Source organism: Nocardia sp. Tas62D01 (assembly GCF_055232035.1).
This window is the reverse complement of sequence record NZ_JBUYUZ010000001.1, coordinates 6,571,115-6,627,803: the sequence shown is the minus strand read 5'-3', so window position 1 is coordinate 6,627,803 and position 56,689 is coordinate 6,571,115. Positions and strand designations below refer to the sequence as shown.

The following is a 56,689-nucleotide window of genomic DNA, read 5'->3' as shown; positions in this document are numbered from 1 at the left end:
TGCCGAGGTCGAAGCGACTCCCGGCGCGGTCGGTGAGCTTGTCTGGGGCGAGCGGGCAGAGGTCGTCCCGATCACCGTGGTGAACGCTGAGCCGCCTCGATTGTTCTCGTTCCGCTGGTGCTATCCCGAGGGCAAGGTCGACGACTCCGCCAACTCGCTGCTGGTCACCTTCGAGCTCACCCCGTCGGGGACGGGCACCAGGATTCGGCTCACCGAGACCGGGTTCCGGGAGATGGGCTGGGAGGCCGCGAAGTTGGCGGAGCAGTACCGCGAACACAGCGTCGGTTGGGACACCTTTGTTCCCCGACTCGGGGAGTACCTCGCGCGGCTGGTGTCAACCCCATGACCGCCCCCGCCGTCGACGACGACCTGTGGTCCGCGGTCGGGGATCCGACCCGTCGGCGGATGCTCGACCTGCTCCTGGCGGATGGCGATGGCACGGCCACCAGCCTCAGTGAGCAGCTGCCCGTGACACGGCAGGCCATCGCGAAACATCTCGGCGTGCTCGACCGCGTCGGCTTGGTACACGCCACGCCTGCCGGGCGAGAGAGGAGGTACCGGGTGGACGAGGCGCAACTTGCTCGCGCGGTCGCGCAGTTGTCCTCGGTGGGGGCAGCGTGGGACGCCAGGCTCCGGCGTATCAAGCGGATCGCCGAGGCTATTCAGCGCAGGAAAGACCAGCGCGACATACAGCAGTGAATTCATGAAGGTCATACGAGAACCCACACTGGAAAGAAGAATCGAAAATGGTAGACATCCTGCACAGGGTCGGAATCAAATCGTCGGTGGCCGAGGTCTACGCGGCCTTGACCACCGCCGAGCGACTTGCCAGCTGGTGGACGACCAACACCCAAGGCGAAGGCAACGACCTCGGCGACGTGCTCCAATTCGGGTTCGGGGCCGGTGGATTCGACATGAAGGTCCTCGAGCTTGACCCAGGCAAGCGCGTGCTGTGGGAGGTGGTCGACGGACCCGAAGAATGGATCGGCACACATGTGGACTGGGACCTCGATCAGGTCGACGACTACACCATCGTTCTCTTCAATCACCAAGGTTGGAAGGAGCCGGTGGAATTCATGCACCACTGCAGCACCAAGTGGGCGGTCTTTCTGATGAGCCTGAAGTCGCTGATCGAAACCGGGAAAGGCGCTCCGGATCCCCACGACGTCAAGATCGACAACTGGAACTGACGTTCGGAAGGGAATCCGGGGTCTCTCGCATCGTCGCGGGAGTCACGACAGGATCTCCACCGGCAGCATCGCTACCGGTGGAGATGGCGTCGTGCAGCGGCCCGAAACCCCGATTACCCGATCGACCTACTGGACGAGGCACTAGCGACGCCACCGGTGGCCATTCGGACTAGCGACACCGTGACAATGACGCTCATCGAGGACAATATCGACGCACGGTGGCTGATCAGCGACGCCAAAATGCGCTGACAGTCGGGGCTAGATACGACGTAGGGTATAGCTCGCCTCGGGTGAGTTGTCAGCCGGCAAGCGTGTAGTCGCTTTGTGATTGCTGGTATCGGCTGTCGTGGGTGCGGTCGTGTTCTCGGTGCTGGTGGTAGCGCCAGTATTCGTTGAAGTCGCCGTTGCTGGTGACGGCGCGCGGCCGCGGGATGGCTTCGGCTCCGGCCAGGCCCCAGTGGGCGCCGGTGATGTCGAGACGGTCGGCGACCAGATGCCGGCATGCGCCCTCGATGACGCCGGTGACGATGGGCAAGGCGTGGGCAAGGGCGAGGTCGTAGCGCAAGTGGTCGGCGAGGCTGGTGAGGTAGTCCGCACACCGGTCGGCTCCGGCGCGTTCGCTCTGGTTATAGCCGAAAGTGGTTGCACGGCGAAGGATTCCGTCAGCATCCCCACTGATGAGAGTGCATGAAGGGGTGGCTGGGTCGTGGTCCCTGAGTGAAGCACATCCGCGCAACGTCGATCCCGCAACAACGTACTGAAACGCCGCGTACCGCGCGTTCTGATGGTCGTCGCCCCGTGTGTAGGCGGTGCCATCAGCAGTTGCCGATTCGTCGACGATGTTGTCAGGTACCGATGCGATGCAGGCAGAACGACACCGGCGGCGACGCGGGTGTTCACCTGGTACGCCCCCGGCGTCGAGCACGGCACCTTCCGCAACCGGTACAGGTGCGCGTACTCGTTCTCCGGGAACTCGGTCACCGCAACAGCGCATGGGGTTGCGCGTTCTCTCCGGATGGCGTGCTCGCGACCGCGGGCCACGACGGCACGGTTTGGTTGTGGCGGTGTACTGATGGCTCGGAATCGGCCGTCCTGAGCGGACCGGGTCCGCCGGTGCGCGTTCTCGGCGGACGGACGGCTGCTTGCCACCGCGAGCAGTGACCGCACCGTCCGCCTATGGGATGTCCGTACGCACCGCGCGGTGAAAGTGATCACCGGCCACCAGGAGTGGTTGGACGGCTGCGCCTTCTCCCCGGACGGCAGTGTGCTGGTGACCACCGGATTCGACATGAAGGCACGGTTGTGGCGCGCTCCCGAGTGGACCGAGGTGGCCGTGCTGTCAGGTCACACCGACTGTGTAACAGGCTGCGCCTTTTCCCCGGACGGAGTTCTGGTGGCCACCGTGTCCGATGACCAGACGGCACGGATCTGGCGGGTCGCGACCGGCGAGATCGAGGCAGTTCTCCGCGGCCACACCGGGTGGGTCGAGAGCAGCGCGTTCTCGCCGGACGGCAGCCTGCTCGCCACCGTCAGCAGCGATCAGACGGTGCGGTTGTGGAACATTGCCACAAATACCTGCCACTGCGCGCTGCGGCTCGCCGCGCCCCTACTCGGCGTCACCTGGCATCCGGACGGCACGCTACTGTGCGCCGTCGGGGACGCCGGGATCTACATGCTCGCCTACCATCCCTAGCCGCCGATGTTGCGGGGCGACCCTCCAGGAGAAATGGCCATGGTCCACTATCGAGCGCTGACTTCAGCAGGGAGCACTGCAGGGCGGCGCGTCTACATCCACAAATACTCGTTCCGATGCCTCATCGCACAGGCGCCCGACCTGGGCAGGGAGATGTGCGACGTGCTGGCTCAGGTGCGAGCTGCGAAGCTGATCCACCATCACCTCGTCGAAACCGGCGGCATCCTCGGCCTGGTGCGCCCTGTGATCGCGGACGAGTTCGCCGACACGTTCCCCTGGAAGGCACCGCTGTCGTCGTTACTGCGCCGGATGGCATACCGGCCGTGCTTCCCGCGTGACCGGGCGACCGTACTGCCGGTACTCATACAGAAGGAATGCGTGGTGGCGTCCTGCTCCGAGGCCGGCTACTACACATTCGCCACCGGAGAAGCTGCGGCGAGACGCATGTTCGCCGACCACGTGCCGATGGCGGACTTACAGCGCTCGCTTGCCGCGGGCTGTGGGCCTGCGGACCTGACCGTCATCAGAGGCCGCAGCCTAGTTCTCATCGACCTCCGGCTCGGAGTGGGCCGGGTCGGCCACCAGTACGCGGAAACACTGGCTACCAGCCGGGCCGATGGCGAAGGAGCTGACGAGATCGACGCGGTCAGCCGTGCCTCCTGTCTATTGCGGGTGCAACAGGTCGCCGATTCGATGCTGCCTCGTGCCACCGACGATGAACGGCGCGTACTCGGCGAGTTGATCGCTTCGCTGCGTCGCTCATTCCAGCTGATGAACAGCCTGTAGAGGGTTGCGGCGGGATGAGCCAACCGAAGGTCGACCAGGTATGGGGCAAGATGGATGCCCTGCTCCGGGAGTGGGAGAAGGAGCGCGGCTACTCCGGCGTCGCTGTCGTCGTACGCGGTGGGGTGCGGGAGTTCGAGGGCTGTTACGGGCTGGCGAACCGGTCCGATGGTGTTCCCGTATGCCCAGAAACCCGCTTCGGCCTGGCGTCGGTGACCAAGATGTTTACCGCCGTCGCCGTGGCTCGACTCGTGCGCAGCGGACAGGTCTCCTTCAACACTCCCGTGGAAGAAATACTCCCCCCAGACCGGCGCCCGGCCATGTTGCGCCCTGACGTTACCGTCCACCATCTGCTCAGCCACACCTCTGGCATCGCCGACTACTTCGAGGAGGGCAACGGGCTGTCGGCTGACTATGCGGCGTTGTGGACAGACCGGCCTAATTACCGCATCCTGCACCCGGCCGACTTTCTGCCGCTGTTCGCGAATTTCCCACCACACCGGCCACCTGAGCAACAGTTCCAGTACTCCAACGCTGGCTACATCATGCTCGGGCTGATCATCGAAGAGATCGCTCAGGCGCCATACATCGAGGTCGTCACCGAGTCCGTCCTAGAAGCGGCGGGCCTCACCGCGACCGGCTTCTTCGCCTTGGACGAGGTCCAACGACGCGTAGCGATCGGCTACCTGTCACCGCGCGAACCGGGCGGGCCGTGGCGGTCGAACATCTACTCGATCCCGTCGGTAGGCGGTTCCGACGGCGGAGCCTTCTCGACCGCCACCGACCTCGACAGATTCCTGCGAGCCTATGCCGACGGCAGCATGCTGGGTAAGCAGTTACGGACAGCCATGCTCACGCCACGATGTGTGGTGGCCGAGGGTATAGCCATGGGCTACGGCGCCTTCCTGTACGGCCAAGGCCGATTCGGGCACGCGGGCAACGATCCCGGCTACGAGGTCATGATCCAGCACATTCCGGAGTGCGACACAAACGTAATCGCCTTGAGCAACGTGAACGGCTTTGCAAACCAGACTGGCACCCTCCTGATCAGGACAGTGCTGGAAAGTTTCTAGTAGGTTGGATATCCGGGCCGCTCGGCCGGACGCTGGTCACACGGGCAGACAACGGCGAGACCACAGCTCGCCGATGCGCGACCCCGAACTCGTTGACACCGCTGAAAATTCGTCAGCACTTGCTAACCCTGACAGACAAAGTGTGTATGACGGCCGGCACGTCGTGCTCGAGCAGGTCGACGACGAGTATCTCGACCCGCTCGCCAAGCGACATCGAGTACGGACTGGTCGCAGCGGTCCAGATGGGCTCACTCGAGCGTGGTCGTGACCTCGCGAGCCAGCTGCGGATCGGCATCGTCCACATCAACGACCCCGACCCTCAACAACGACGCCGTCATCACGCCGTTCGGCGGCACCGGTGTCTCCGGTAACGGCAGCCGGTTCGGCTCGCAGAGCAGCTTGGACGAGATCACTCAATCGCAGTGGGTCACCTATCGCGAGCAGGCGCACGCGTTCACATTCCAGCGCCAGCACCAGAGTCACTGAGGCTTATTCACAGGCCAGTTGATAGAAGTGCAGGCCGATGACCGCGGAAATGGTTTGTGTGAAGGTGTCGAGGGGTCGTCGGTAGTCGACGTGCATGAATTCGCCAGGTCTTGAAGTTGGCGATTGCTCGTTCGACTCGGTAGTGACGGCCCTCGCCGAAGTTCCCCACCCCTGCTCACCGGATTTCCTCACCTGTGGGCGGGGTCGGTGTAGCGGACATGGGCGCAGCACAGTTGGTGGGCGGCATCGACATAGGTGTCATACGGCGCCGAAATCGAAGCTATCCCGGTCCCAGGTCTGTTTCAGCGTGCGCCGCACGTCTGCTACGAACCCATCGAAGGCGCCCACATCGCCGGTATCGAGCGGCAACGCGACCGCGCTACCGCCCGACTCCTTGGCCGCGGCGACTACGGATTCCGCCTCCGCCTCGTTCGAGCGCGAACAGGCCCCGGTTGCTCGTCTCCGTGCAGACCCGCATCGTCGCCTCATCCGGGAACGTGCGGGCGAGATATCGCGAGACCTGTTGCGGTGACCAATTTTCGGCCAGCTTGTCCCGGATGGCGGCACGCAGCTGTTTGTTTACGCGGATACCGCATTCCTTCGGTCGTTTCCGCCGTGTGCTCCCAGGGCTGGCATCGGCTGTCGGGTTTGCTGTTGCGTTCGATCTCCCGGTAGACGGTATGGAAGCTCTTGCCTATCAAGGCGGCGATCTGTTCGACCGGCAGTTCGGCCTGCAGGCCATCCGCGATGGCGATCCGGTCGTCGTGGGTGAGGAAAGGCGGCGAGATCGGTCCTGGGTCCGGTACAAGCATCCCGCCGGCATCGAGGAACCACAGCGATCCGCAGCTGGTTGACACTCCGACAATGCGCGCCGCCGCAGCGCCTTTCATCCCCGCCTGATCACTCGAAGTACTGCTTTTCGCCGAGGTCGGCATCCGGTTATTTCCACCACGCGGCATCCGAACATCCACTTCCGGGTGACGTTCACAACCACCGATAGAACTCGAGCCTCGCCCCCGTATGCGCCAGCCCTCCATACGGATGCCACCGCCCAGCCCTGCGAACCGCCTTCGCGCTACGCACGGTCTGGTGCGAGGACACCGACACCACCGATGTGCGCCTCCGACAGTAAATCGGTGATCGTGACACACAACCGCGCGCTGACCTCGACCAACCCGGACATCAACGCTTGCGCTAGTTCTGGGCCGGTCGCTTGGATTCCTACCGGCGTCGGCTGCAACCCCACGATCTGTAGCCGACACACATACCCCAGACCAGTGGCGGTCGACGGAAGCCGCTGCGGCTCACCAACAATCACGAGTACGGACCGACCGTTCAGCTGAATCTCCCTGGTGGCCAGCACTCTTCCAACCCCGACAGTCCTAGCGGGCGGAACCGAGATACCGGCATCCGCCGTCGTCGGTGTGGGCATTGTGTAGGTCATTGTCGTGCCTCTCGGTTGGTGGATGGAACGGTTTGCCCTCGCTGTAAGGGGCGGGATCATTTGTCGTCGGGGTTGAGTACGAGGAAGACGGCGCCGGCGGCGGCGCCCGCGATGAGTTGGGCCGCCAGGCACACCCACAGCGTCGGCCAGGCGAACATCCCCATCACGGCCGCACCGAACGTGACCGCCGGATTGAACGCCCCACCAGAGATCGCGGCGACCGCGAATGCCCCTGCCGCCACGGTGAACCCGATCGCCAGCCCGTAGAAAGAATTGTCACCACCACCACTGCCGCCAGCAGCCCGGCAACGAGCTGCGCAACCCATTACCCGGGGGCAGCGCGCATGCCGATCCGCTACCGCACCAGCACCGCCAACGCCACCGCAGGGTTGTAATGTCCACCAGACACGTGCCCCCCGGCGTAGATCATCACCATCAGGACCGCACCCGATCGCCAGCGGGGCGAGCCGGCTGCCGCTGCCTACGGCAGCCCCCACCGTGAACACCAGAAAGAACGTCCCGATCAGCTCCACGGCGTACCGCGCATTGCCCCGACGGGCAGTGGTCGCCCCGCTGGTTTCTGTTGCTGCGCAAGTGGGAGCTTCGGTCGCTTCCTGGGATGTGACCATGTCTCAACTCCTCGAATTGCCCTCTTAGACTCCCAGAATTGCCCTTCCCACCAGCCGGTGTCGTCAGTGCTAACCGCCATCGGCCTCCCACCAGCCCCACTCCGCGGGTACCTGCTAACTGCAAATCAGCCCAGGCCCACGCGCCCGGCGCGCCGCTGTCGAAGTTGCGCTCGAAACCGATCAGTCTGCGGCGGCCTCGCTGGTCGAGGCTGGCCCCGCCCAGCGCGGCGATGCCGTATTCGGTGGCTTGGCCGCCCAAGGATGACCAGTAGCATCCGGCGATGGTTTCGCTGGCGGCCTGGCCCATCAGGTCGACTTCGGTGGCCGCATTGATCGACGCGCAACGGCGGCCGACCTCGGCATCGACCTCGACTGACCAACCCGTCCTCGACCCTTCGGAGGTCTCGTGCATTCCCCCGCACCCTCACCGCAGGCCGATACGCGTGCCCTGCGGCGATCCTCGCGCGCGCCGCGCTGACCGCCGCACCTGCTGCGGGGGTTCACGATCTGCTGGCCGCTCACGGTGTGGAGGACGCCGCCGCACAGCTGGCCGCACGCGAGGTCGCCGTCGACGCGCCCGGCGGATCTGCGTGGCCGGGCCGCCCGCGACCCCGAGCAGATCACCGCGCTGGGAGGACGGCTGCTTACCCGTGATGACGCGGAATAGCCCCGCGCACTGGACGATCTCGATGCCCTGTATGTCCGCGGTCACAGCCCGATCGTGTTCTTGGGTGTGGTGCCGAACTGAATCGGTTCGCGTGGTAAAACATCGCTGTAGTCGGGTCGCGGGCCGCCATCGACTACGGCATCCGCGTCGCATCCGATGTCGCTGGCGATCTGGCCGGCCTGCCATATCCAGCCGGTCTCCTGGGCCATAACCCGATACGGAGGGGCCAAACGTGCGGTGTTTTCACCGCCCATCAGGAAGACCCGGCCGAGACCGGGTCTTCCTGGTTGAATCGTGCACTTATGAAATCGATCCAGGTGGCGTCGACTCCGCGTATTTGCGTCCTTTTCCGCGGAGTGTTGCCGGGAAGTTGGGTTATGAGGCCGGAACTGTGGGCGGCGTGAGAAGGCCTTCGGCGACGCCGACCGCTGCACCGATAGCCGCGCCGATAGCGATGGCAGGGGAAGCGACGAACAGGTAGCCGATGGCGGCGCCGAAAATGGTAGTAGCTACCGTCCCGGTCGGAAACATCGGAATGCCGGCGATGGCGCCGGAGACCGCGCCGATAACCGCTCCGATCGAGGCGACCGGGGCAGCCACCATGCTGCCTACCGAGGCGCCGATCGCGGTGGCGCCGAGTACGTCCGCCGCGATGCGGTCAGAGCGCGATGGCTCGAAGCCTGCCGAATCCAAGGTCTGCGCGATGCCCGCTTCCGGGCCAGCGATCGCGTCGTTGATCTGCTTGCCCTGCTCGGAACTCAGCCAGTCCGGCCTGCCGATCACGACGTCGCCGACGCGCAGCGTGCCGGGGGGCGCCCCGATCGGTGCGACCGCGGGGGCCGAGGCGGCGGGGTTGGGCAGGTGCAGGCGCTGCGGAACGATGGGAGCGAGCACGCCTGGGTCCGGCATCGGCCGGTTGGTGCTCAAGTCGTTGCGGCCGGCGGAAACCGGGGGCGTGGGGCGAGCGGCGTCGGGGGGTACGACACCGGGGTCCGCAGGAGCGGCCCCGGGCGGCACGGCACCAGTGTCCGCAGGATCGGCGACCGGGGCCACGGCGACGACGGCGGGCACCGGTCCGAACGGAATCTGGATGGAAATCTCCGGCGCCAGCGGATCGGCGGTGGCGGTCACGGCGCCGAACACAGTCACCGACAGCGGGATCGCGCTCGCGACGACGAGGGAGGCGGCGCGACGATAGAAGGGGTGTGCTGGTATTTTGGGTCCTTTTTTGTCCATGGGCTTACCACCTCATTCTGAACAGGAGATATACCGACCTTTCTAGTTCGGTACGAAACGCCTTCGGGATGACGAAGATCGGCATGGATTTCTTTCCGGTCGGTCGGTTGTCAGCACCAGTTTCACGTTCTTGTCCGCGAAGAACTGCACCGCGCCGCCGTGCTCGGCCCAGCCGTTGTTGCCCTGTTCCGCGTTTCGGCCGTCGAGCATAAACACCGTCGGGCGAGGTTTACTCCGATCGGCGGGCAGAAACATCTGCACCTGCACGAGGCGGCCCATCGCCGGTGAGGTTACATACACCCGCAGCCAGCGGTCGGTGATCGAGTCGATGTGGTCGATCACTGCCGGGCCCGGAAGGTACGTGCTCTTAGGCGGCGGCTCAGAGTTTCCCGAGGACCCGGAACTCGGTGGTGGCGTCAGCGGTTCCGCACCCGCAGGCAAAGGCGCGACCACCGCCACGCACAGCAGCAATGTCGCGGTTGCGACGATGTCGACAACCCGGCGCCGCGATCGACCACGAACGCAGCGGCGGAACCGGACAGGAGATTGTGGCGTGGTCAAACATGGCTCCAGACGCACAGATCATGCCGCTGAACAACGGCCCGTTACTCTACGGTACATGATCACGCTATGCCACGTAGTGTCGGTCGTCAGCGATGCCATGGCACATGCTGCTGGCGCGGTTCATGCCGCGCACGAGCATGGTGGTCGCGGCGGGATCACCGATCGTGATCTCGATGGGTTCGAACCCGCTCCTCTTTTCGACACAGCTCGGCGGCAACGGCCAGCGCCCCGTTGGATTGTTCAGTCGCTCAGCAGAATTCGTTTTGCGGAGCATGTCGGAGTTTGGCTCGTCCGAACATCTGTCGCTGATCATCAACGAGGCCCGGTGGCGGCGATGTTGTGCGCGCGATGAACGTCGGGTTCAAACCAGTGACCAGTGGTTTCGGAAGACCTTCCCATCGCTTCCCACCGTTGGCAGTAACGCCGTCCGGTTCGGCAGATGTGCTGCTTTAATTTGTAGCAAATGCGGCGAATAACCCGGACCAGAGTCATTTTATTTGTGTGCGCCGCGTTGGCTCTGGCGTTGCTGCCGGGGGAGGCCGTGGCGGACGAGGCGGGCAGCGATCCCGACGGCCGGTCGGCAACCTCTACCACTTTCACGCCGGCCGATTTCCGTGCGGCGCCGTATCTGGGCAACGGACGGATCGGCTCCACGATCCCGCCGAGCGGAGCCGGATATCAAGGCTACGGCGACGCGATGCGCGGGTCGTTTCCATTGTGGCAACCTCGCTACACCGGCACCTTTCTGGCCGGTTTCTACGCGCGGCAAACCGGCTCCTACAACAACACGCAGGTGATCGCGGCGTTGCCCGCCTGGTCCGGCCTCGCGGTCACGGTGGGAGACCGAACCTACCAGCCCGACGTCGACCCGACGACGGTGAGCAACTACCAGCAAACATTGAATTACCGTGACGCAATGGTCACGACACGCACCACCTGGTCGCCCGACACCGGGCGTCAGCTGGATCTGACCTACCAGACGTTCGTGTCCCGCTCCCAGCCGAACCTCGCGGTCCAGCGGCTGACCGTGACCCCACAATTCTCCGGCGAACTCGCCGTCACCGACCTCATCGACGGTGCCGCCGCCCGACGGGTCGCACCGGTCGCATCCTCCGCCGACCCGACCGGCAGACAGAGCACGGTCGGGGTTCGAGCCGAGGGCACCGACGACACGGCGTTCGTCGTCTCCACTGTCGACACCCCGGACGCGACCACCGGCACCGCGGTGGTCGCCCCCGGCGCCGACACGGCCGGACTGCGGTTCGGCGTCGCCGTCGAGGCGGGTCATTCGTACACGTTCACCAAGTATGTGGGCATCGCCTCCACCGACGACGGCGCCGACCCGCGGGAGATCGCCACCGCCGCGTCCCGCGCGGGCCGTGCACAGGGCTTCGCCGGGGAGTACGCCGACCACACCCGGGCGTGGCAGCAGCTGTGGCAGCCCTCGATCGAGATCCCCGGCCGCGACGACTACCAGGGTTGGATTCGGGCGGCGTTGTATTCGGTGCTGTCCAGCGTGCGAGAAGGCCAGCGTTGGTCCGTACAGCCCGCAGGGCTGGCATCCGACGACTACGGCGGCCTGACCTTCTGGGATGCCGAGACCTGGATCTTCCCCACCCTGCTCGCGCTGTATCCCGGACTGGCGCGCACCGTCGTGGACATGCGCGCCGAGGCCCTTCCCCAAGCTCGAGCCAACGCACGCGCGTACGGACTGCAGGGCGCGCTATTTCCGTGGGACGACGGCCCGGCACAGCACTGCGCGACACCGGCGGTGTGCGGGCTGGGCGAGGAGCATCTGAACAACGAGATCGTGCTCGCCCAGTGGCAGTACTACCTGGCCACCGGTGATGAGCAGTGGCTCAGCCGCAGCGGTCTGCCGGTGATCACCGCGATCGCCGACTATCTGACAGCTCGCGTCGGGCCGAAACTACCCGACGGCAAATACCACTATGCCCCGGCAGCCGGGCCTGACGAATACGTCGCCGTCTCGGTCGACAATGCCCTGACCAACGGTGGCGTGATCAACACCATGCGCACCGCCGCGGCAGCCGCACGAATCGCCGGAGGGCCGGTGGACCCGCGGTGGGCCGACATCGCCGCCAACATGGTCATGCCCGGCGATATCGCACCCGGGGTGCCCGCCGAATACCACGGCTACATCGGCCAGCAGATCAAACAAGCCGACACCGTGCTGCTCAGCTACCCGTTTTCCTATGCGGCACCGGGATATTCACCCGCAGCCACGCTACGGTACTACCTCGACCGGACAGATCCCTACGGCCCGAACATGAGCAACAGCGTCGCAGCCGTTCTCACTGCACAACTCGACCCATGCCGCACCCAGTACTACCTGGATCAATCGGCGGCACCATATGTGCAAGGGCCGTATCACTTCCAGGCTGAGACCCGCGGCATCAAAGCCAGCGACAACGTCCTGGTCCAATCCCTGAGCCAACTCCTGACCCAACCGGCGTGGATCTTCATCACCGGCGCAGCCGGCTTCCTCCAAGGTCTGCTCTACGGGCCCACCGGACTCCGGTGGACCGAGACCGGGCCACGCCTGGACCCCATGCTGCCCAGCGGTTTCCCGGACGGAATGACGATCCGCGACATCGCGATTCGCGGCAGCAGGCTCACCGTACAGATCCAACCAGCCACAACGACCGTCAGCCTGACCTCAGGCCCCACGACCACCATCGACACACCGAACGGCCCGCAAACCATCACCCTCGGCACACCACTACACCTGGCCACCCGTCGAGACTGCTCATAACCGGACACCGAACCCGCGACCACCCGCACGGTCGATTACGACTTAATTCACTGCGAGCCCAAACTGCGCGGCATTGGGGCTAACGCAGAGGGAACTCGATGGCCTCGATGATACGGGGGCGGAGTTCGGCGACACGGATGACGGCGTCGACGGAGCCGACCTCGATGGCGCGCTGGATGTTGTGCACGCGGTCGAACTCCGTGGCCACCTCGCCGAGCTTCTCTGCGCGGACCGACGAGCGGAGGTCGTCGAGCTCCGCGGTCAACGCGCCGCGGTCGGCGCCGAAGGCGATTGCGGCGCGGGCCTCCAGGTCTCGCACGCGCGGGTCGGCCGCGGTGCGGGCGTTGACGTCGCCGGAGAACACCACCGCGGCGGCGGGGGCGCCGCCGAGTACCGAGGCGAACGAGCCTTCCAACGCGAGCACGGTCATATTCGGGTTCAGCGCCTTCGAGAACACCACGAACGCGCCGCCGTGGTACCGCGAGATCACGCAGAACACAATCGGTCCGCGGAAGTTCACGATCGCACGGCCGATCTCGGCGCCGTACTCCAGCTGCAATTTCTGCATCGACTCCGGGGAGCCGTCGAAGCCCGACAGATTCGCCAACACCACCAGCGGCCGGTTCCCGCTGGCCGCGTTGATCGCCCGCGCGGCCTTCTTCGATGACCGCGGGAACAGCGTGGCCGCGGTGTAGGTGTCCGGGCCGTCGGTGGGCGGAAAACCGCGCCGCGGCACCGACTGTGACTCGATGCCGAGCAGGCACACCGGCATGCCACCGAGATGCACGTCCTGCACCACTGCGGTCTCCGCGTCGGCCATGCCGGCCCAGCGTTCCAGCACCGGGTGGTCCTGGTCGGAGAGCGCCCGCATCACGGTCCGGATGTCGAACGGCTTTTTACGGTCGGGGTTCGCCTGAGCGGAGAAGATCTCGCCGACGGTGGTGAAGTCGCTGCCCACCACGGCATGCGGGAAGTCGGAGATGTCGCGGTCGACGGGGTCGGTCGTCTTCGCCCGCCGCGGCGCCTCCTCGCCGGGTGCGACGTACGTGTGGTCGTAGTATGACATCAGCACGTCCCGCGCGGCGGCCAGGTTCGGCGCCCAGTACTGCGCCTGCCCGTTCGGGCCCATCACCCGGTCGTAGCCGCCGATGCCGAGGTTGTCCTCGGCCGACACGCCACCGGAGAAGTCGAGCGACTCCTTACCGGTGAGCACCATCGCCGAGTCCGGCGTCATCACCAGGATGCCCTTGGTGTGCATGAGCATTGTCGCTTCGGCGTTCCAGTACGGCTGTGCACCGACGTTGATGCCCGCGACCACGATGTTGATCTCGCCGCCGTCCTGGGTGAACTCGACGATCCGCTTGAGCGCTGCCGCCACCCAGTCCATGTTCTCGGTGCCCGACTCCATGGAGATCCTGGCGCCGGAGGACAGCGCATACCACTCCAGCGGTACCCGCATCCGTTCGGCCAGATCCAACGCCGCGATCACGCGGCGGCACTCCGGTTCCGACAGTGCGCCGAGCGACTTCGTCGGATCGCCGAGCAACACGACCCTGGTGACGCCCTGCGGGTGCCGCCGGGTCGGCGTGGTGACCACGCCCGCGACGATCGCCGCGGTGTTGCGCCCCTTCGGCCGGTCAACCGGCACCAGCGCGTGGTCGTCGTCGAGGTCGTGTTCAGCGAAGTCGCCGAGCAAGCCGGTCAACTCGTACGGGTACACGGTGTTGCGGCTGCTCGCGCGCAGCACCTTCTGTCGGTAGTCGTCGACCGGCTCGACCGGCTCGGCCGACGGTTCGCCGACGGTCAGCTCGGTGCCGCCGGTCGCGTCGAAGGAGATGCGCACGGTGAGCTTGGTCAGCTCGCCGGTCTTCCGGTCGTGCTGGCGCGCGATGAACAGGATCTCCTCCAGCCCTGCGCCTGCGGTCGTAGGCAGCACGCGCCCGGCGATCATCTCCAGCTCCGCGCGGGTGAGGTCGCTCGGCGGCCAGATGTAGACCACGATCCGGTTGGTGTTGAAGCGTTTCTTCGATGGTCGCCGCGACTGCGCGCGGCGGATCGAGTCGACGCAGGTGGCGATGGTGTTCTCGGCCGTCGGCAGCGCGATCAGCCTGCCCGTGTGCTCGCGCAGCCCGGTCAGGTCGCGCACCTGTGCGAACGCGACGAGGCGGTCGTCCGACAGGTTCTCCCGCGCCACGCATTGGAAGAGGTAGACCTCCTCGTCCAACGACGGCAGCCGGGTGAGGTCGAACTTGTGCAGCCGCTGCAGCTGCATCCGCTGCGCGATGTACGGGTGCAGGCCGCGGATCAGTCGCTCCTCGGTCATCCCCGTGGTCGACGGACGGAAGGTGAAGTGGTGGTGTATCACCGCGGCGCCGCGCCCCGCGACGGTGGCGGTGAGTCTGCGCACCCGGTTCGGCAGCGGGTGCGTTCTGACGACCTCGTGCAGCGCAGCCGCCATCGCGTCGGAGTCCTCCGGCTGCTTCTCCCAGGCGAGATAGATGTCGGCGTCGATGGCGTTACCGCCTCTCGCCAGCTCCACGAGCCCGCGCAGCGCGCTGCCCAGCGCTTCGAAGCTCACCGCGCAGGAGACCACGCGCGAGCCCACACGCTCGGCGATCACAAACGTGCAGCCCGCGACCTCGGCGGTGCAGACGCCGGTAAGCTCCTTGTTGCCGTAGTACCGCCGGGTCAGCACTTCCAGCATGACCGCGTTGTCCAGGTCGTGGCGGATAAGCCGCTGACCGAGCAGCCGCACCAACGGCTCGGTGCTGCGCACCATCTCGGCGATGCGCTCAGCGCGGTCCGGCGTGTCCGGGTACGCATCCAGGTGGCGCAGATGCCTGCGGACATCGGCATAGACGCGGGCTCGGTTGCGGCGCAGCAGCGGCTGGCCGAACCAGGCGAACACCACTCCGCGCGCGAGGTCGGAGACCACAGGGTAACGGACCTGTGTTGCGGCCACCAGCCGCTCCAGCGCGAGACCGGCGGGCTCACTGAGCGTCTCGTCGGGCATCGATTCCCGCAGCCACGCGCGCAGCAATGTCGCGACGACCGTGGCGGTGGCGGACCCGCGTTGCTGAGCAAGGAAGATCCGGAACACCCCGGCTTCGAGCTCGGGGGAACGCTCCAGCTCGGTGACACCGTAGTGCCCGAGGGCCTTGGCAAGCTTGGCCTGGAACGATTCCGGCAGCCGGGCCCGCTCGACGTCGAGGCTCTGCAGGTAGGTGTGGAAGTACTCGCGGGCGCTGTGCACGTGGCCGCCGACGTCCTCGCCCGCAGGCCGGTTGCGGCTCAGGTCGGCGAGGTCGGCGAACACGTCGAGGAGTTCGAGCTCCTCGGCCAGCGGCCGGCGGCCGTCCTCCGTGACCGCCCGGCGCGCAACAAGGTAGTCGTCGAGCACCCGGCGTTCGTCGTGCGGGTCGACGTCGAAGCCCAGCAGCAGGCTGCGCAGGTCCTCCTGGCCGCGCGAGGTGCGCTCCCGCGCCGTGATCTTCCCGGACGCGGCGGGCAGGTCCAGCTCGACGGACCCGGCGGCCGAAGTGTCCTCGGCTTCGGTGTCGTCGTCGGCGAGCGGCTCCAGCCGCAGTAGCGGTGCACCGGTCTCCACCTGGCTGCCCACGGACACGACACATTCCTTCAGCCGTGCCTTGAACGGCGCGCGCAGCACCGTTTCCATCTTCATGCTCTCCAGTACAAGCACCGGCGCGCCCGCCTCGACCTCGGCGCCGACCTCCAGCGGCGTGGCGACTACCAGCGCGGGCGCGGGTGAGCGGACGACGCCGCCCTCGTCGCGGCTGACCCGGTGCGTCACGCCGTCCACCTCGACCAGGTGGATCGGCCCATGTGTGCCGGTGATCAGGCGATACCGGGTGCCGTTGACGACGATCCGCCCGGTGTGCCGGTCGAAGCGCTCGAGCTCGACGTCGGCGGCACGGACGTCGCCACCCGATTCGACGCCGACGCGGAACCGATGCGCGCCGACCCGCGCAACGCGCACGCGGTAGCCGATGCCACGCAGCTTCAGATCCAGCGGCCGTCCGCTCTCGTGCTGCACCTGCGGGCGGCCGCCGAACGCGGTCGACAGCAGCCGCTGCCGCTCGACGCGTTCCTCCTCCTCGTACGCCTCGATGGCGGCGGCGGCCAGCGCGATGGCGGAGTGTCGGTGCGAGACCAGCCGACCCTCACCGCGGACGCGGTCGATCCAGCCGGTGTCCGCGCTGGCGTCGATCACTTCGGGCTGGTTCAGCAGGTCGAGCACGAAGCTCTTGTTCGTCGCGCCACCCTCGATGATCACCCTGGTCTGCGCCATCGCCCGGCGCAGCCTGCCGAGCGCTTCCTCACGGTTACGGCCGTAGGCGATGATCTTGGCGATCATCGAGTCGAAGTCGGCGGGAATGGTGTCGCCCTCGCTGACGCCGGTGTCCACGCGGATGCCCGGCCCGGTGGGCAGATCCAGCCGCGCGATGCGGCCAGGGGCGGGCGCGAAGTCGCGGTCGGGGTCTTCGGCGTTGAGCCGGGCCTCGATGGCGTGCCCGCGTTCGGCTGGCGGATCGCCCTCGAGCCGGCCACCGGATGCCACCAACAGCTGCGCCCGAACCAGGTCGAAACCGGTGGTGTACTCGGTGATCGGGTGTTCGACCTGCAGGCGGGTGTTGACCTCGAGGAACGCGAACAGCTTGTCGCCAGGATGGTAGAGGAACTCGACGGTCGCCGCACCGCGATAATCGACGGCGATCGCCAGCCGCTCGGCCGATGCCTTGAGCTCGGCTACCTGCTCAGGGTGCAGTACCGGTGACGCGGACTCCTCGATGACCTTCTGGTTGCGCCGCTGCACCGAGCAGTCGCGGACGCCGAGCGCCCACGCGGTGCCCTGGCCGTCCGCGATCACCTGGACCTCGACGTGTCTGGCGCCGGTGACCAGCCGCTCCAGGAACACCACGCCGCTGCCGAACGCCCGCGCGGCCTCCTGGCGGGTGCGCTCGTAGGCATCGACGAGCTCGGCCTCGTTCGTGATCACCCGGATACCGCGCCCGCCGCCGCCGGCGGTCGCCTTCAGCATCAGCGGGTAGCCGATCTCGGCCGCCGCCACCAGGGCGGCCTCCAAAGTCTCGACCGCACCGCGGCTCCACGGCGCGACCGGCACACCGACCTCCTCGGCGATCAGCTTCGCGCCGATCTTGTCGCCGAGCTTGCGCATGGCCTCCGGGCTGGGGCCGATGAAGGTGACTCCGATCTGTTCGCACAGCTCCGCGAAGGCCGGGTCTTCCGCGACGAAACCCCAGCCGACCCAGGCGGCGTCGGCTCCGGTCTCCACCAGCGCACGCTCGAGCGCCTTCAGATCCAGGTACGGGCGTGCGGACGCCGGACCGAGGTCGTAGGCGATGTCGGCCTCGCGCACGAAGGTCGCATTCCGGTCGACATCGGTGTGCAGAGCGACGGTTTCGATCGGTGTCGCGGTCTCCGCGGCCAGGTCCCGGACAGCGTGAATCAGCCGCATCGCGGCCTCACCACGGTTGACGATCACGATACGTCTGAACACTCGACAGCCCTTCCTATGTACAGCCCTTCCTATGTAATGCACTAGCCCGGTCGACTGACGCGACACATCCCACACGCCCCGCATGCGAATTGTCTGGAGAAGCTTGTCATGAGGTCATGGGGATGCGCTCGCTAACAGTGGTATCGCCTGCCGCGTAATGCGTTACAGGAACCGCGTAATGCGTTACAGGAACTGCCCACAACCCGCAGGCTGGACCCGCGCTCCCACCTTGCCATTCCACAGCGATTCTGCGCACACCGCAACACCTTTCAGGGATTTGCGGTAGGGACCCGCCTTTGCAGGCGGCCCCCCGCGCAGATCCCAGCGTGCAGAATTACCGCACTGGGCTCCTGCCTTGGGTTCTGGCGTCGAACCGCGCGTCCGGGAACGGATGCTTCACACGGGCTGGTGGCAGCCACCGATTCGCGATGCGGTTCATCCGCGGCCAGGTGAGGCGGGTGCGCTGGCTTCGACGCCGTAGCGCCTTGGAGGCGAGCCAGAACGACAGCACCGCGTTTGCGCGCAGCCGCCAGCCGATCGCGACGATCGGGCCAGCCGGCAGAAGCACCAAAATACCAGGCCCCCAGCCGGTGAGTTCTAGTGTCCAGTCACCAGCCGCTGTACCTAGGGCGAAGGTGACCAGGACTGTTGCCACGACATCGGCGCGGCGCCACACCAAGTCTCCGAGCTTGCCTCGGTAGTTGCGGCAAGGTATCTCGCTCAACGTCACCGCGTATGCGGCATGAGCGGATATGTGCAGAGGCGGGAGCTTCCAATCGGTGGAGCAGAATGGGGTGCCATGGACGATGCGGAGTTGCTCGAGCAGGTGCGGTGGCGTTGGGAGCGCGGTGTCCCGCCGAAGGTGATCGCGCGTGCTCTGGGCGTGCGGCCGTCGGTTGTGGTGCCGTTGGTGCGACGAATCGCTGCCGAGGCCGAGGCGTCCCGAGGATTGGGGAGGGTGCTCGGTTGCTGGGTCAATTGTGGCTGGAGTGTCGGGCTGGGCCTCGAGGGTCATCCGGAGTGGGCGGAACTGGACGCTCCCGCCGATGAGGACGAAGGCTTCGCGCAGGTGTTTGTGGCACGAGAGGGACGGCGTGGTCGGGCGACGCTGCGAGGCTACCTGGCCGACGTGCACTGCTTGGGGGTGAAGAACGCCGGTGACCCCGAAACCATGGACGCGGGCAGGATCCCCAGCGCCATCCGCATGTACTACGCGTCGTTCGACCGTCCTGCGTTGGAGATTCCGATCGAACTCGGCCGCGAGCTGATCCTGGGGGCGGTGCAGTATGCGCGCGGGCTCGGTTTCGAGCCTGCGGACGCGTTCGATGGTGATGCCGCCGCGTTCCTGGGTGATTGGGACGGGCCGGGTCAGATCGGGTTCGGTAGGGACGGTCAGCCGTTCTACCTCAGCGGGCCCTACGACAATCCGACAGCCGTCGTGCGGACTCTCGAGCAGTCCGTGGGTGCGGGGAACTTCCACTTCTCGGTGGCCGCGGGACCGATGTGACCGCCACGAACAAACCCAACGTCGAGGGGAACGCCCGACTCCATGGGCCGTAAGCCAAGCAAGAGCAAACGCCGGCACGCGAACGGGAAGCGCCGCGACCAGCCGGGCACCATGGATGGACCGGCAGAGTTCGATTGGATCATGGTGGGCGAGCGGCGGATGTTCGTTGTCGGCTACACCGCGGGCGGCGCCCCCTACGGTTGTTTCGAGGACGAGTCGGACGACGACGCATTCGACGGTGCCACCACGGATCCGTTCGGCTAGCCCACGGCTAGCCCGGCACGCGCCCCGGGCCGGTCGGCCCATCCTGTTCGGCCCACTCGACTCGACCCGGTCCTACATGTGCGCTATCGACGCCGGCACCCACGTTTCGAGCATGGCGGTGCCGAAAGTGCATGCCGAGACCGGATTTCGGTTGGTTCGGGGGCTCTCGGACCTACCTCCAGACCCAAACCGACCGCGAATACCCGCACGGTAATCGGCATGAGCGCGCCCACGCGGTGCGCGTGGCCGACCCCCGCGCCACGCAGGGAGCTCGGAACGCCCACCCCGAAGCGGTGGCTGTGGGCCCAATGGCCTCGGCCAGTAGCCTGTGCCGGTGAGGCCAATCGACAACGCACCGAGCACAGCGGCGCGACCGGGCATTGCACTGGCAGCGGTCACTGCCGTCCTGTTCGTAACCTTCCTCGACACCACCGTCGTCAGTGTCGCGCTCGGCGATATCCGGCACGAACTGAGTACCGACGTGATGTTGCTGCAGTGGGTGGTCAATGCCTACACCGTGGTCTTCGCCAGCCTCATGCTGGCGGGCGGATCACTCGGTGACCGCTGGGGTCGCAAGCGGGTCATGATCGTCGGATTGGCGATCTTCTGTGCCGGATCGGTGATTGCGGCACTTGCGGCCAGTGTGCCGGTGCTCATCGCCGGTCGCGCGATCATGGGCTTGGGAGCAGCCGCCTCGGAACCGGGCACCCTGTCGGTATTGCGGCACATCTTCCCCGACGACCGGGCTCGCGCCAGGGCGCTCGGCGTATGGGCGGCGGTGTCCGGACTGGCGCTGGCAGCCGGACCGGTGCTGGGCGGAGTGCTCGTCCACGCGTACGGGTGGCGCTCGATCTTCTGGTTCAACCTGGTGATCGGGGCGGTGGCGCTCGCTGCCGCGCTGTGGTCCGTCCCGGAAAGCGCCGACCCACGCCTGGGGCCCATCGACTGGGCGGGATTCCTGCTCGGCACCGCCTTTCTCGGGTCGGTGATCTACGCCGCGACCACCGGCGAGGATCGGGGCTACACCGCGCCTTCGGTGATCGCACTGTTTGTGCTCGGTGGCATCGCGTTCGTCGCTTTCGTCGCCGTCGAAACGCGGGCCCGCGCTCCCATGCTCGACTTTCGATATCTGCGCCTGCCGGCGGTGCGCGGTGCGCTGGTGGTCGCCTTCGCCGTGTACTTCGGCGTCTTCTCGATCTTCTTCTTCACCGCACTGTATCTGCAAGTGATGCAGTCGTATTCGGGTGCACGCACGGCCACGGTCTTCGCACCGATGGCTGTCGCGATCATCGTCGGATCGCTGGCCGCGGGCTTCTGGGTGGCGCGTCGTGGTGCGCGCACTCCCATGATCATCGGTTGTGCGGTCGGTGCCGGTGGGATCCTGCTGACCCGCCATGCTCTCGCCGGCCCACTGCACGACCTTCCGCTGGCAGGTGCGATGGCGATGGCCGGGTTCGGATTCGGGATCGCTGTAGTGCCGTTGACGTCGGCCGTGCTGTCTGGGGTGCCGGCGGAGCACTCGGGCATGGCCGCCGCAGTGACCAACACGATGCGCCAGATCGGTTCGGCGTTCGGTGTCGCCGTGCTCGGGGCACTGGTGAATTCGTTCCTGACCTCGGATCTCGAGGCGCGGATGAACGAACTGGGTTTGCCGACCGCGCTGCAGCCCAACGCCATCGACGCCGTCGAACGTGGCCGCATACCCGAGGGCGCAGACATCACCCCTTATCTCCAATATCTGTCGAAGGTATCCGACGTGCTCAATACCGGAAAGACGGCATTCCACCACGGACTCGATGTGGCATTGCTGGTTTCGGCGGTATTGATCCTGGCCGCGGCGGCGTTCACCGCGCTCGATGCGGCATGCCACCGAGCAGACATCACATAATCGGCATGAGTGCTCACTCTTGCCGGCTATGGCCAGCATATGGGGCGGGCAGGTCAAACCGCGCGCTCAGCGGCTACGTCGGATGCCTTGGGCGGCAGCGGGTCTCGCCTGCTGGACAGACGGCGTCGCCGATTCGGTCAGCGCGGTATGCGGTTGATTTTGGGGTGTTCTCCGCGAGCCGGTGGCGTGGCCAACCCGGGCAAACAACTCACGGGACCGACAAGACATTCACCGCGCGTGCGCGAAGAGCCGAACAAAGGGGATGGACCCGTACTTCTGCCGCACGCCCGTCACATTCGGTAGTGCCGCCGGGCCCAGCCGCGGTATCCGGGCCCGAAGCCTCGGCGACCGCGGAAGAACAGGAAGAACAACACCGGGAACACGAAGAACGGAACGATATGAGTCGTCACGACAGCCGCCGTGGCGAGCACCAGAGCGGCAACCACGACGACAGGCAGCAACGTCCGCGGGTGCTGCCGGAGCGGTGTCGCCGTGACTGGATGAGCAGGCGGTGGCAGCGGCCGGGGTAGATCGGTGAACAGCACTGCTAGTTCGTCCGCCGTCTTGGCCGCGTAGGCACGGCCCACTCGATCGTCGTATTCATCGACATCCAGTCGCCCAGCCGCGAAGTGCTTGCCGAGCGCTTCCGCCGCCTGCTCGCGTTCTGCCGTACCGACACGCAGGGTTGGCGGCCCGAATACCGTGGGGTCGAAATCGGTCATATCAACCGCCTCATCAGGGGAACGAATCACGCTGCCCCCAGCCTAGGCCGCTTCCGGGCGGTCGCGCCTGCGCCGCCAGGCGTATTCCGTTCTACGTCCAACGGCGGACTCCGAAGGAGGAGTACGACCACCCACGTTGCGTTCGCCGGAGACGTTCACCGAGCGGAAACAGCTTGGCGCTTGCCAAATCGCGCGCGAGCGATGGCCGATGATTTCTGACCGCGGGCGCGGTCTACCTACTCGAACACCGATATCAGTCACCAAGGAGGCCACATGAATCCCACCTCGACCGCTGCCGCCACCGCGCAGACTCTGGAGGTTCCCGGCGCGCGCCTGCATTACGAGGTGCGCGGTTCGGGACCACTGATCGTGCTGGTCGGCTCGCCGATGAACGCCGCGGCATTCGCACCGCTGGCCGACCTGGTCGCCACACGGTGCTCACCACCGACCCGCGCGGACACCAGGGCAGTGTGCTCGACGACCCAGGCCAGGATTCGACGCCCGAACTGCGCGCCGACGACCTCGCCCGGCTCATCACCCGCCTCGACGCGGGCCCGGCTGTGGTGCTCGGTTCCAGCGGCGGCGCGGTGAGTGTGCTCGCGCTGGCGCAGGCACATCCGGAACTGGTTTCCATAGTGATCGCGCACGAACCTCCGCTGCCCGACCTGCTCGACGACCGCGCGGAGCTTGTCGAGGATCCCATCGCCTTCGGCGAGCGGTTGCGCGGGGTGCTCACCGCTGACTGAATGCCAAGGGCCGCTTTGATTCCGCATCGAAAATCGTTACCGGACAGGGGCAGCAGGCCCCCTCCCCGGCGGCCCGCCGCGTGCTGCTCCCACTGCTGCCGGATCGCCGTCTGGTCCCTCCACTCGGAACGTCAGAGCCACGATCCCGCTACGGTCTTCTGCTGCGTTCCGACATCCACAGCCTGTTCGACCGTGGCCGGCTCGCGATCGACAGGGTCACTGGCAATGTCCGGGCTGCGGCCGTCGATCTACCCGACCGGGACGCGCCAACGCCTCCCCGCTACCCGCCGAACGTTGGTTCGCTCTGCTCACCGACAAGAAACTCCGCCGAAGCGCACACCGCTCGATCCAAGCCCTCGAAAAAGACATCCGCGACTGGACCGCCCAGTGGAACGAGAACCCGAAACCATTCACCTGGGCCAAGACCGCCGACGAGATCGGCGACCGACTCGCCTCATATCTTCAACGAATTCCTGGCGCAGAATACTAGCTAGAGGTTTGCTGCGGATGTCCAGAAGACTGCAACCTCCTACCGCGGCACGCTCGACCTAGGTTGTGCCCTGTCATCGGCGGTCGGCTCTCGTTCGACGGGGAAGGGGATCGTTACCTCCAGGCCCGTCCCGTGTCCGGTATGGCTGATGATTTCGAGGTGGCCGCCGAGGGCCTCGACGCGGTCGGTCAGGCCGATGAGTCCGGACCCTTTGGCCGGGTCGGCTCCGCCGATCCCGTCATCTCGAATCCGGAGTCGGAGGTTGTTGCCTTCGGTGGCGACACGCAGCGTCACTCCGGATGCCTGTGCGTGTTTGGCTACGTTCGTCAGCGCTTCCGTTGCCACGTAGTAGGTGGCGACTTCGGTGGATGCCGGTACGGACCGGTTGAGGTCCACTTCGAGATCGATCGGGACTGGGCAGCGGCGAGCGACCGCCTTCAGAGCTGGACCCAGTCCGGAGTCCGAAAGGATCGCCGGATGGATCCCGCGTGAGATTTCGCGGAGATCGTCCGAGACGCCGACCAGACCCTGCACGATCTCGCTGATTTGCGCTTCGAGCGGGGCCAAGTCGGGTGGTACCGAAGCTTCCACGGTGCGCAGGGCGAGCCCGAGCGAGACGAGCCGCTGTTGCGCGCCGTCGTGGAGGTCGCGTTCGATGCGGCGGCGTGCTTCGTCGGCGGCCGTGACGATCCGGGCGCGGGATGCGGTCAGTTCCGAGCGGGCCTCGGCGTTCGCGATCGCGGTCGCGACCAGGTCTGCGAATTCCGCGAGGCGTTCCTCGGTGTCGGCCGGCAGGGGCTCGCACCCGAACGAGCCCGCCATGAGCGCACCCCACAGGCGGCCGTCGACGACGATCGGCGCACCGACACCGGAGCGCAGACCCAGCTCCCGGGCGCGGGCGGCGGCCGAGCCCGCCGCATGGTCGAGGCTGTCTATCCGGGCGGTGCTTCCGGTGTGGAGCACCATCGCAGGAATATTCTCGCCCTCGAGGGTGAACCGCTCGCCAACCGGCATCTTGGGTCGTCCGGGCTCGTCCCGCGCGGCGAGGAGAATGCCCGTGCCGTCGGGCCGGTAGCGGAACAGGGACGTCTTCACCACGCCCAGGCAGCGCGCCGATTCCTCCGCCACGGCGCAGAACACCTCCGCTGACGTCGCACAATGCGCGACCAGGGTGGCGACCCGTCGCAGCGCGGCTTGCTGTTCGCGGGATGCGGTCAGTTCCGAGCGGGCCTCGGCGTTCGCGATCGCGGTCGCGACCAGGTCTGCGAATTCCGCGAGGCGTTCCTCGGTGTCGGCCGGCAGGGGCTCGCACCCGAACGAGCCCGCCATGAGCGCACCCCACAGGCGGCCGTCGACGACGATCGGCGCACCGACAGCGGAGCGCAGACCCAGCTCCCGGGCGCGGGCGGCGGCCGAGCCCGCCGCATGGTCGAGGCTGTCTATCCGGGCGGTGCTTCCGGTGTGGAGCACCATCGCAGGAACATTCTCACCCTCGAGGGTGAACCGCTCGCCAACCGGCATCTTGGGTCGTCCGGGCTCGTCCCGCGCGGCGAGGAGAATGCCCGTGCCGTCGGGCCGGTAGCGCATCAGGGACGTGTTCACCACGCCCAGGCAGCGCGCCGATTCCTCCGCCACGGCGCAGAACACCTCCGCTGACGTCGCACAATGCGCGACCAGGGTGGCGACCCGTCGCAGCGCGGCTTGCTGTTCGCGGGATGCGGTCAGTTCCGAGCGGGCCTCGGCGTTCGCGATCGCGGTCGCGACCAGGTCTGCGAATTCCGCGAGGCGTTCCTCGGTGTCGGCCGGCAGGGGCTCGCACCCGAACGAGCCCGCCACGACCGCACCCCACAGGCGGCCGTCGACGACGATCGGCGCACCGACAGCGGAGCGCAGACCCAGCTCCCGGGCGCGGGCGGCGGCCGAGCCCGCCGCATGGTCGAGGCTGTCTATCCGGGCGGTGCTTCCGGTGTGGAGCACCATCGCAGGAATATTCTCGCCCTCGAGGGTGAACCGCTCGCCAACCGGCATCTTGGGTCGTCCGGGCTCGTCCCGCGCGGCGAGGAGAATGCCCGTGCCGTCGGGCCGGTAGCGGAACAGGGACGTGTTCACCACGCCCAGGCAGCGCGCCGATTCCTCCGCCACGGCGCAGAACACCTCCGCTGACGTCGCACCACGCGCGACCAAGGTGGCAGCCCGCCACAGCGCGGCGTGCTCTTCGGCAACGACGTCGGCCTCGCGGCGGCGTCGGTCCGCTTCGGCGGCATGCGACCGGGCAAGTGCAGCAAGGGTATTGGCCACCAATGCGACAACGAGGAAGACCGCGATCGCCGTGACGTTCTGGGCCGCAGCCGGGCTGAACTGTGCGGGGTGGTTACGGAAGTAGTTCAAGGCGACGGCGCTGGCCACCGACGTCATCACCGACAGCCCGAGCCCCCACACCGTCGACACCGCCATGATGCCCACCAGATAGAGACCGAACGCGTCGCGGGGGGCGATCTGTTCGAGCCACATAACCAGAACCGACTCCGCCACTATGAAAAACGCCGCAACCGCGACTCCGAGCAGCAGGGGCGGGGCCGTCGGACGGATCGAGAGCGAGAGCAAGCGTGCCCGCATCGAGAACGGATCGGCATCGGCATCGCGGCGTGCGGGAGCCGCACCCGGCGGGGATGGCGGCCAGCCGCGCATCTGAGACCGTTTCCGCATCAGGATGCAGAGCTCATCTCGATCCTCGACGAGCTTGTACACGGCTTCATGTCGGTCTCCGAATCCTCGGTGGCATTCCGTGTTCCACGGTCGCGCTCCGGCGCGCACTTGTCGCTACCGCCACCACCCATCGACGCTTCCTGCCAGCAGGAAGGCCGGCCTTCCGGTGAGCTGTAAACGCCCCGTTCGCGCGCCCTGCGTTGCGCCTTTTCCGCGAGATTCCGGGTAGCGGTAATGCTCACCGTCGCCGAATTGGCAGGTGTTGTTCGCCACCGCCGGGAACATCAGCGCGTTCTGCATGATCTGCTTGCGCACCTGGCCGGGATCGACACCATACTTGCGGAGCATGCCCGGGAATCCGTCCTGACTGCCGCACACTGACTGCCACCGACACAACTCGATCTGTGCGGACACTTCGCTCTGCTGGACATCCGAGAGATGTTGACGTGGGGACCGCATGTGACGCGCGCTGACGAACGCCCAGGTCACGTGAACGGGTGGGCTACAGGCATACCGTGCGTGACGTGCGGAAATAACTCGGACGCGGTCCTGGGGTCAGGTGGTCGCAAGTTCAAATCCTGTCATCCCGACAACAAAAACCCCTTCCGACCTGGGTCGGAAGGGGTTTTCTTTCCGGCAGATTTGATTCGGGTGGTGTACTGACGACCAGACGATACTCGGGCGATTCAGTTCGAGCTGCCGTCACGGCTGTCGCAAGCGCTTGTGCAACTCATCGATCACCGACGTGGGTAGCGCGCCCAAGCGAGGATACCGGCCCGCCGGGCTGCGCCGGCGGGCCGGTATCGCCGAGGGTCGGCTGGGCGCCCGGCACGGGCTGGGAGGGGTACCGGCATGACACTCGGGTGCTCGCGCTGGCGCCTGCGGCGGGCCAGGGCGAACGTCCGGCGACGCACCGCCGTGCTGGTATCCGTACCGGTCGCCCAGCGCATGCTGGAGTCGGCGATCAACATCCACACGGTCGCGCCCGTACCCCCTGATCGTGGTGGCCGAGGTGCTCTACCTGCCAGAAACGTCCGAGCAGCAGGCCGCGGCCGGCTACCAGCTACACGGGCACGCGGCAGGCTGATCGGATGGCGGCCCGGTCAGCCTGCCGTGCCCCCGGTGACCGATGTGCCGCATATCCCGGCACAATCAAGGTGTCGATGCTTCCGGCGAGATCGGTGATCGCGTACTCCACGCCGAGCGGCGCACCGACATCGGTGCAGACCGGTCGACCGTCCGGTGAGGCGAACCGCACCCGATGCCCGGCCCAATGCAATACCTGGACTGGCCCGGGCGATATCGAGCAGCAACACACTATCCGATATCGCCACCACGACGTCGCCTCGGCCGTTCGATCCCATGAGCCCAGTCTGCGGAGCCGGGGGAATGTCCACAAGGACACGGTGCCCACAGATCCGGCTGTCCTCACGACGCCGGGATAGCTTGTCTTTTACAGGTGTCGTAGATCGCTTCAATCCACTGTCGCATTCCGGCGAGGTCCCCAAAGCGGCGTTTCTCGACGTTCTTGCGGTCGGGGTGCACCAGCAAGGCGCCGAACTGGTCGACGGGAAATACCCGCCGACCAGGTCGACGAATTTGTCGAGAAGTGGCACGAACGTGCGAGGATCATGCGGGCAGCGCCCGGTTTCCGGGACGGACGCGACCACCGACATCACCGCCACCCGCAAGATCCGCGCGGTCTGGTGCGCCGGCCGCCAGATCACCCCTACCACCAGCGTCTGACTCGGAGGCGCTCGAGTGCAGCCGGCCGCGCCACCGCAGGAACGACCGCCCTACCAGGCGAACAACCGGTACAACACGAAGGAAGACATGAACAGTGACATCACCGAGATCACCCAGCTTGTACTCCACGAGCGGCAGGGTCGTGACCGCGGCTGGTGGGACCAGATGCGGTCCTGCTTCGCCGATGACGCGACGGTTCGGCTGAGCTGGTTCCGCGGCAGTGGCACCGACTTCGTCGCCGAGTCCGAGAAGATGGCCGGACGCGGTGACGCCGCTGTTCACCGGCTCAGTCCTCCCGTTGTCCACCACCGCGATGAGCGCGCCCTGGTCGAATTGTCCGCCGTCATCGAGATGCGCACCACCCTCGACGGCACCGAGGTCGACCTCGCGTCCGCCGCCCGCCTCTACTACCGCGTCGAACGTCGCGACGGCCGCTGGCTGCTTGTCTCTCTTGACCCGGTCTACGAACGCGACACCCTGTCGGCCGCTCACCCCGGCGTCCAGCTGGCCGTCGGCCCGCAGGACGTCGCCGCCTACCGGCCCTCCTACCGATTCCTCTCTTACGTGTTCTCCCGCCGCGGCTACACCGTCGGTGATGACCTCTATGGAGACGACCGCCCCCACCAGGCAACGCGCTTCTACAACGACGCCCACGCCTGGCTCAACGGTTGACCCGCCTCGCGCCGTCCACAATCGACTGTGCTGTTCCACAACCACGACCGGTGCTGTCCCATGCAGCCTTGGAGCGGTTGTAGGTGGCCCGCTGCCGCAGCGGCTCAGCGCCGGGTTCTGCCCTTGCGATGCCGCAGGTAAGGAGCCCGAACTGGCACATACTCCGAGCTGAACTGCACTGAGAGATCAATTACCGGGTCAACGTACGGAGACGAACCAGTAGCCCCATCGCGCCCCACCCGACAGGCGACAGCCGACCCGAGCCAGTCAGAAAAATCGACAAGCTGCAAGCCCACCACGGCAGACGCCAAGACACACACCGCTGACGCCTTACACGCACTCATCGGCACGTGTGGTGGCACGCTCCATCAGCGGCCGAAGAGCGCGTTCGCGTGGCTATCCCATAGCACTGCGAGGCTCGCGGCCAGCGTCGAGCTCTAGCTAGCACCGAACAAGTGACACGGACATGGACTAGCCCAGCCGGGCCATGCTCGCCGCGGACGACGGCCGGCCGAGCCCGCCCGACACCCTCTCCCGCGCGATCGCCTTCGCCCGGTCGCGGTGGTGTCCGCGACCACGGCCATCCCGATGACCAGGAGCTTGTCCGGGCCGAGCGCCTGCCTGGCCTGCACGGTGAACTCGGGGGGCAGCATGGCGGGCATCGCCCCGTCGGCGATCTCGCCGGCCGTAGAAACCACCTAGGGCAGTTACCACCCTAGGTTCCGGCAGAAGTCGAATCATGCTCGAAACCTGGCGCGACTGCTCCGACCGCTGTCGCTCCTACGCCGAACCTCCGGCTCACACGGGCGCAGGCACTTTCGGCTCGCCCAGTAACCGACCCTGACCGACCCACCGTCTGCGTTGGCGTGGCTCTCTAATGGCTTGCCTCCCACCGGTTGCCGTGCAGGGAGTGGCTGGAAAGGGGTCTGCCCAGGCCCGAACTAGCGGTGCCCTCCCGCACGGACACCACATCACCGTCCAGGGAGAACACCGTGACCGTCATTGTCGGGATGGATCCACACAAACGCTCGGCCATCCCCCATCACACCCGTCACCGACCGACCGGATCGGGGTACCGCGCCGGGTATGGAACAGCTGCTCGTCCTGCGGGCTTCTGAGGCCTCGATGGGTCGACGATCACCGCGACGGCTGACAGACGAATACTGTTGGCGGAAGGCATGTTCCGCTCACCGCAACAGGATGCGCGCTACTTCGATCGGGCGTTCCAGAGATGTGAAGTGACCCGTGTCCGCCAGGGTGATCGTTTCGACATCGGATAGCAAGCGTTCTACCTGTTCCCGTTCGGCCGACTGTGACCAGTCCTTGTCGCCGTAGACAAGCGTCACCGGCACGCGTACATCCGCATAACTGCGTCGTGCCTGGACGAATCCGTCCAGACTGCGCAGGATCGCGCGAGCCACAGTCGGGTAACCGGCCCGCCTGCCGCTGCGACGGAGCTCTGCGAGGAAGCCTTCCGAAGATTGTTGCGATCGATGAGACCGCCTCGCAGCACACGTCGCAAGATGAGCCGGCTCTCCATGCGGGCGAAGATCTGTCCGGATCCGGGCAGCCGGATCGCCGTCCCGATGAACCTCGCGAACCAGTTGCCGCGCTCGAGTCCCTGTGGGTAGTCGTAGCTGTTGAAGGCGACGATCCGGCTCAGCCTGTCGGTCAGTTCGGTCGATGCCGACAAGGCGAGAGCGGCGCCGAGGGACTCGCCGGCCAGAGTGACATCGTCCAAGTCCAGTGCCGTGATGAATTCGACCACCGCGGCGCGCAGTTCGGGCTCCTCGTAGCGCGCACCGGGAACGATGTCGGACCATCCCATACCGGGAAGATCCAGCGCGTAGACCGTGAACGAATCCCACAGCTGCGGGATGACTCGGTGGAAGTAGTCCAGCTGCGTGCGCACGGTGTGCAGCAGCACCAGCGACGGACCGGTGCCGCTCTTGAAGTAGCGCAACCGCGAACCATCGGATCGTACGAAGAACTCGACCTCGCCTCGGCCCTCGCTCCACGTCGCCGTGTAGCTCTGCTCGGGAATCCTATTGGACTGCATTGTCTTTTCCTCTCCGCAGTTCGGGCAGGCGTCAGGCGCCGACCGGCAACTCGGTCGCCGAAGGAGTTGTCTGTCGGGCTTGCGCGGGCAGTAGGAACATGACGAGAACAGCTGAGACCAGGGCGATTCCGGCGGAGACCAGCGAACCGACGTGGAGTCCGTCGAGAAATGCGTGATCGACTGCCTGACGGACGCCGTGAGCACCTTGCGGTGGCAGTTGGTCGATGACCTTGTGCGCGGCGGCCATCGACCGTCCAATGGCTGAGCGGGCGTCAGCGGGAAGCGGTGTCAGTGCCGGATCCTCATCGAGCCTGCCCGTGTATACCGACGCGAATACGCTGCCCACGATCGCGACTCCGAGAGTGCCGCCCAACTCGCGGGTGGTGTCGTTCACGGCCGAGCCGACGCCGGCCTTGTCAGCGCTCAGCGAGCCCATGATCGCCTCGGTGGCCGGTGCCGTGGTGAGTCCGAGGCCACCACCGAGAAGCACCATCTGCATCGCGATCTGGGTGTACGGCGTAGCCGCGGCGACTGTGGACGCCCAAGCCAACCCGGCGGCAAAGATGGCCAGACCCGAAGCGACAACGACTGTCGTGCCGACTCTTTCGACCATACGTGGTCCGACGACGCTGGCGACCGCGATCGAGACGGCGACCGGCAACAACCGCACTCCGGTCTCGAATGCGCTGTAGCTCTTGATGAATTGGAAGTATTGGGTGATGACGAAGATGAAGCCGAACAGGGTCAGGAAGCCCGCCGTCACAGCGAGGCTGCCGCCCGAGAACCGCCGGTTCGCGAACACCGACACATCCAGCATCGGATGCGACCGGCGTCGTTCCCAGACGGCGAACCATGCGAGTACGCCCACGCCCACGCCGAAGCCGGTCAGGGTTCGAGCGCTGCCCCAGCCCCAGCCGGGTCCCTCGATGATGGTGTAGACGACGGCGGTCACGCCGATCGTGGACAGGATCAGACCGACGATGTCGACGGGTGGCGTCTCAGGATCGCGGGAGGTGGGGACGAGCAGCTGCACTCCGATGGTCGCCACCGCGGCGACCGGAACGTTGACGAAGAAGACCGACCCCCAGGAGAAGTGTTCGAGCAGCCAGCCTCCGGTGATCGGTCCGGCGGCCACCCCGATGCCGGTCATCGCGGCCCATAGGCCGATCGCCCGAGCACGCGGACCCGGGTCGGTGAAGATGTTCGTGATCAGCGCAAGCGTCGTCGGGAAGATCACTGCGGCGCCGACGCCCATGGCGGCCCGCGCCGCGATCAGTGCATCCGCCGAGTTCACTTGTGCCGCACCAGCGGACGTGATGGCGAATAGCGCCAGCCCGATGCCGAGCGCGCCCCGCCTGCCGTAGCGGTCGCTCAGACTGCCCGCCGACAGCAGCAGACCGGCGATGACGAGGGTGTAGGCGTCCACAATCCACTGCAGTTGCGTTGTGCCCGCGTCGAGTTCGCGCGACAACGTGGGCAGGGCGACGTTGACGATGGTGGCGTCGACGCTGATGACGAAGACGCTCAGGCAGATGACGGCGAGCGCGGCGAGGGGATGTTCACGGTCTACGGGGCGATGGTGGTAGGTGCGCATACAGATACGGTAAGCCCGATTAGACAAACAAATCAAGTGATTAGATTAGAAAGTTGTCTTACTGCTAGAATTGCATGCATGGCCGCCCGGAGGAACTACAACCAGAACTGCCCCATCGCGAAGGGGCTCGACATGTTGGGAGAGCGATGGACGTTGCTGATCCTGCGCGAGCTGGTCGGGGGCCCACGCCGCTACGGCGACCTGCGCGCCGAACTGCCAGGAATTGCGACCAACCTGTTGGCCGACCGGCTCCGGGAGCTCGAGGATGCCGGGATCGTCGACCGCGCCGAACTGCCGCCACCGGTCGCTCGCACTGTCTACACCCTCAGCGAGATGGGCTGGCGGCGGGTCCTGCCGATCCTGCAGGCCATCGCATGGTTCGGCTTGGACATGCTGGAGCAGGACGAGGCCGGGACAGTGTCACCGTTGAACGGATTCCTCGCCGGCGTCCTGCTCGCCTTCGACCCAACCCGCGCCGGTAATCTCGACGCGTCCTACCGCATCGAGATCGACGGCCGCCGTTTCGAATTCAGGGTCGACAGCGGACACCTTGCCGCCGGACGTGGCACGCCCGCAGTGACAGTGACCGCCACTGGGGCCGATCTGCTTGCCGCCCGGCTCGGGTCTACCGCGGCAGAACGGGACGCCGCGCTGCGGCGATTGACATTCCAAGGCGATCGCGATGCCGTAGCCACGCTTCGCACCCTCTTCCACCTGTCCACGGAACCGGCTGTACCGGCCTGAGGTCGGGTAGCCCGAGAGAGTCTCACCCGCACGCCCCCACAGATCCGTACGTGACAGTCGCCCGTCATACGGCTCCATATAAGCGCATGCGCATGGCATTCGCATGTAGACTGCAGATATGGTCGTTGCGATTCAGATCAAGGACGTGCCCGAGGAAGTGCGGGACGCTATCGCCGCACGCGCCGCAGCGAGGGGCCAGTCCACCCAGGTGTACCTGCGCGCCCTGCTGGAGCGAGAGTTGCGCGCCGAGCGGAACAAGCATTTGCTCGAGAGCTTGACCGGGCACCGCAGCCTCGACATGGGCGCCGAGGATGTGGTCGACGAAATTCGTGGCGGCCGCGAGGACGACGAGTGATCGTCGTCGACGCAAACGTCATGGTCATGGCCTTGTCCAGCCCCACGACGCAGGGCGACACCGCGCGAGCCGCGATGCTCGCCGACGACGACTGGATCTCTCCCGCGCACATGCCATTGGCGGTACTGCGCACCCTCCGCAAGGCCGTGCTGGGCAATCACTTGACCGCCAACGACGCCGACGCCGCGTTCCGAGCCCTCGCCGCTATGCAGATCGTCTACGTAGGAACCGATGTTCCGCTGCTGCATACGGTCTGGGCAATGCGCCACAACGTCTCCGTATATGACGCGGCCTACCTGGCGGTCGCCGCGCTGCACGACGCTGCGCTCATCACCTTCGACGCCCGGCTCGCCAAAGCCGCCGAACAGACCAAGCCGGACATCCTCGTCACCCTGCTCTGACTCCGGGTGCGTACCGATGGCACGAAGCCCCTCGCGTCCGGTGTCTTGACCTGCGAGACCGGCCGATCGATCCCCACATCATCGAATCGGCGCTGATGCCAGCCGCCGACCAGTTCGAGCGTGGACTTCTGGGCACAAGGCATCCAAGGTCTGGCCCCGAGCGGTCATCTGAAAGCCGCTCGCGCAACGGACATTCCCGCCGCACTCGAGGTCTCCCAGTCCGGGCGGGGCGCCCGCGTGTGGATCTTCTTCGCCGACGCCACGTCGGCGGCCTCGGCGCGTCGTATCGCCACCGGCCTGCTCGGCGAAGCCATGCAGTTGCGCGGCCGCATGAACCTGTCCAGCTACGACCGGCAGTTCCCGTCCCAGGACACCCACACCGGACGCGGGGTCGGCAATCTCATCGCAGCACCGCTGAGCGGGGCCGCCGCCAGCACGGCACCACCGTGTTCCTGGATCCAGCGACCCTCGAACCGTTCGACGACCAGGGACATACCTGTCCAGTGTTGCGAGGCTGTCCCCGAAACAGGTTGCCGCGCTGGCAACCTCGCTGCCACAGCCTACGGTCGGCCACGATGTCCGCCGCCTGCAGATGCCGACCTCGTCGAAGATCGTGCCCAGACCAGCCGTGCTGGTCCGTGCGTCGTCAATTCCAGCAAATTTCGCTATGCTGGCCAAACTGCCGGGGACGCGCAGGGCGTGTTGGACCACGGCGTCTGGTGCTATCCGGAGGCGCTTGTTCTAGGGGGATTTCATGCGGTTCGATGCCAAGACGTCGGTGCGAGTGCTGGCGGTGGCCTGCCTCGTGGCGCTGGCGGGTTGTTCGAATGACTACAACGACCAGCGGGGCAAAGGTGACGCCCCCGTGAAGGACGGCCAGGGCGACAACACCCCCGCCGAAGTCTTCAATATGCCGAACGGTTTCGGCAATGTCGCCACCAAGTGCGTCGGCCATGGGTATCGGGCATACGTCACCACGAACGCCACCGGGCCGTCGAACATCCAGATCGTTGCCGACGACACCTGCAAGCCGAAACCATGAGGTACCTCGCAGTTGCCGCCTGCCTGCTGCTGCTCTCGGTCGCCGGCTGCTCCCGCCAGCACTACGAGGAACGCGGCAAGGCCGACGCGCCGGTCAGCGGCCGACAGGGCGAAAACTCCGCCGCCGAGATCTACAACTTCCCAAACGGTTTCGGCAACCTAGCGACCAAATGCGTAGGCAAGGGCCAGCGCGGATACGCCACCACCCGCTGGATCTCGCAGGACGACAAGTCCCCCGAAATCGTCCCGGCCAACGCGGTCATCGTGGACCGGACTGCACAGGCTGACCGGGCGCGAAAGGCGGGCCGCACCGATAGCAGCGCGTGAACTTGCTCGGTGGTAAGTGCGGCCGCGAGGCTGACCTGGGTGGCGCGAGTATCCATGTGGAGGTAGGCGAGCTGTTCAGGCCGCTTTCGGAGAACCCGTGGCCGCCAACGCTATAGCAGCCACACATAACTCTGTACGTGGTTCGCGCGAGCCCCGACTGCCCGGTGATCGGTGTCCAGTCGACCGGCCATAGTCCGAATCCGGATCCCGCAGCACCGCCGAAGTCGAGCATGAGATTCGGATGACGGCGAGCGACGGCGGCGAGTTCGGACCACAGCTTCAGTGAGGTCGCCGCGGTGACGGCACTTGTACGGCATCCTCGACAGGATTTTCTATAATGAAATACATTTCACCATTGAATTCATGTTCATATTTGTGGATGATCGTCGTATGAGCCCAGACACACCGACACCGTCGAACACGCTGCCCCGCGAGACCGACTACCTGATCATCGGCGCTGGTCACAATGGTTTGACCGCAGGCTGTTACCTGTCCCGCGCCGGCCATCGAGTGACCGTGCTCGATGCGTCGCCGAAGATCGGCGGAATGACATGCACGAACGCGATCCTGCCTAGCGCTCCTGATCACCTCTTCAACGAGGGCGCGATTCAGGCGACGGGAATCTTCGGAATGTCCGGCATCGCAGAGGATCTCGAACTGCACAAGCACGGCCTGCGGATGATCTCCGTCGATCCGGCGCACGTACAGCTCGCACCCGACGGGAGTTCACTGGCGATCTGGAAGGATCCGCGGAAGACCGCCGACGAGCTGCGTCGGTTTTCGAAAAAGGACGCCCAGGCGTGGCTCGACCTGGCGAACGCATTGGACCCTGCGATGGACCTGGTCATCGCCTACATGAAGGCTCACCCGCTACGGCCCTGGACGAAAGACATGGCCAAAGCGGTCGCCCGGGCAGCTCGACACCCCAAGCGGCTGTCCTCCCTGCGACACTTGGCGACCGCCTCGCACACGGAGTTCCTCGAAGAGACTTTCGAATCGGAACTGCCCAAGGGTGCCCTGGCGGCGATGGCCGCCTTCTCGCAGATGCGTCTCGATATGACCGCTTGGGCAATGATCTACCTCGGCATCGTTCAGAAAGTCCCCAATGCCATGCCCGTCGGCGGTACCGGATCCCTTCCCGCCGCATTGCACCGCTATCTCCATGCGCACGGCGGTAGCGTGCACACTGGCTGCCGCGTGGAGGAGATCGTCCTGTCGAATGGCCGCGCCACCGCCGTCAAGCTCGACACCGACCAGATCGTTCGTGCGCGAAAAGGCATCATCAGCACGTGCAACCCCGTCATCACGCTCAACGAGCTGCTGCCGGAAGGGGCGCTGGATCACAAACTGGCGACACGCGCCAAGGACATCCCCATCCGCAAGACTCATGCCACGTCCCTCAAGATCAACGTCGCATTGAAGGGACAGGTGTCGATGAAACGCCACGAAGAGTGGCGCGGGAACGATCTCGATCTTCGCGGATACCTCGCCGCCTGGCATACGCTGGAACAGCAGGACGCCGCCTGGAACGCGGTGGTGCGCGGCGAATGGCCCGATCCCGTGCCGGTCAGCTGCTCGATGATCCCATCGGCCGTCGATCCCTCGCAGGCACCAACTGGGCAAAGCACCTTCTACCTGTGGTCAGGTGTCATCCCCGTGACGCCGCGCGAGCCGTGGGAGGACGTGCGGGACAAGGTCGGCGACGCCGTGCTGCGCGACTGTGCCCAGTACTACGAAGGTATCGACACCCTGGAGATCGGCCGAGCGGTGCTCGGCGGGCCGGATATCGAGGAGCGCTTCAATGCCCCCGCCGGCAACGTTTACCACGTCGACCCACTGATCACCCGATTCGGCCCCATGAAGCCGGCGGCGGGGCTAGGGGCTTACCGCCTGCCTGTCGATGGGCTGTACCTCAGTGGTGCCGGCACACATCCCGTCGGGGGTGTGTGCTCGCTCCCCGGAAAACTTGCCGCCGAAACGGCGATGCGGATCGAGGCGAAGAACCGCCGATGACGCGGACGGGTGTCTCGCGTCCATGGCTGACCGCGAGACACCCGCCGGACGTTTGAAACTGAGGTACTCGATCGGGCCGAGCTGGGAATTCATTGATGGCGAGCATCGGCGAGCGGTTCACCCGCATCAAGCCGCGGGAGCGAACACACGGGAGAATCGCACACAGCAACCCTGGGGACCGGGATGTACGGTGTGTTCCCACTGCTGCAACAGGATTCGCTGCTAGCGGAAGCTTGGCTGCCGCCTCGGTTATTCGACAGTGGCGGCGGCGACGATGTAGCTCCTTGGCGTCACGCCACGACTCGCCGGGGTGTGTGGCGAACCAAGTTGGATGTCGGCAGCCACCGAGGTCAAGATCGCGGTGCGGCTGGCCGTGCCGACGCCGCAGAGAGTGAACAGAGCCTCGGCGAAGCGGATCGGCGAGGCCCAGACCCAATGCCGCTTAGCTCGCCCCCTGTAGAGCTGTGACCGGCGGTTTTGCGGATGGTCGTCGTTGTGTCGGCGTGATGCAGCTTTGGTTGGCCAGCCGGATGGTAGCGGGTCCGGTGTGACGGGTTCCCTTGTCTGCCTTGCGTTTTACTCGGAAGCTGTTGTGTCTGGCGCGTTTGACGACGCGGGGGTAGGAGCGGTGGCGGCGGGGGTTGAGGTGGCGTTTTGCGGTGATCTGTTCGGCGAGTTCGGTGTGGAGCTCGAGTTGGCGGTCAGGGGGAAAAACCGTCCGGGCCTGCGATGGTGTCGCGGGCGAGTCGGACGGTCTGGGTGAACTTCACGCGGTCGGGATCGATGCCGGTCTCGACCGCGGCCCGGCAGATCAGCGAGCAGATCGCGTAGTGGGCGATGAGGAATCCGTATATTTCCTGGCGGACCATGTCCGGGGTTTGCGAGCGCAGGGTTTTGGCGGGGCCGCGGAGCTGCGTCTTGATTTGCCTGTTCGCGGCTTCGTGTTCCCAGCGTTGGTGATAGGCCTCGGCCAGGATCAGCGAGGGTGCCTCGTGCGGGTCGAGGATGGTGGTGAGCAGGCAGATCAGCTCACCGCCTTCGCCACGGTCGGTGATCTCGTACTCGATGACGCGGGCGAAACGAGTCCGGTCCCAGTCCAACTCCTCCCCGGCTATGGCCGCCTCCAGCAGCTCGGCCCGCATTTTCGCCGGGGTTTTGGGCGCGAAAAGCAGTGTCACATAGGAGCCGTCACCGAGGCGGTCCACGATCGGCAGGTCCATAATGTCACCGAGACGCCACAACAGGTCGGCGTCGGTGTCGGCGCCCTGGCACCACAGTTTGAAACTGTAGAACCCCTGGTCACACACCAACATCATGCCGGGTTCGAGTAACCAGATCAGTTCGGCCGCGCGGTGCGTTCACCGGTGCCCTTGCCCACGACCGGCCCGATCACCGCGCCCAGGCTCACATGCGAGCCGCATTCGGTCAACGTCACCACCCGTGCCTGTGGCAACACTCCCTTGCTCGGTTTACCGAATTCCGTTGCGTTGGCCTCGGTGTCGGCCACGTCGAACACCATGCCATCAATCGAGACCAGCCTGCGTCGCGCGTAGAACGCGTCCAGGGTCAGCCGCGACGCCACCGGCACCGCGATCCGCTCGAACAGTGTTTTCATCGGCTCGAACCCCAGCCGCTGCCGGGCCTGGGTGATCCCACCCGAGGTCGGCAAACTCCACTTCGGATCCCAACAACGCCAAAGCCGCAGCGGCCCAACCAGTTTCCGCATCACCCCCTCGTAGTCCACACCTGCGAACAACGCCAACGCGACCACGAAATACATCACCAAATGCGGCGGCAACGTCCCACCACGACGCTTGGGCGCCTTGCCGTGCTCGGAAATCGCCATCTCCACCGCATCACGGTCCACCACAGCGGTCAACACACCCAACGACACCTGATCGATCAACGACACCGCACCCACATCCACCACGTCGGCGACGCTAACCCCAGCACCGACACGATCCGGCACCGACACGCCCAAAAACGCTCCACACCAACCAGTCTCACAGACCAACCAGCTGGCACTACATCGCAATCATGCCGATGACCTGCGAAAACACGTCAAGCTAAGTGGCATTGGGCCCAGACCGGTTGGCATCAGTGGCGGGCATGCGCGCGGACCACAGTGCGATCACCATGCAGCACACAATCACAGCGAGAAATCCGCTTCAACGACCAGCTAACCACAATGAAGCCGCCGATCGCCACGGTTCCCATCTATAAAGTGCCCCGCCGAGGGCGCGAACCTGCGACGGCCATGTCAGGCCATGCGAATCTGGCGCACACCAGGCCGACGAGTCGATGAGCCTGCGCTGGCCGCAGCGGACCGAAACGCATTCCGACCGATTCTACGTGGTACACGTTCCCATCCGGAACATGGAATCGCTGCTCCAACTCCGGCGCGGAATACACACGACGACCGATCTCAAGCGTGTCGAGTCCCTCGTAGTAGTTCGCGCACTCCGCGAGGACCTTGTTGCCGATGCCGTCGCGCATGGCTTCCCACGGCACATCGGGATTGCGGGGGAAGATGCCCGACCACAACCAGAACGTGTCCTGCCCCTTCGGTGCCTGGGTGGGGTCCAGCCGCGAGGGCACGATCCCGATAAAGCACTCGTTCTCGGGATACTTGCGCTGCACGGCACTGTTCCAGGCGTTGAGGTGATCCTCGTACGTCTGCCAGCTCACGATCGGCTCACAGAGATCGAGACCGTCTTTTCGCCACTTGTTGTGCTTGGGCATGTCGAGCTTCCCGGAGACCGCGACGTCGATTTTCAAAGTCGTCGTCTCGAGGACATTGGTGGGTATCGCTCGTGCGCGCCGCTCCATGTGATCGGGCATCATTCCCGACGGGAGCAGCTGGTTCAGCGTCGCTTTCGGGCTGCACGACGCCATCACCACCTTCGCCTTCAGCACTTCACCGCTCTCGAGCTCGACCCCGGTCACCACGTCGCCGCGCGTGGTGAGCCCGACGACCTTGGCGTTGGTGCGGATGGTGCCGACGTAGTCCAGCAGCGACTGCGCGACCGCATTGGTGAGGGCGCCGGTGCCGCCTTCAAACCGGGCCGAGTTGGTCCGATGACACATCCCGATATAGATCAGCGCCCAGCCGGTTCCATCCTGACTCATCCAGCAGAACGGCGGCATCGAGGCGAGCGCGGCACGGAGCAGCGGCGTGTCGGACCGCTCCTCGATGATCTCCCGATGCGATGTGGTGAACATGCTGATCAAGGGCCTCGTTTCGTCCCCGTGCCCGGAGTTGAAGGATTTCGGTCAGGGCCCGGCGGCTCATGCCGAACCGACAGATCGCCTGCTCAAGCCGTCGACAAGGTTTGCCGCCAGCGCAAACGTTGGCGGGCGCTCACCTGCCCGGGCATTGTTGCTGATTTCGAAATCGCACACACCGACTCGTCCGTTGTGCGTCACGGTGCACAGGGTGTCGATATAGACGGCACCATGGAGTTGGGACACGACCCCGTCGACTTTCCGGCACTCGAGACGGAACTCCTCACCGCCGGGCAAGAACCAGGTGATTTCACCGCCGCGATGCGTCAACCCATCTGCTTCCATCCACGTCACGACGTCGACGTCCTCGGCGAAGACCAGCTCACCGTCGCGGACGAGGTACCCCACCTTGACGAACGAATCGTCAGCAGCGTGCCAGCACATTGATCCGAACGATAAATCGGGTCCGAAGGTACCCGACACCCACCGATGCGAAAGCAGCGTGTCGATCTTTCGAATGCCCCATGAATGATCTCGATGAAAGAGGCCATCGATGTCGAATACGCGACCATCCATGGTGACCTTGCCGGTGATCCGGCCAGACGCCTCGTAGTGGTGTTTAGCAAATTCATCGACGAGGCTCCCGCCCGACGGAAAGAAGTCCGTCAGCGGATAGAAGTTCTGCATTTCGAGTTCGAGATCTACCCCGGGTTCGTGCACTTCGATCCTGGGGTACTCGCCGTCCACATGCCATTGACTCCCACCTGCGCGATACCCTTTGTGGCTGGTCGGCTGAGCGAGCGGCAATTCCCATTCGATACGTCTGAAACGCGTTCCGTCAGCTGTGAAGACCGCGCACTCCAAAGCAGAACGGCCGCCTGCTCGATTGGGTTCGTGACCGATCCGGTGCACTCCGCCGACTTTCTGGCCGACGTCATACCAGTGCACGAACACACTCTCTTGCCAGTCCGGATCGCTGGAGTCGGGTTCGTGCGTTCCTTCGTCGGATGCGTCATACTGCCGGGTCATCAGTGGTAGCTATTCACCTGGGGTGGTGAGGTTTTCGGTGGTCGGTGTGGTATGCGTGCGTGGTTATGGGGCGGCTGCGGGTGTGAGGGCAGGCGGTAGCCACGGACCGGTGGTGAACAGTTGGGTGAGGGCGTCGAGTTTGTCGAGGCCCCATTTATGGGCGGTGTCGAGGTAGGAAGTGACGATCGCGAAGTCGGTGATTCCCTGCAAGGTTCGCCATGCTCCACCACTGGTTCGTTGCTGTATTTTGACTGGTCGGAGCGTTCTTTCGGCTTCGTTGTTCGAAAACGGGACGGTCAGGTCGGTCGCGAACCGCAAGATCATGTCTTCGTAGCGGGTGAACCGGGCCACCAGCTTGCGGGCGTCGGCGGCCAAGGTAGTTTTCCGGTCACGGTTGTCGTCGCGGCCCAGCCCGATCGCACCGGCGTAGGCGCGGCGGATCCCGGTGAGGGTGTCGGCGTCGAGAGCCGATGCCTCAGCGGCGCGGGCCCGGCCAGCGGCGGTGTGGGCGTCGAGCAGGCAGTCGATCATCGCTTTCGCCCATACCTGCCCGGCTGGATCGGCATCGTGGATCGACCGCAAGTCGCGCAGCAGGTGCGCACCGCACCACGCGTGGGCCGCTTTGAGGTGCGCGTACCCGGCGTAGCCGTCGCGGACCAGTACCCCGGTGAACTCGCCGAGCACACCACCGGCATCAATATCGTCGGCGGAGCGGCCACCGACGTGCATCAACGTCAGATAGTCGGTGCAGGCGACGTGCACGTACTTCAACTCCGCGGCGGCGCGGCCGGTGGTTTCGTCGGCATGCAACACCGGCGCGGTGGCCAGCAGAGTTCGCATGTGGACGGAGAACTGTCGTTCCAGCAGCCGCGCGGCGCGGCCACGCACCCCTGCCAGCCAGCCAGTCGAAATATCGAGGCCGCACAGTGCGACGAACAGATCCCGGCTCCGCCCGATCGGTAGGTAATGCCCGCAGGTCAGCAACGCCGCCCGGGCCAGAGCCACCGGCCCGATCCGCACCGGCGACCCCGCCGCCGCGATCACCGCGACATGCTCGGGTGCCGCATCGGCCCAGTCACCGGCAGTCACTGTCCCGCACCCGCATTCGCGGGCGATACGCCGATACTCGGTGATCACCGGCGCCGCCGCCGGTGCCGTGTCCACGACCTGGCGGCGTTCGCAGGCGACCTCGGCGGCACCGTCGAGCGAACACGAACACCCCTGGCAGCGGGGCGGTTCCAACCGGATCGTGTGGTTCGGGTCATCGTGCAGTGGCCGCGACGTGCCTGCCGAGCCTTTCTGCTTACCCGCCGACCGCCCCGACCGGGTCCGCGACGACCGCTTCTTGGCCGGTTTCTTGTCATAGGGCGAGTCCGACCCCGACGACCACCCCGAGTTCGACGAATCCGCAGCCAACCGCCGCTCCAGCACTGCGATCCGATCCGCCTGCGCCGCAGCCTGTTCGGACTGCGACCCCACCAGCGCCTTCAACTCTGTGTTCTCCGAACCCAACTCCACATTCGCGGCCCGCAACTCCGCATTCGCGGCCCGCAACTCCGCGTTCTCGGCCAGCACCACCCTCACCTGCGCCGTCAACTCGGCCACCCGCTCAACGAGCTGCTCAACCGACGACGCTCCAGACACCCCGCCACTATGCCCGACAGGCCATCACAATCCAACCGACACGCCATCAAACCCCAAGGGGGACAGCTGAATAGCTACCATCAGTGGTCCTCTCGGTTGATAATCAATTGCCCTGTAGTGCCGTCAACCGTTACCGATTCGCCCGATTTCACGACCGTGGTGGCGGCTTTCGTATTGACAACGCACGGAATGCCCAGTTCACGGGCAACCACCGCGCCGTGGGAGAGGTTCCCACCGATATCGAGGACGATGGCGCCGGCACACGCCAGGGCCGCCGACCATCCCGGGTCGACGGTCTTGGCGATCAGGACGTCTCCCGGCTCGAAGTCGTCGTCGAGCGGGTCACTCATGACCCGCGCGACCGCCGTGATGCGGCCGGAGGATGCACCGACACCCGTGAGAACGGTCGTCGACTCGGTGATCACGGTGGGCGCAAGCAGCCCGCGCGCGGTGATGTGCTCCTCGGTGATGTGCCGCATGAAGCCGGGCCCGGCTTCGACGAGTTCAGGCACCTCGAGTCGCAGGCAGGACTCGTGTTCCCGGCGCCGCCGCGCGATCTCATCATGCCCGGGGCCGGTGGCTCCGCCGAGCACATCCTTGAACTCGTCATATCGGAGATACACGATGTCGGACGCGTTGCCGACAACGCCTGTGGCGATCAGATAGGGCGCCGCGGCTTCGATGACGCGGCGCAGCTCGTCGAAGATCAGCACAATGGGGATCTTCGCGTTCTCGCGCAGCGCCATCTGCCGCCGCGACAAGGTGAGCAGCTTACGCACGAGCCAGTGGTAGCCGAAGCGCGTCGTGCGTCCGAGTTCACCCTCTGCCCGGGTACGGATCTCCACACTACGGTCCGGCTCCGCCCCGTCCCGCCGAAGCTCACGGGCCACTACACGCACAATCTGCGATGGATCCTGGCGCCACGTCGGCTGGGCGAGTTCCAATTCCGGAGCCGTGTGGAAACCGAAGCGGTCCAAGATTTCATCCAGCGTGTTCGCGAATGTGGCATCGGTTGCCTTGATGTCGGACAGCGAGAGCCCTTGGACAACGGCATCGGCCAGGGTCGGGTTCCGCCGTGCGATCGCAGCCAGCTTCCCGATCGCCCGACCCGCCTCGGCGCTTTCGTTGTCTCCCAGTCCTACATGCAGTCGATTGTTCAGGTCGGCCCCGTCAACTCCTCCGCCGACCGCACGGCTGATGACCTTCTGGCTGACTTCGAACGTCGCACTGGCGATACCGGGACCGATCATCAGGCTCTCCCACGCCCGTACCGTGACGGCTTCCAGATCCAGCACCCAGGCGAGACAGTCGAGTTCGGTCAGCTCACCCGACCGGCGCATACCTTTGATCTCGTCGATCTGGTCCTTGAATCGCTGCCTGGCCCCCCGTGCCTCACGCAGCATGCCGCGCAGCACCCTAATGGGAGCTACCGGGTCGGTCGGTAGGGCAGACTCGGTGCCGGTAGCCCCGGCAGGTGAGCACTTACGCACCCTGAGCTTCGAGTTCTTGTGTCAGACCGTGCCCCTGCCGGTGGCCGGGAGCGAAACAACTTATGGGATGTCGTGCCCACCAACACCTTTGGTGTGAGCACTGGTCCATTAGGGCGCTGGGTCTCCCGTCGGCTGCTGATGACCGAACCGGCAGATTCAGGAGCACACGATGCTGTTCGTCGGAGACGACTGGGCCGAAGATCACCATGACGTGGAGGTGCAGGACGAACAAGGCAAGACCCTGAAGGCAGCCAGGCTACCCGAGGGCGTCGAGGGCATGACCCGGCTGCATGAGCTGATCGCCCGGTTCCTGCCACAGGATTCCGATCCCGGGCAGGTGCTGGTGTGCATCGAGACCGACCGCGGCACGTGGGTGCGGGCGCTGGTCGCGGCCGGCTACCAGGTGTACGGGGTCAACCCGAAAACCGCTGCCCGTCATCGGGAACTGCTGTCGCTGTCGGGCGCCAAGGACGACAAGGCCGACGCGAAGACCCTGGCCGACATGCTGCGCACCCGCCGCCACCAGCTGCGTCAGGTCGCCGCCGATTCCGACGAGGCCGCGGCGGTCAAGGTCGCCGCCCGCGCGCATCAGACGTTGATCTGGGAACGCACCCGGCACATGCTGCGGCTGCGCACGGCGCTGCGCGAGTACTTCCCGGCGGCACTCGAGGCCTACAAGCCGCTCGGGCTCGCCGGTGCCGACACCCTCGAACTGCTGGGCAAGGCCGCCGATCCCGCCACTGCGGCACGGTTGACGATCGGCCAGATCACTACCGCGCTCAAGCGGGCACGACGCCGCGATATCCCCGCCAAGGCCGCCGCGATCCAGGCGGCGCTGCGCGGTGAGCACCTGGGCCAGGCCGAGATCGTGGCCGGCGCCTACGCGGCATCGGTCCGCGCGACGGTCGCGGTCCTGCGCACCCTCAACGAGCAGGTCAAGATCCTCGAGGGCGAGGTGGGGTCGTGTTTTGGCCGGCACCCGGACGCTGAGGTCTACCTCAGCCAACCCGGCATGGGCGTGATCACCGGCGCCCGGGTGCTTGCCGAGTTCGGCGACGCCGATGGCCGTTACGCCGACGCCAAATCCCGCAAGAACTACGCCGGCACCGCCCCGATCACCCGCCAGTCCGGCAAGACCAAAACCGTCCACGCCCGGTTCGTCCACAACGATCGGCTCGTCGACGCCCTGCACATGCAGGCCGGTGCGGCGATCCTGCACGACCCCGGAGCGCGCGCCTACTACGACGAGCTACGAGCCCGCGACATGAACTACAACGCCGCTCTCCGCCAGCTCGGCAACCGGCTCGTCGGCATCCTGCACGGCTGCCTGAAAACCAAGACTCCCTACAGCCAGCAAGCGGCCTGGTCACACCGCCACCAGCACCTCGCAGCTTGAATTTCCTTGACACCCAAGCTCCTGGGATGTCTGACACCGGCACCGACGCCCGATAGATCTCCGGTCGCCCGGGGAGACGAGAACTCCGGGTCCGGCGCGAGTCCCATGTACTGCTGGTAGATCGATTGCCGGGAGCTGCCGGGCATGACATCGCCGAGCGCGGCAAGCTGATCAGCGTTGATGTACACATAGCCCCACATCGACACGAAGTACGGGTCCGGCGCATCGGACGGCTTCATCGCGCGGAGGGTCTCTTCGAAGAACCGGCGGACACCGGCATCTTCGAACGTGACAACGAGATCCTGGGTTAGTGGCGTCAACGCCCTCGGGTAACCGTCGGCAGCATTCGCCCTGGTCAATAACACCGGTCGGCCAGGCCAGGTGGTCAACCAGTAGTTCCAGTCGACCAGGCAGCCCCGTGCAGCAGTCATAGGGATTAGATCCGTTCACTTCACTTCAGATAATTTATGTTCTATTAGATTCTTGGGGGGCAGATCTCGGCCTTCCGCGAGCGTGAAGCAGATCCGACAACGGGCCCTGGTGGGCGCCCAGCTCAGCCTTGGCCCACTCGGTGAGCTGGACCAAATCGGGATCTTCACCTTCGTTCCCGGCGACGATAGGGATTTCCCCGAGATAGATCATTCCGGTCGTGGCGTCGACGGTGACAGTTCGACCGGCCAGGTCGGCCAGGCTGTTCGCCCCGCAGCCGACGATGCAGGGCACGCCCATCTCCCGGCAGACAACCGCAGCATGCGAAGTGGAGCCGCCGAGTTCGGTGATCACTGCTCGGACAATTGACATCGCTGCCACGTCGTCCGGGTCCGTCGTCGGCCGGGCCAGGATGACGTCCTCGCCCGATTCGGCACGCTCGACGGCCTGCTCCGCATCGGTGACCACGACCCCGGTCGCGATGCCGGGGCAGGCCGGCTTGCCGACGGCGGCCCTGGTCGTGGCCGCGACCGAGGTCGGCGACAGATGCGGTGTGAGCATCGACCGGACGTGCTCCGGGCCCACGCGGTCAAGGGCATCGCTCACGCTGATGAGCCCCTCGCGGTGCAGCTGCACTGCGTGTCGCACCACGGCTTCCGGCGTGCGTTTCGCGTTGCGTGTCTGCAGCAGCCACAATGTGCCGCTCTCCACGGTGAATTCGATGTCCTGCACATCCCGTCCGTGTTCCTCGAGCAGCCGGGCCGCGGCCATGAGATCCGAATGTGTGTCCGGTAGTGCGGTAGCCAGCACGTCGATCGACAGCGCGTCGGCGCGGCCGGAAACGACGTCCTCACCTTGCCCGCCGGGCAGCCATTCACCGTAGGGTTCCGCGGCGCCGGTGAGCGGGTTACGGGTGAAAAGCACTCCGGTACCGGAGTTTTCGTCTAGATTGCCGAACACCATCGCCTGCACGGTTACGGCGGTGCCGCCCGCATCGGAGAGCCCGCGATCATGCCGGTACGCGATGGCCCGGGTCGAGTGCCAGGATTCCAGAACGGCGATAATGGCTTGCCGCAACTGTTCCCAAGGCTCGCCGGGCGCCGCAGCGCCCGTCACTCGCTCGAACTGCTCGCGGAACCGGCGGCGGGTGTCGGCAGCGTAGGCGGCGTCACCGCTTTGCTCGGCCAGCGCCCGCTCGATCTCGTCGGTCATACCGAGGTTGAGGATGGTGTCCATCATCCCGGGCATGCTGGTGGCCGCACCCGAGCGGACCGAGATCAGCAGCGGGCGCCGCGGATCACCGAACCCACGGCCGGTGTCCTGCTCGAGCCGGGCCATCGCGCCCGGTAGTCCGGCCCAGACGTCGGCAGGCAGTTGCCGATCGTCTGCGTAGTACCGCCGACACACCTCGGTGGTGAGGACGAAGGCAGGCGGTACCGGTATGCCCAGCGCCCGCATCCGTTCGATACTGAATGCCTTGCCGCCCAGCATGTCCCGGTCGGCGCCGGTGCTGCCGTCCAGGGTGAGGATCTGGGACGAGGTTGTCGTCGTCATTCCGCCCTCCCCGCAGCCGCCTCCGCCACGCGGGAGCGCCCGGTCAGCCCGATGAGATCTTCGTGCAGTTCGAACCAGACGGTGTGATAGCTGTCGATCAGCGGCCGGGCCAGCCATCCGTGCTCGCCGCTGAGGACTTTTGCCAGCGCGATGGAGAACCGATCGGGGTATGGTGCCAACCGGGGCGCGATGACGCAGATGCCGTGCAGTAGTGGAAGAAACCGCTCGTGCAGGCGCTCGAGCCGAGCGATGATCCCCGCGTCGTATTGGACGTCGCCGTGATCGTTCGGCACGAGTCCGTTTTTCAGCTGCCAGTCGGCGACCAGCTGTTTGAATTCGGTATTGAAACCATCGAATTCGTGGTAGGTGACCGACAGCGCGTCGAGATCGGTTCCGGAACGCTCGGACTCGATCAATGCCGCCAACCTGGATCGCCCCTCGGCAGTGATTTTCAGCCGGCCGTTCGTCTCGTCGACGAGACCATCGTCGAGCATCGGGCGTAGTGCCCCGGTCACCGAATCCGTTGACAGACCAGCACTTTCCGCGATATCGACCACCCGGGCACGTCCTTTCAAGCGCACCAGTTGCAGTACGCGAATCTCCACACTCATCTGCCGACCTCCGCTGCGACGTTGTCCGCCGCCCGTTCCTGGATCTGGACCAGCCCGGTGGAGCCATCCACCCGTAGCCGATCACCGGTTTTGATTGCGCGCGTACCGTTTCCGGTGTTGATGACACACGGGATGCCGATCTCGCGCGCGACGATGGCGCCGTGGCTGAGCGGTCCGCCGATATCGATGACCACCGCCCCGGCGACGAGAAAATACGAAGCCCAGCTGGGATCGGTGGTGGTGCAGACGAGGATCTCGCCATCCTCGAGATCACCCGCGTCGGCGTCGTGGACGACCCGCGCGATCCCCTCGACCGTGCCTGCGCTCACCGGCGTCCCGCGAACCTCCTCGACCTCCTCCTCGACGGCCCGGCCGCGCTGCGGCACGGGCAGACCGACCCACTGGTCGGGCAGTACCAGAGCGCGGTACTGCTCGTAGATACCGCGCCGTTCATCAACGCGCACAACGCAATCGGCGGGCAGCTCACCGGTCAGCTCATCGAAGGTCAGGAAATACACCTCATCGGCGGAGCGCAACAGACCTCGCGCCACCAGGTCAGCGCCGAGGACACGGGCAGCCGCCCGGGCGCCGTCGATGGTCTGTACGAACGCCGCCTTACCGACCTCGCGCAGCGGGATATAGCGCCGCGCGACCTTCAGCACCAGCCGGGCCTTGCGTCGGTCGAGGACACCGAGACCGGCGAACACCCGGCGCTCGGCCTCGGCCCGCTGCTGCTGCTGCCCTTCCGCGCGGACCAACGGCGACGAGGACTCCGGCAACCTCCGATAGGTCAGGACCAGGCGCTCCAGCGGCGCCGGATCCTCTCGCCAAGAGCGCGAGGAGATTTCGGCCTCGACGGGCCCGTGGTATCCATGGTCGGCCACGAACTGATCGAGGGACCGCGCCCCGCGCGAGACCTCCCACAGCTGGCCTGCAGATTTCGCCTCTTCGACATCACCGAATCCGGTGATCAGCGAGGTCGCCAGACCCACATCACCGCTGGCGGTTGTGATCTTGCTGATCTCATCGAAGATTCCGGTGCCGAGCAAGGTCACGATCGAATGCGGGCACATGACCTCTTCGAACCGGCGAGCGGCCTCTCTTAGGACCTCGCGCGCCGCCGCGGCGTCGGGGATGCCGCCGGGCGCGGTGACCGTGCGCCACCACAGGTCGGTATCAGTGCGCAGCTTCATGATCCGCGCGGGCAGCCGCAGCACATTCCAGGTCATCTTCATCGCGATGATCGGGTAGCGCCGCGTGGACGGATTGCTCTGTACCCCCGGCCGAACCGATCCCAGCAGCTGCTCCTCGAGCGCGTCTCCGGAGGTACCCGGCATCAGATCGGCGGCCCGCCGCAGACAGTCGATATTCGCGGTGAAGCGCCCGAACACCGCGGCAGAGAAACGATCATCGATCGACTCGGGAACCGTCACCGCGCTGCGCGGCAGGACACCGAGGTCACAGAACGCGCCCTTCATGCCCAGCTCGAGTGGATCACGCCAGAACGTCCAGCCCAGCGGTGTGGCGACACCCGGAAAGTTCTCCCGGGTATTGACGGTCGTCCACGCGGTGTCAGGAGAACCGATCTCATGCAAGGGATTTCTCATCGACCGTCCCCCTGGACCAGCCCGCGCGGTGCGTCGGCGCTGGATCGGCGCATCTTCTTCAGCGTCCACTCCGCGATCTTGGCGGTGTTGCTACTCATCGAACGAGGACTCCTTGGATATGGGTGGGATAGAGGCGGAGCGCGCCGTCATGCCGTGACGGCCGATGCGGACCGCCGCTTCATCGCCTGCTGATACTTGTCGAACCACAGCTCCTGATAGGTGGCGTAGGTGAACCGGCCGCGCTCGTCCTCCCACCGGTAGACGCTGTCGCGGAAGGACGTATTCGGCCAGGCCGGAATCGACGCGCAAGCAATCGCCTCACCCTGGAATCGGTAAACCTCGCCGGTCTCGTCCTGCGCCTCGATCTCCTGGCGCATCGGCAGATAGAGCCGCGGGTGATACTCGAGCACATTGCGGCGCACCCGCGTGATCGCCCGTGACTCGTCGCCGCACTGCACCCAGGCATAGTGATGGGAGGGCCGGTCGCCCACCTCGTAGAGCCCAGCCCAGGCCGGGTCGGTGTCGAGCGGCTCGAAGCTGATCTGGTTGAAGATCAGATCAGGACCGAAGTACATCGGCGACCAACCCACCGGCGGAATAGGCACGGCCCCACGCGTTTCGACGCGGATCTGGCGCCAGGATCGGTCGCGCGGCGCGTAGCAGTCAACGGCGTACCGCTCGCCGTGCAGGACCAGTTCCCCGGTGACGTGCATGACCTGTTCACTACCGCCCGGTTCGCGACCGAGGTCGCCGTGGTGATCTTCCTCGCCCGGCATCACGTGGCCACGGGCGAGCAACGGGGTGACCGCGTCGGCCACGATGTCGAAGGAGGTGTCGCCGTCGCTGCTGCGGTAGGTCAGCCTGGCAGTGCGGCCGGGCTCGGTGAACTCAATAGTCAGACCGTTGGCCGTGGTAATCGTGTTGTCCCGCACGGTCGGCCAGGGCATGGTGATCTCGTAGTCGAGGAAGGCCATATCGGTGTACTCGATATTGTCGGTCCCCTGGAAGATGGCTACCCCGCCCTGCGACAGCGGGAACTCCGGCTGATAACGCACGTAGAGGAATGCGCCGATCCGCGCCTCCGGGATCGAGAAACCGAAGTAGTGGGTGTGGATCAGATGCGGATCCCAGTGCTCGTCCGCAACAGGCAGGGGAAGCAGTAGATCCGTTTCTGGGGGATGGATTCCGAGTGGCAAGGTCTCGCCCCTTTCAGACGTCGACCGCAACAGCGCGCGTCGGCGACGGCACGGAAGACGAAGCCGGTGCTTGCCCGAGCGACGTGAGCTTCTGCCACAGCGACCCAGAGGTTGCCTGATCAGGGCGGGCGACAGCGAGGCCGATGATCCACACGCAGAACAGCGAAAGACACAGCGTCACAAAGCAAGCCAGATACGTCCAGACGTAGGAGACGTTGTCCTGATTGAGGGCGGCCCACATCGGCCACGCCGCAGCGCCGTTAGCGATGCCGTCCGCCATCGGAATGCACGCGATCACCGCAGGCAGCTTCCACCACGTATTCAGGCGCGGCCGCAGATGATAGATCAGCGCACCGGCCAACATCGGCATGACCGGATTCACGAAACCCCACCACAGCGGGAAACCCCACGGGTTCAACGGCTGATGACCGTAATAGAGATAGGTCTTGGCCAAGATGCCCGGCGTTTCCAGGAAAACGTCGACTACGCAGTCGACCGCCCACAGCGCGAACAAGTTCTTCATGGTGACACCACGCTGGAACAGCCGGTACGCGAGATAACCGAGCCCGCCGACGTACCACGGGTAGACGAAGCAGATATACAGCGGCATCGTGCGGTCCAGCACCGTAAACGTCCCGAGCGCACCGTTCTCCTTCAGGTACACCAGGCCGAGAACATCGACAATCGGTTCCATCGCCGCCGCAAACGCGCCACCAATGATGCAGTAGAGCAGTAGCGGTCCTTTGCCTCTGACCAGTTGCCGGATCGCCAGAGCAAGGGCAATGCCCAGCGGGATGAAGATGAAGACGTTGAAGACCGTCTCCGCCGTCTTCGGCATCACCTCGTCCACCGGCGGCTGCGGTATCGCCGCAAGCATCGTCGTCAACATTCAGCACTCCCATCGTTGCGAGAGGCAGATCACCCGATCACCCACGTGTGACCCGCCTCACTACAAGTTTTGAATTTACAATAAATTGAAGAGTCGTTCAAGGGTGAAAAATTTTTCACTGCAGCCCTGAAATCTGGCAGGATGAATGCTGTGGAACAAGATGCATCGAGCAGCACCTTGACGCGCGGCGACCGCCGACGCGAGCGCACACGGCGCAAACTGCTGGACGCGGCACGCGAGCTGATCGCCGAACGCGGGGTCGCGGGGCTGCGAATCCAAGAGATCACCGGGCGCGCCGATGTCGCGCTCGGCTCGTTCTACAACTACTTCGCGACCAAAGAGGACCTGGTCGAGGCCGTGGTCGGCGAGAGCCTGTCCGAACTGGCGGCGGCGACGGTCGAGCCGACGGCCAATGACCGGGATCCGGCCGCCGTTGTGGCGGGCGCCTGCCTGCTGGTGATCCAGCTGGCCGACCGCGACCCCGACTTCGCACGCCTGATCGTCAACCTGAGCCATGCCGAAACCCTGTTCGCCGCCGCGATGGGACCGTATGCACGGGTCGCACTCGAGCACGGAATCCAGACCGGGCGCTTCGTCGTAGTCGATATCGAAGTCACGTTGACGGCGGTGATCGGTGGCGCGTTCGCGCTCATCCACGACATCTTGGATGGCCGCCAGCGCGGGACGGCGGCGAGCGCCTTCACTCAGCACACCCTGGCGGCGCTCGGACTCACCGCGAGCGAGGCTGCCGCGGTCACCGAACAAGCAGAAGCGGGCATGCTCACCTGAGCAGGCCCGCCTCGTGCGTGCCGACCGTCATCTCTTCTATTTCGGAGCCAGTTCATCGATGATCTTTCGAACAGATCCCCGGGAGCCCGGTGCCGCGCCACTCACGCAACCATTTCGCGCCTTCCCGGAACCTCCGGGTACGTCCTCTACGCCCATCCCTACACGGAACGGCCGTCGGCCCGGCTACGCGAGCAGTGCCACGTAACGCCAATCGAGAACCGCCCGCTCACGATTGGCCATGTGGCCGCCCACGAAGACCTCCGATCGCAGCTGCACTAGGCGGGTGCCCGCGGCGTACGGCGTCACCTTCTCGACGGTGATCACGCAGTGCAGTGTGTCGCCTTCATGGACGGGGCCGACATGATCGCAGCCGTGCCAGCCGACCACTGTCGCCAGGTTCGGGAAGGCCCGCGATGCCTGCGACAATGCGATGCCGATGGTGTGGCCACCGTAGACGAGGCGACGACCACCGGCCGCGTGCTCGTCGTGATGCACCTGAGCGATATTGAGGCTGATCCGAGCGAGCTGCGCAGCTCCGTCAACGGCATCGCCGCCGACCACCTCGATCTGCTGCCCGGCTTCCGGAACCAGGCCCCGCGCACCAGGCACCCTCGCCAGTGCCGTGACATCCCAGTCGCCCACCGCCGCAGTCCAATTCGGTTCCACGTCGGATCCGATGCTGTCGAGGTTGTCCGCGCGGCCGGTGTCGTGGTCCGTACGCAGCGGCAACATCGCACACCGCCAGAAGTCGAGGACATCACGACCCTGCTGATCGACGGTGTGGATTCGCAAGGCCACCAGGCCGGTCGGGGCCCGGTCGGGACGTGCCGGTTCTGCCGCAGCCCTTCGATCGCCGTGGTCGTCGTGAGCGTGTCGCCCAGGTGCGGTATGCACCCGGCGGTCCGCCCCAAGGACACGGCGAGATCCGCGTACCCGGTGATCAGTGCGGCCAGACGCGGAGCGGCTGCGGCGATCTGCTCGACCCGGCTCAGCCCGTCGGCGGTTTCGATGAGCGCCTCTACGACGACCGGGGCACGACCTTCGGCACCGGCCTCGATGCCGTCGAGCAACCGGTCGACGAATTCGAGATCACCCGGGGACTCGACCTTGACACACCCGAGGGCACGGCGTACGCGATCCGGCTCAGCGCAGCGGCCGACGGCGGGGCCAGGCTGGTGGTCGAGGACGAGGGGCCCGGCTTCGCCTCGCGGCCACGGAGGTGTCGCGCGGCACGAGCGGTGCCGGGTCGACCTGTCTCGGTCTCGACATCGCCCGTCAAACGGCCCGGGCCTCGGGTGGCGCGTTCACCGTGGCCCGGGCGCATCCGCATGGCGCCAGGATCGTCCTGGAGCTCGGGCCGCCGGGTTCTTAAACCCCTGTTAAACCTGCCGCAGCGCGCTGCTATCGAAGCCGACGGCAAGCTCACCTTTGTTACCAGCAAAGGAAAAGGAGCAGCCATGCGCAAGACACTGATCATCGCAGCGACCGGTGCCGTACTCGCGGTGGGCGGGACGACGGTGGCCGTGGCAGCGAGCGGTGACGACGTCGTCGCCGTCGCCGTCCGTGACGGCGCCGCGTGCGTCCACTGCCATCGACGAAGCAGCCGCCCGAACCATCGCCACCGCCGCGGTGCCGGGCGGGACCGTCACCGAGACCGCATTGGTGGCCATCCAGGGGAGCACAGTCTGGAAGGTGCACGTCGTTACCGCGACCACGCGTCAGGAGGTCTTCGTCGACGCCACCGACAGGAGAATCCTGTCCACGGACCGGTACAGGCACGGTGGCCACGACGACGGCCCGTATCACGACCTCGGTCACGACCACGGCGGCCATCACTGAGCAGGAACTGGCCGGTGACCGGCTCTGCGAAATTGGCGACCTCGCAGGGCAGCTTCTTCGTCGGCTGAGCGCTCCACCGGCGTAAGGCAACGGCGGCGTGGCGAACGAATCGCCATGCGGCCGTTGCCGTTCGGGACTACTTCCGGTCGCCGGCCCGCAGCAGATCGGCCAGCACGGGGCCGATGACGGCCAGCGCCTCGGGCTCGGTCATCGCCTCGTGGCCGGCCGCCACTGGGTGCACCGTGACCCCGGCCGCGTAGGGCCGCCACGCCGCGACCATGTCCCGCTTCACGCCTTCGTTCTGCATGGCCTTGAAGAACTGCACCGTCCCGTCGAACACCTGCGGGGTGTAGCTCTGGGTGAGTTCGGCCGACCGCACCGCACTGGTGTAGATCCGCCGCAGCCGGTCCGGCGTCAACGCCACCATGTCCGTCGGGATCGCCTCGTACAGCTTCACGAAGTCCGCTTCGCTCAGCACACTCAACTGTTGCGCGTCGATGCCCTGGATACCGATCTCGGCCAGCACCTCCAGCATGGCGTCGTGGAAGAAGTCGATGTCGAAGCTGTGGTCGCTGTCCAGCATCGCGAGCAACTCGACCTCCTGCCCGGCCGCCCGCAACCGCACCGCGATCTCGTGCGCGAGCACACCGCCGAGCGACCAGCCGAGCAGGCGGTACGGCCCCTCCGGCTGGACGGCGGTGATCTCCGCGAGGTAGCGGGCGGCCATGTCGTGCAACGACTCCGGCGGATCGGCGTCCTCCGACAGCGCCGGGGACTGCACGCCGTAGATGGGCTGCTGCGGGTCCAGCTGCTGGGCCAGCCCGCTGTAGCACCAGGACAGGCCGTACATCGGGTGGATGCAGAACAGCGGTGTACGGCTGCCGGTCTTGCGGATCGGCAGCATCACGCTCATCGAGGCATCGGAGCCGGCGTCGTAGTCGAGGCCGGATTCCACCGCCTCCACGAGCCGGGCCGAGATGCCGGCCACCGTCGGGTCCAGGAAGAACCACTGCACCCGCAGTTGCGCGCCTGTCGCCTGACGCAGTCGGCTCACCGCCTGGCCGGCGACCAGGCTGGTGCCGCCCAGCGCGAAGAAGTCGTCGTCCAGACCGGCCCGTTCGATACCGAGCACCTCCGCGAACACCGCGGCGACCGCTTGCTGCAGCGGGGTTTCCGGCTCGCGGTAGGGCCGCGCGGTGAAGGCGGGGACCGGTAGCGCCTTGCGATCAAGCTTTCCGTTCGCGTTCAGCGGCAGCTCCGGCAGCGTGACGAGCACCGACGGCACCATGTACGCCGGCAGCCCGCGTCGGGTGTGCTCGAGCAGTGCCACCTCGTCGATCGTGTGACCGGATGCGGCCACCACGCAGCCGACCAGGCGATCCGGCTCCGGCACCAGTGCGACCGCGGCGTGACCGACCGAATCGGGTTCCAGCAGGACGGCTTCGATCTCGCCCAGTTCGATGCGCTGGCCGCGCAGTTTCACCTGGAAGTCGGCGCGGCCGAGGTATTCGAGAACGGGTGATCCGAGTTCTCCTGCGGGGGCGGAGCTTGCAGAGCGACCCACCAGTTTGACGATGTCACCGGTGCGGTAGAGCCGGGCACCCGGCTCGTACGGGCTGGCGATGAATCGTTCGGCCGT

At 66.0% G+C, this 56,689-nt stretch carries 53 protein-coding genes and 5 pseudogenes (2 of these 58 cut by a window edge); 27 read left to right on the top strand and 31 right to left on the bottom strand.

The window, feature by feature from the left end; all coding sequences use genetic code 11:
* The 3 genes in view from ACV7NQ_RS31555 to ACV7NQ_RS31545 are tightly spaced (at most 47 nt apart) and all read left to right on the top strand, a layout consistent with a single transcriptional unit that may run on beyond the window.
* Positions 1 to 346, top strand: partial view of an SRPBCC family protein gene (locus tag ACV7NQ_RS31555; protein ID WP_463365889.1) — the 3' portion only. Its footprint begins 107 nt before the window's first position; the window shows 346 of its 453 coding nt (coding positions 108-453); the start codon falls outside the window, past its left edge; the stop codon is at positions 344 to 346.
* Positions 343 to 699: an ArsR/SmtB family transcription factor gene (locus ACV7NQ_RS31550; protein WP_463362908.1), complete on the top strand. Its 357-nt coding sequence runs from the start codon at positions 343 to 345 to the stop codon at positions 697 to 699. The genes ACV7NQ_RS31555 and ACV7NQ_RS31550 overlap by 4 nt, the downstream gene beginning before the upstream one ends.
* Positions 700 to 746: 47 nt before the next feature.
* The gene (locus ACV7NQ_RS31545; RefSeq protein WP_463362907.1) at positions 747 to 1,190 is read left to right on the top strand and encodes an SRPBCC family protein; all 444 of its coding nucleotides are present in this window, start codon (positions 747 to 749) and stop codon (positions 1,188 to 1,190) included.
* A 298-nt stretch (positions 1,191 to 1,488) separates the two neighbouring features.
* On the opposite strand, the gene ACV7NQ_RS31540 is transcribed toward ACV7NQ_RS31545, so the two are convergent.
* Positions 1,489 to 1,755, bottom strand: coding sequence for a hypothetical protein (locus tag ACV7NQ_RS31540; RefSeq protein ID WP_463362906.1), 267 nt, complete (start codon positions 1,753 to 1,755; stop codon positions 1,489 to 1,491).
* Positions 1,756 to 2,045: 290 nt separating this feature from the next.
* On the opposite strand from ACV7NQ_RS31540, the pseudogene ACV7NQ_RS31535 reads away from it, so the two are divergent.
* The 6 genes and pseudogenes from ACV7NQ_RS31535 to ACV7NQ_RS31510 form a co-directional block, all read left to right on the top strand.
* Positions 2,046 to 2,240: pseudogene (locus ACV7NQ_RS31535) on the top strand (WD40 repeat domain-containing protein); the annotation flags it as partial.
* A 64-nt stretch (positions 2,241 to 2,304) separates the two neighbouring features.
* Positions 2,305 to 2,361, top strand: a pseudogene (locus ACV7NQ_RS31530) (WD40 repeat domain-containing protein); the annotation flags it as partial.
* Between the two features lie 30 nt (positions 2,362 to 2,391).
* Positions 2,392 to 2,883, top strand: a complete 492-nt coding sequence (locus ACV7NQ_RS31525) for a WD40 repeat domain-containing protein (RefSeq protein WP_463362905.1) — start codon at positions 2,392 to 2,394, stop codon at positions 2,881 to 2,883.
* Positions 2,884 to 2,922: 39 nt separating this feature from the next.
* Complete coding sequence (locus ACV7NQ_RS31520) at positions 2,923 to 3,669, top strand: hypothetical protein (RefSeq protein WP_463362904.1); 747 nt, start codon at positions 2,923 to 2,925, stop codon at positions 3,667 to 3,669.
* Between the two features lie 14 nt (positions 3,670 to 3,683).
* Positions 3,684 to 4,739 (top strand): serine hydrolase domain-containing protein, encoded by a 1,056-nt coding sequence (locus ACV7NQ_RS31515; RefSeq protein ID WP_463362903.1) that lies wholly within the window; start codon positions 3,684 to 3,686, stop codon positions 4,737 to 4,739.
* Positions 4,740 to 5,003: 264 nt separating this feature from the next.
* Positions 5,004 to 5,225, top strand: a complete 222-nt coding sequence (locus ACV7NQ_RS31510; protein ID WP_463362902.1) for a hypothetical protein — start codon at positions 5,004 to 5,006, stop codon at positions 5,223 to 5,225.
* A 485-nt stretch (positions 5,226 to 5,710) separates the two neighbouring features.
* Here ACV7NQ_RS31510 and ACV7NQ_RS31505 read toward each other — a convergent pair whose 3' ends face one another.
* The 6 genes from ACV7NQ_RS31505 to ACV7NQ_RS31480 all read right to left on the bottom strand — a co-directional run bounded on the left by ACV7NQ_RS31505 (position 5,711) and on the right by ACV7NQ_RS31480 (position 9,543).
* Entirely contained in the window at positions 5,711 to 6,037 is a 327-nt protein-coding gene (locus ACV7NQ_RS31505; RefSeq protein ID WP_463362901.1) for a helix-turn-helix domain-containing protein, read from the bottom strand.
* 688 nt (positions 6,038 to 6,725) lie between these two features.
* Positions 6,726 to 6,911, bottom strand: a complete 186-nt coding sequence (locus tag ACV7NQ_RS31500; RefSeq protein ID WP_463362900.1) for an aquaporin — start codon at positions 6,909 to 6,911, stop codon at positions 6,726 to 6,728.
* A 113-nt stretch (positions 6,912 to 7,024) separates the two neighbouring features.
* The gene (locus tag ACV7NQ_RS31495) at positions 7,025 to 7,099 is read right to left on the bottom strand and encodes an aquaporin (RefSeq protein WP_463365888.1); all 75 of its coding nucleotides are present in this window, start codon (positions 7,097 to 7,099) and stop codon (positions 7,025 to 7,027) included.
* Between the two features lie 5 nt (positions 7,100 to 7,104).
* Positions 7,105 to 7,710, bottom strand: a complete 606-nt coding sequence (locus ACV7NQ_RS31490; protein ID WP_463362899.1) for an acetyl-CoA hydrolase/transferase C-terminal domain-containing protein — start codon at positions 7,708 to 7,710, stop codon at positions 7,105 to 7,107.
* Positions 7,711 to 8,340: 630 nt separating this feature from the next.
* Complete coding sequence (locus ACV7NQ_RS31485) at positions 8,341 to 9,201, bottom strand: hypothetical protein (RefSeq protein ID WP_463362898.1); 861 nt, start codon at positions 9,199 to 9,201, stop codon at positions 8,341 to 8,343.
* Positions 9,202 to 9,243: 42 nt separating this feature from the next.
* Positions 9,244 to 9,543, bottom strand: coding sequence for a hypothetical protein (locus ACV7NQ_RS31480; protein ID WP_463362897.1), 300 nt, complete (start codon positions 9,541 to 9,543; stop codon positions 9,244 to 9,246).
* 326 nt (positions 9,544 to 9,869) lie between these two features.
* Between ACV7NQ_RS31480 and ACV7NQ_RS31475 the strand changes: the two genes are divergently transcribed.
* On the top strand, positions 9,870 to 10,241 hold the full coding sequence (locus tag ACV7NQ_RS31475; protein ID WP_463362896.1) for a hypothetical protein: 372 nt from the start codon (positions 9,870 to 9,872) through the stop codon (positions 10,239 to 10,241).
* 23 nt (positions 10,242 to 10,264) lie between these two features.
* Positions 10,265 to 12,538 carry a glycosyl hydrolase family 65 domain-containing protein gene (locus ACV7NQ_RS31470; RefSeq protein WP_463362895.1) on the top strand — a complete coding sequence of 758 codons (2,274 nt, stop codon included), beginning with the start codon at positions 10,265 to 10,267 and terminating at the stop codon, positions 12,536 to 12,538.
* 79 nt (positions 12,539 to 12,617) lie between these two features.
* Here ACV7NQ_RS31470 and ACV7NQ_RS31465 read toward each other — a convergent pair whose 3' ends face one another.
* Positions 12,618 to 18,077, bottom strand: a complete 5,460-nt coding sequence (locus ACV7NQ_RS31465) for an ATP-binding protein (RefSeq protein ID WP_463362894.1) — start codon at positions 18,075 to 18,077, stop codon at positions 12,618 to 12,620.
* A 334-nt stretch (positions 18,078 to 18,411) separates the two neighbouring features.
* Positions 18,412 to 18,801, bottom strand: a complete 390-nt coding sequence (locus tag ACV7NQ_RS31460; protein ID WP_463366125.1) for a hypothetical protein — start codon at positions 18,799 to 18,801, stop codon at positions 18,412 to 18,414.
* A gap of 75 nt (positions 18,802 to 18,876) precedes the next feature.
* Between ACV7NQ_RS31460 and ACV7NQ_RS31455 the strand changes: the two genes are divergently transcribed.
* The 3 genes from ACV7NQ_RS31455 (at position 18,877) to ACV7NQ_RS31445 (ending at position 21,736) form a co-directional block, all read left to right on the top strand.
* Entirely contained in the window at positions 18,877 to 19,584 is a 708-nt protein-coding gene (locus ACV7NQ_RS31455) for a hypothetical protein (protein ID WP_463362893.1), read from the top strand.
* A 42-nt stretch (positions 19,585 to 19,626) separates the two neighbouring features.
* On the top strand, positions 19,627 to 19,848 hold the full coding sequence (locus ACV7NQ_RS31450) for a hypothetical protein (RefSeq protein WP_463362892.1): 222 nt from the start codon (positions 19,627 to 19,629) through the stop codon (positions 19,846 to 19,848).
* A gap of 334 nt (positions 19,849 to 20,182) precedes the next feature.
* On the top strand, positions 20,183 to 21,736 hold the full coding sequence (locus ACV7NQ_RS31445) for an MFS transporter (protein WP_463362891.1): 1,554 nt from the start codon (positions 20,183 to 20,185) through the stop codon (positions 21,734 to 21,736).
* A gap of 290 nt (positions 21,737 to 22,026) precedes the next feature.
* Here ACV7NQ_RS31445 and ACV7NQ_RS31440 read toward each other — a convergent pair whose 3' ends face one another.
* The gene (locus ACV7NQ_RS31440; RefSeq protein WP_463362890.1) at positions 22,027 to 22,458 is read right to left on the bottom strand and encodes a DUF1707 SHOCT-like domain-containing protein; all 432 of its coding nucleotides are present in this window, start codon (positions 22,456 to 22,458) and stop codon (positions 22,027 to 22,029) included.
* A gap of 273 nt (positions 22,459 to 22,731) precedes the next feature.
* On the opposite strand from ACV7NQ_RS31440, the pseudogene ACV7NQ_RS31435 reads away from it, so the two are divergent.
* Both ACV7NQ_RS31435 and ACV7NQ_RS31430 read left to right on the top strand, forming a co-directional pair.
* A pseudogene (locus ACV7NQ_RS31435) lies at positions 22,732 to 23,147 on the top strand (alpha/beta fold hydrolase); the annotation flags it as partial.
* 137 nt (positions 23,148 to 23,284) lie between these two features.
* Positions 23,285 to 23,698, top strand: a complete 414-nt coding sequence (locus ACV7NQ_RS31430; protein WP_463362889.1) for an HNH endonuclease signature motif containing protein — start codon at positions 23,285 to 23,287, stop codon at positions 23,696 to 23,698.
* Between the two features lie 35 nt (positions 23,699 to 23,733).
* Here the strand turns inward: ACV7NQ_RS31430 and ACV7NQ_RS31425 are convergent, their stop codons facing one another.
* From ACV7NQ_RS31425 to ACV7NQ_RS31415, 3 genes and pseudogenes are all read right to left on the bottom strand, one after another.
* Positions 23,734 to 26,442 (bottom strand): sensor histidine kinase, encoded by a 2,709-nt coding sequence (locus ACV7NQ_RS31425; protein ID WP_463362888.1) that lies wholly within the window; start codon positions 26,440 to 26,442, stop codon positions 23,734 to 23,736.
* Positions 26,443 to 26,514: 72 nt separating this feature from the next.
* Positions 26,515 to 26,748 (bottom strand): hypothetical protein, encoded by a 234-nt coding sequence (locus ACV7NQ_RS31420; RefSeq protein WP_463362887.1) that lies wholly within the window; start codon positions 26,746 to 26,748, stop codon positions 26,515 to 26,517.
* Positions 26,749 to 27,846: 1,098 nt separating this feature from the next.
* Positions 27,847 to 27,948 (bottom strand): annotated as a pseudogene (locus ACV7NQ_RS31415) (IS982 family transposase); the annotation flags it as partial.
* 285 nt (positions 27,949 to 28,233) lie between these two features.
* On the opposite strand from ACV7NQ_RS31415, the gene ACV7NQ_RS31410 reads away from it, so the two are divergent.
* Positions 28,234 to 28,818: a nuclear transport factor 2 family protein gene (locus ACV7NQ_RS31410; protein WP_463362886.1), complete on the top strand. Its 585-nt coding sequence runs from the start codon at positions 28,234 to 28,236 to the stop codon at positions 28,816 to 28,818.
* Positions 28,819 to 30,005: 1,187 nt separating this feature from the next.
* On the opposite strand, the gene ACV7NQ_RS31405 is transcribed toward ACV7NQ_RS31410, so the two are convergent.
* From ACV7NQ_RS31405 to ACV7NQ_RS31395, 3 genes are read right to left on the bottom strand one after another with little or no spacing between them, the layout of a single operon-like run.
* Positions 30,006 to 30,170, bottom strand: coding sequence for an alpha/beta fold hydrolase (locus ACV7NQ_RS31405; protein WP_463362885.1), 165 nt, complete (start codon positions 30,168 to 30,170; stop codon positions 30,006 to 30,008).
* Complete coding sequence (locus tag ACV7NQ_RS31400) at positions 30,161 to 30,877, bottom strand: alpha/beta fold hydrolase (protein ID WP_463362884.1); 717 nt, start codon at positions 30,875 to 30,877, stop codon at positions 30,161 to 30,163. The genes ACV7NQ_RS31405 and ACV7NQ_RS31400 overlap by 10 nt, the downstream gene beginning before the upstream one ends.
* Before the next feature lie 31 nt (positions 30,878 to 30,908).
* Positions 30,909 to 32,471 carry an MFS transporter gene (locus tag ACV7NQ_RS31395; protein ID WP_463362883.1) on the bottom strand — a complete coding sequence of 521 codons (1,563 nt, stop codon included), beginning with the start codon at positions 32,469 to 32,471 and terminating at the stop codon, positions 30,909 to 30,911.
* A 78-nt stretch (positions 32,472 to 32,549) separates the two neighbouring features.
* On the opposite strand from ACV7NQ_RS31395, the gene ACV7NQ_RS31390 reads away from it, so the two are divergent.
* The 7 genes from ACV7NQ_RS31390 (at position 32,550) to ACV7NQ_RS31360 (ending at position 37,352) form a co-directional block, all read left to right on the top strand.
* Positions 32,550 to 33,215: a winged helix-turn-helix transcriptional regulator gene (locus ACV7NQ_RS31390; RefSeq protein WP_463362882.1), complete on the top strand. Its 666-nt coding sequence runs from the start codon at positions 32,550 to 32,552 to the stop codon at positions 33,213 to 33,215.
* A gap of 118 nt (positions 33,216 to 33,333) precedes the next feature.
* Positions 33,334 to 33,570, top strand: coding sequence for a FitA-like ribbon-helix-helix domain-containing protein (locus ACV7NQ_RS31385; protein WP_463362881.1), 237 nt, complete (start codon positions 33,334 to 33,336; stop codon positions 33,568 to 33,570).
* Complete coding sequence (locus ACV7NQ_RS31380; RefSeq protein WP_463362880.1) at positions 33,567 to 33,971, top strand: type II toxin-antitoxin system VapC family toxin; 405 nt, start codon at positions 33,567 to 33,569, stop codon at positions 33,969 to 33,971. Before ACV7NQ_RS31385 ends, ACV7NQ_RS31380 begins: the two co-directional genes overlap by 4 nt.
* A 120-nt stretch (positions 33,972 to 34,091) precedes the next feature.
* Positions 34,092 to 34,802: a TOTE conflict system archaeo-eukaryotic primase domain-containing protein gene (locus tag ACV7NQ_RS31375; protein ID WP_463362879.1), complete on the top strand. Its 711-nt coding sequence runs from the start codon at positions 34,092 to 34,094 to the stop codon at positions 34,800 to 34,802.
* On the top strand, positions 34,726 to 35,013 hold the full coding sequence (locus ACV7NQ_RS31370; protein WP_463366124.1) for a hypothetical protein: 288 nt from the start codon (positions 34,726 to 34,728) through the stop codon (positions 35,011 to 35,013). The genes ACV7NQ_RS31375 and ACV7NQ_RS31370 overlap by 77 nt, the downstream gene beginning before the upstream one ends.
* Positions 35,010 to 35,339, top strand: coding sequence for a hypothetical protein (locus tag ACV7NQ_RS31365; RefSeq protein ID WP_463362878.1), 330 nt, complete (start codon positions 35,010 to 35,012; stop codon positions 35,337 to 35,339). The genes ACV7NQ_RS31370 and ACV7NQ_RS31365 overlap by 4 nt, the downstream gene beginning before the upstream one ends.
* A 390-nt stretch (positions 35,340 to 35,729) precedes the next feature.
* Positions 35,730 to 37,352: a phytoene desaturase family protein gene (locus tag ACV7NQ_RS31360; protein WP_463365887.1), complete on the top strand. Its 1,623-nt coding sequence runs from the start codon at positions 35,730 to 35,732 to the stop codon at positions 37,350 to 37,352.
* 701 nt (positions 37,353 to 38,053) lie between these two features.
* Here the strand turns inward: ACV7NQ_RS31360 and ACV7NQ_RS31355 are convergent.
* From ACV7NQ_RS31355 to ACV7NQ_RS31330, 6 genes are all read right to left on the bottom strand, one after another.
* The gene (locus tag ACV7NQ_RS31355) at positions 38,054 to 38,668 is read right to left on the bottom strand and encodes a transposase (RefSeq protein ID WP_463358709.1); all 615 of its coding nucleotides are present in this window, start codon (positions 38,666 to 38,668) and stop codon (positions 38,054 to 38,056) included.
* Positions 38,669 to 38,688: 20 nt separating this feature from the next.
* Complete coding sequence (locus ACV7NQ_RS31350; RefSeq protein WP_463365625.1) at positions 38,689 to 39,327, bottom strand: transposase domain-containing protein; 639 nt, start codon at positions 39,325 to 39,327, stop codon at positions 38,689 to 38,691.
* A 242-nt stretch (positions 39,328 to 39,569) separates the two neighbouring features.
* The gene (locus ACV7NQ_RS31345; RefSeq protein ID WP_463362877.1) at positions 39,570 to 40,574 is read right to left on the bottom strand and encodes a phytoene desaturase family protein; all 1,005 of its coding nucleotides are present in this window, start codon (positions 40,572 to 40,574) and stop codon (positions 39,570 to 39,572) included.
* Between the two features lie 66 nt (positions 40,575 to 40,640).
* Positions 40,641 to 41,606, bottom strand: a complete 966-nt coding sequence (locus tag ACV7NQ_RS31340; RefSeq protein WP_463362876.1) for a DUF7065 domain-containing protein — start codon at positions 41,604 to 41,606, stop codon at positions 40,641 to 40,643.
* Between the two features lie 63 nt (positions 41,607 to 41,669).
* A complete protein-coding gene (gene tnpC, locus ACV7NQ_RS31335) occupies positions 41,670 to 43,160 on the bottom strand; it encodes an IS66 family transposase (protein WP_463365536.1) in 1,491 nt (496 codons plus the stop codon).
* A 170-nt stretch (positions 43,161 to 43,330) separates the two neighbouring features.
* Positions 43,331 to 44,653, bottom strand: a complete 1,323-nt coding sequence (locus ACV7NQ_RS31330) for a PEP-utilizing enzyme (RefSeq protein WP_463362875.1) — start codon at positions 44,651 to 44,653, stop codon at positions 43,331 to 43,333.
* A gap of 256 nt (positions 44,654 to 44,909) precedes the next feature.
* Between ACV7NQ_RS31330 and ACV7NQ_RS31325 the strand changes: the two genes are divergently transcribed.
* Complete coding sequence (locus ACV7NQ_RS31325; RefSeq protein WP_463359367.1) at positions 44,910 to 46,136, top strand: IS110 family RNA-guided transposase; 1,227 nt, start codon at positions 44,910 to 44,912, stop codon at positions 46,134 to 46,136.
* Here ACV7NQ_RS31325 and ACV7NQ_RS31320 read toward each other — a convergent pair.
* The 6 genes from ACV7NQ_RS31320 to ACV7NQ_RS31295 all read right to left on the bottom strand — a co-directional run bounded on the left by ACV7NQ_RS31320 (position 46,085) and on the right by ACV7NQ_RS31295 (position 52,383).
* Positions 46,085 to 46,567: a hypothetical protein gene (locus ACV7NQ_RS31320; protein WP_463362874.1), complete on the bottom strand. Its 483-nt coding sequence runs from the start codon at positions 46,565 to 46,567 to the stop codon at positions 46,085 to 46,087. The two genes, ACV7NQ_RS31325 and ACV7NQ_RS31320, sit on opposite strands and share 52 nt — an antisense overlap.
* A gap of 34 nt (positions 46,568 to 46,601) precedes the next feature.
* Positions 46,602 to 48,119, bottom strand: coding sequence for a pyruvate, phosphate dikinase (locus tag ACV7NQ_RS31315; protein WP_463361965.1), 1,518 nt, complete (start codon positions 48,117 to 48,119; stop codon positions 46,602 to 46,604).
* Positions 48,116 to 48,730: a helix-turn-helix domain-containing protein gene (locus ACV7NQ_RS31310; protein WP_463361964.1), complete on the bottom strand. Its 615-nt coding sequence runs from the start codon at positions 48,728 to 48,730 to the stop codon at positions 48,116 to 48,118. Before ACV7NQ_RS31310 ends, ACV7NQ_RS31315 begins: the two co-directional genes overlap by 4 nt.
* The gene (locus ACV7NQ_RS31305) at positions 48,727 to 50,337 is read right to left on the bottom strand and encodes a PEP-utilizing enzyme (RefSeq protein ID WP_463361963.1); all 1,611 of its coding nucleotides are present in this window, start codon (positions 50,335 to 50,337) and stop codon (positions 48,727 to 48,729) included. Before ACV7NQ_RS31305 ends, ACV7NQ_RS31310 begins: the two co-directional genes overlap by 4 nt.
* 146 nt (positions 50,338 to 50,483) lie before the next feature.
* Positions 50,484 to 51,533 (bottom strand): DUF7064 domain-containing protein, encoded by a 1,050-nt coding sequence (locus ACV7NQ_RS31300; RefSeq protein ID WP_463361962.1) that lies wholly within the window; start codon positions 51,531 to 51,533, stop codon positions 50,484 to 50,486.
* A gap of 13 nt (positions 51,534 to 51,546) precedes the next feature.
* Positions 51,547 to 52,383: a hypothetical protein gene (locus tag ACV7NQ_RS31295; RefSeq protein ID WP_463361961.1), complete on the bottom strand. Its 837-nt coding sequence runs from the start codon at positions 52,381 to 52,383 to the stop codon at positions 51,547 to 51,549.
* 180 nt (positions 52,384 to 52,563) lie between these two features.
* Between ACV7NQ_RS31295 and ACV7NQ_RS31290 the strand changes: the two genes are divergently transcribed.
* Positions 52,564 to 53,211 carry a TetR/AcrR family transcriptional regulator gene (locus ACV7NQ_RS31290; protein WP_463362873.1) on the top strand — a complete coding sequence of 216 codons (648 nt, stop codon included), beginning with the start codon at positions 52,564 to 52,566 and terminating at the stop codon, positions 53,209 to 53,211.
* A gap of 183 nt (positions 53,212 to 53,394) precedes the next feature.
* On the opposite strand, the gene ACV7NQ_RS31285 is transcribed toward ACV7NQ_RS31290, so the two are convergent.
* Both ACV7NQ_RS31285 and ACV7NQ_RS31280 read right to left on the bottom strand, forming a co-directional pair.
* A complete protein-coding gene (locus tag ACV7NQ_RS31285; RefSeq protein WP_463362872.1) occupies positions 53,395 to 54,105 on the bottom strand; it encodes a hotdog family protein in 711 nt (236 codons plus the stop codon).
* Positions 54,106 to 54,122: 17 nt separating this feature from the next.
* Positions 54,123 to 54,308, bottom strand: a pseudogene (locus ACV7NQ_RS31280) (CoA ester lyase); the annotation flags it as partial.
* A 439-nt stretch (positions 54,309 to 54,747) separates the two neighbouring features.
* Here ACV7NQ_RS31280 and ACV7NQ_RS31275 point away from each other — a divergent pair.
* Positions 54,748 to 55,050: a PepSY domain-containing protein gene (locus ACV7NQ_RS31275; protein ID WP_463362871.1), complete on the top strand. Its 303-nt coding sequence runs from the start codon at positions 54,748 to 54,750 to the stop codon at positions 55,048 to 55,050.
* Positions 55,051 to 55,186: 136 nt separating this feature from the next.
* Here the strand turns inward: ACV7NQ_RS31275 and ACV7NQ_RS31270 are convergent, their stop codons facing one another.
* Positions 55,187 to 56,689: the 3' portion of a non-ribosomal peptide synthetase gene (locus ACV7NQ_RS31270; RefSeq protein WP_463362870.1), read on the bottom strand. The gene runs 18,813 nt beyond the window's last position; 1,503 of the gene's 20,316 nt are visible here — the last part of the coding sequence; the start codon falls outside the window, past its right edge; its stop codon occupies positions 55,187 to 55,189.

Coding starts and splice junctions, on each gene's coding strand:
- ACV7NQ_RS31490 (WP_463362899.1), bottom strand. CDS start 7,710: ATGCACGAGACCTCCGAAGGGTCGAGGACGGGTTGGTCAGTCGAGGTC.
- ACV7NQ_RS31515 (WP_463362903.1), top strand. CDS start 3,684: ATGAGCCAACCGAAGGTCGACCAGGTATGGGGCAAGATGGATGCCCTG.
- ACV7NQ_RS31290 (WP_463362873.1), top strand. CDS start 52,564: ATGAATGCTGTGGAACAAGATGCATCGAGCAGCACCTTGACGCGCGGC.
- ACV7NQ_RS31315 (WP_463361965.1), bottom strand. CDS start 48,119: ATGACGACGACAACCTCGTCCCAGATCCTCACCCTGGACGGCAGCACC.
- ACV7NQ_RS31330 (WP_463362875.1), bottom strand. CDS start 44,653: ATGCTGCGTGAGGCACGGGGGGCCAGGCAGCGATTCAAGGACCAGATC.
- ACV7NQ_RS31355 (WP_463358709.1), bottom strand. CDS start 38,668: ATGATGTTGGTGTGTGACCAGGGGTTCTACAGTTTCAAACTGTGGTGC.
- ACV7NQ_RS31390 (WP_463362882.1), top strand. CDS start 32,550: ATGGCCGCCCGGAGGAACTACAACCAGAACTGCCCCATCGCGAAGGGG.
- ACV7NQ_RS31305 (WP_463361963.1), bottom strand. CDS start 50,337: ATGAGAAATCCCTTGCATGAGATCGGTTCTCCTGACACCGCGTGGACG.
- ACV7NQ_RS31385 (WP_463362881.1), top strand. CDS start 33,334: ATGGTCGTTGCGATTCAGATCAAGGACGTGCCCGAGGAAGTGCGGGAC.
- ACV7NQ_RS31360 (WP_463365887.1), top strand. CDS start 35,730: ATGAGCCCAGACACACCGACACCGTCGAACACGCTGCCCCGCGAGACC.
- ACV7NQ_RS31450 (WP_463362892.1), top strand. CDS start 19,627: ATGGGCCGTAAGCCAAGCAAGAGCAAACGCCGGCACGCGAACGGGAAG.
- ACV7NQ_RS31485 (WP_463362898.1), bottom strand. CDS start 9,201: ATGGACAAAAAAGGACCCAAAATACCAGCACACCCCTTCTATCGTCGC.
- ACV7NQ_RS31310 (WP_463361964.1), bottom strand. CDS start 48,730: ATGAGTGTGGAGATTCGCGTACTGCAACTGGTGCGCTTGAAAGGACGT.
- ACV7NQ_RS31320 (WP_463362874.1), bottom strand. CDS start 46,567: ATGACTGCTGCACGGGGCTGCCTGGTCGACTGGAACTACTGGTTGACC.
- ACV7NQ_RS31325 (WP_463359367.1), top strand. CDS start 44,910: ATGCTGTTCGTCGGAGACGACTGGGCCGAAGATCACCATGACGTGGAG.
- ACV7NQ_RS31365 (WP_463362878.1), top strand. CDS start 35,010: ATGAGGTACCTCGCAGTTGCCGCCTGCCTGCTGCTGCTCTCGGTCGCC.
- ACV7NQ_RS31520 (WP_463362904.1), top strand. CDS start 2,923: ATGGTCCACTATCGAGCGCTGACTTCAGCAGGGAGCACTGCAGGGCGG.
- ACV7NQ_RS31455 (WP_463362893.1), top strand. CDS start 18,877: ATGGACGATGCGGAGTTGCTCGAGCAGGTGCGGTGGCGTTGGGAGCGC.
- ACV7NQ_RS31395 (WP_463362883.1), bottom strand. CDS start 32,471: ATGCGCACCTACCACCATCGCCCCGTAGACCGTGAACATCCCCTCGCC.
- ACV7NQ_RS31340 (WP_463362876.1), bottom strand. CDS start 41,606: ATGACCCGGCAGTATGACGCATCCGACGAAGGAACGCACGAACCCGAC.
- ACV7NQ_RS31345 (WP_463362877.1), bottom strand. CDS start 40,574: ATGTTCACCACATCGCATCGGGAGATCATCGAGGAGCGGTCCGACACG.
- ACV7NQ_RS31420 (WP_463362887.1), bottom strand. CDS start 26,748: ATGCTCCGCAAGTATGGTGTCGATCCCGGCCAGGTGCGCAAGCAGATC.
- ACV7NQ_RS31475 (WP_463362896.1), top strand. CDS start 9,870: ATGCTGCTGGCGCGGTTCATGCCGCGCACGAGCATGGTGGTCGCGGCG.
- ACV7NQ_RS31550 (WP_463362908.1), top strand. CDS start 343: ATGACCGCCCCCGCCGTCGACGACGACCTGTGGTCCGCGGTCGGGGAT.
- ACV7NQ_RS31505 (WP_463362901.1), bottom strand. CDS start 6,037: ATGCTTGTACCGGACCCAGGACCGATCTCGCCGCCTTTCCTCACCCAC.
- ACV7NQ_RS31370 (WP_463366124.1), top strand. CDS start 34,726: ATGCGGTTCGATGCCAAGACGTCGGTGCGAGTGCTGGCGGTGGCCTGC.
- ACV7NQ_RS31400 (WP_463362884.1), bottom strand. CDS start 30,877: ATGCAGTCCAATAGGATTCCCGAGCAGAGCTACACGGCGACGTGGAGC.
- ACV7NQ_RS31410 (WP_463362886.1), top strand. CDS start 28,234: ATGAACAGTGACATCACCGAGATCACCCAGCTTGTACTCCACGAGCGG.
- ACV7NQ_RS31545 (WP_463362907.1), top strand. CDS start 747: ATGGTAGACATCCTGCACAGGGTCGGAATCAAATCGTCGGTGGCCGAG.
- ACV7NQ_RS31440 (WP_463362890.1), bottom strand. CDS start 22,458: ATGACCGATTTCGACCCCACGGTATTCGGGCCGCCAACCCTGCGTGTC.